At 61.5% G+C, this 56,483-nt stretch carries 56 protein-coding genes, 1 tRNA gene and 1 pseudogene (2 of these 58 cut by a window edge); 34 read left to right on the top strand and 24 right to left on the bottom strand.

The window, feature by feature from the left end; genetic code table 11:
• On the top strand, positions 1-220 hold the final stretch of the coding sequence (locus BLV41_RS16220; RefSeq protein WP_074712491.1) for an HAD family hydrolase. It extends 626 nt beyond the left edge of the window; 220 of the gene's 846 nt are visible here — the last part of the coding sequence; its start codon lies off the left edge, out of view; the stop codon is at positions 218-220.
• Positions 221-319: 99 nt separating this feature from the next.
• Here the strand turns inward: BLV41_RS16220 and BLV41_RS16225 are convergent, their stop codons facing one another.
• Entirely contained in the window at positions 320-514 is a 195-nt protein-coding gene (locus tag BLV41_RS16225; RefSeq protein WP_044579739.1) for a DUF1059 domain-containing protein, read from the bottom strand.
• A 198-nt stretch (positions 515-712) separates the two neighbouring features.
• Positions 713-1,201 carry an inorganic diphosphatase gene (locus tag BLV41_RS16230; protein WP_044579741.1) on the bottom strand — a complete coding sequence of 163 codons (489 nt, stop codon included), beginning with the start codon at positions 1,199-1,201 and terminating at the stop codon, positions 713-715.
• Positions 1,202-1,385: 184 nt separating this feature from the next.
• Here BLV41_RS16230 and BLV41_RS16235 point away from each other — a divergent pair, with 184 nt between their 5' ends.
• On the top strand, positions 1,386-2,822 hold the full coding sequence (locus BLV41_RS16235) for a D-alanyl-D-alanine carboxypeptidase/D-alanyl-D-alanine-endopeptidase (RefSeq protein WP_074712492.1): 1,437 nt from the start codon (positions 1,386-1,388) through the stop codon (positions 2,820-2,822).
• Positions 2,823-2,846: 24 nt separating this feature from the next.
• Here BLV41_RS16235 and BLV41_RS16240 read toward each other — a convergent pair whose 3' ends face one another.
• The 8 genes from BLV41_RS16240 to BLV41_RS16275 form a co-directional block, all read right to left on the bottom strand.
• Positions 2,847-4,349, bottom strand: a complete 1,503-nt coding sequence (locus BLV41_RS16240) for a CotH kinase family protein (protein WP_074712493.1) — start codon at positions 4,347-4,349, stop codon at positions 2,847-2,849.
• A gap of 57 nt (positions 4,350-4,406) precedes the next feature.
• Positions 4,407-6,020 carry a carbohydrate-binding domain-containing protein gene (locus BLV41_RS16245; protein ID WP_074712494.1) on the bottom strand — a complete coding sequence of 538 codons (1,614 nt, stop codon included), beginning with the start codon at positions 6,018-6,020 and terminating at the stop codon, positions 4,407-4,409.
• A gap of 10 nt (positions 6,021-6,030) precedes the next feature.
• Positions 6,031-6,816, bottom strand: coding sequence for a polyphosphate polymerase domain-containing protein (locus tag BLV41_RS16250; protein WP_244516943.1), 786 nt, complete (start codon positions 6,814-6,816; stop codon positions 6,031-6,033).
• Positions 6,813-7,448, bottom strand: coding sequence for a DUF4956 domain-containing protein (locus tag BLV41_RS16255; protein WP_074712495.1), 636 nt, complete (start codon positions 7,446-7,448; stop codon positions 6,813-6,815). The genes BLV41_RS16250 and BLV41_RS16255 overlap by 4 nt, the downstream gene beginning before the upstream one ends.
• Positions 7,449-7,486: 38 nt before the next feature.
• Positions 7,487-8,596: a bifunctional glycosyltransferase family 2/GtrA family protein gene (locus BLV41_RS16260; protein WP_074712496.1), complete on the bottom strand. Its 1,110-nt coding sequence runs from the start codon at positions 8,594-8,596 to the stop codon at positions 7,487-7,489.
• A gap of 6 nt (positions 8,597-8,602) precedes the next feature.
• The gene (locus BLV41_RS16265) at positions 8,603-9,619 is read right to left on the bottom strand and encodes a phosphodiester glycosidase family protein (RefSeq protein ID WP_074712497.1); all 1,017 of its coding nucleotides are present in this window, start codon (positions 9,617-9,619) and stop codon (positions 8,603-8,605) included.
• Positions 9,620-9,696: 77 nt separating this feature from the next.
• A complete protein-coding gene (locus tag BLV41_RS16270) occupies positions 9,697-11,202 on the bottom strand; it encodes a sensor histidine kinase (RefSeq protein WP_244516944.1) in 1,506 nt (501 codons plus the stop codon).
• Positions 11,202-11,945: a response regulator transcription factor gene (locus tag BLV41_RS16275; protein ID WP_074713390.1), complete on the bottom strand. Its 744-nt coding sequence runs from the start codon at positions 11,943-11,945 to the stop codon at positions 11,202-11,204. Before BLV41_RS16275 ends, BLV41_RS16270 begins: the two co-directional genes overlap by 1 nt.
• A gap of 173 nt (positions 11,946-12,118) precedes the next feature.
• On the opposite strand from BLV41_RS16275, the gene BLV41_RS16280 reads away from it, so the two are divergent.
• From BLV41_RS16280 to panC, 13 genes are all read left to right on the top strand, one after another.
• Positions 12,119-13,267 (top strand): zinc-dependent metalloprotease, encoded by a 1,149-nt coding sequence (locus tag BLV41_RS16280; RefSeq protein ID WP_139244349.1) that lies wholly within the window; start codon positions 12,119-12,121, stop codon positions 13,265-13,267.
• Positions 13,268-13,345: 78 nt separating this feature from the next.
• On the top strand, positions 13,346-14,401 hold the full coding sequence (gene tilS, locus BLV41_RS16285; protein ID WP_083360984.1) for a tRNA lysidine(34) synthetase TilS: 1,056 nt from the start codon (positions 13,346-13,348) through the stop codon (positions 14,399-14,401).
• A 53-nt stretch (positions 14,402-14,454) separates the two neighbouring features.
• Positions 14,455-15,006: a hypoxanthine phosphoribosyltransferase gene (hpt, locus tag BLV41_RS16290; RefSeq protein WP_044579762.1), complete on the top strand. Its 552-nt coding sequence runs from the start codon at positions 14,455-14,457 to the stop codon at positions 15,004-15,006.
• 266 nt (positions 15,007-15,272) lie between these two features.
• Positions 15,273-17,279, top strand: coding sequence for an ATP-dependent zinc metalloprotease FtsH (gene ftsH / locus BLV41_RS16295; protein ID WP_083360836.1), 2,007 nt, complete (start codon positions 15,273-15,275; stop codon positions 17,277-17,279).
• Positions 17,280-17,356: 77 nt separating this feature from the next.
• Complete coding sequence (gene folE / locus BLV41_RS16300) at positions 17,357-17,938, top strand: GTP cyclohydrolase I FolE (protein WP_239437600.1); 582 nt, start codon at positions 17,357-17,359, stop codon at positions 17,936-17,938.
• A gap of 11 nt (positions 17,939-17,949) precedes the next feature.
• Entirely contained in the window at positions 17,950-18,909 is a 960-nt protein-coding gene (gene folP / locus BLV41_RS16305; protein ID WP_044579768.1) for a dihydropteroate synthase, read from the top strand.
• Positions 18,906-19,316, top strand: coding sequence for a dihydroneopterin aldolase (folB, locus tag BLV41_RS16310; protein ID WP_244516945.1), 411 nt, complete (start codon positions 18,906-18,908; stop codon positions 19,314-19,316). The genes folP and folB overlap by 4 nt, the downstream gene beginning before the upstream one ends.
• Positions 19,313-19,852, top strand: coding sequence for a 2-amino-4-hydroxy-6-hydroxymethyldihydropteridine diphosphokinase (gene folK, locus BLV41_RS16315; RefSeq protein WP_074712502.1), 540 nt, complete (start codon positions 19,313-19,315; stop codon positions 19,850-19,852). Before folB ends, folK begins: the two co-directional genes overlap by 4 nt.
• A 130-nt stretch (positions 19,853-19,982) precedes the next feature.
• Positions 19,983-20,498 (top strand): DUF3180 domain-containing protein, encoded by a 516-nt coding sequence (locus tag BLV41_RS16320; protein ID WP_244516946.1) that lies wholly within the window; start codon positions 19,983-19,985, stop codon positions 20,496-20,498.
• Positions 20,491-21,012, top strand: coding sequence for a PH domain-containing protein (locus BLV41_RS16325; RefSeq protein WP_244516947.1), 522 nt, complete (start codon positions 20,491-20,493; stop codon positions 21,010-21,012). Before BLV41_RS16320 ends, BLV41_RS16325 begins: the two co-directional genes overlap by 8 nt.
• Positions 21,009-22,535, top strand: a complete 1,527-nt coding sequence (locus tag BLV41_RS16330; RefSeq protein ID WP_074712508.1) for a PH domain-containing protein — start codon at positions 21,009-21,011, stop codon at positions 22,533-22,535. The genes BLV41_RS16325 and BLV41_RS16330 overlap by 4 nt, the downstream gene beginning before the upstream one ends.
• Positions 22,525-23,451: a Rossmann-like and DUF2520 domain-containing protein gene (locus tag BLV41_RS16335; protein ID WP_239437168.1), complete on the top strand. Its 927-nt coding sequence runs from the start codon at positions 22,525-22,527 to the stop codon at positions 23,449-23,451. Before BLV41_RS16330 ends, BLV41_RS16335 begins: the two co-directional genes overlap by 11 nt.
• Before the next feature lie 85 nt (positions 23,452-23,536).
• Positions 23,537-24,451 carry a pantoate--beta-alanine ligase gene (gene panC, locus BLV41_RS16340; protein WP_074713392.1) on the top strand — a complete coding sequence of 305 codons (915 nt, stop codon included), beginning with the start codon at positions 23,537-23,539 and terminating at the stop codon, positions 24,449-24,451.
• Positions 24,452-24,547: 96 nt separating this feature from the next.
• Here panC and BLV41_RS16345 read toward each other — a convergent pair whose 3' ends face one another.
• Genes BLV41_RS16345 through uriH form a run of 3 tightly spaced genes read right to left on the bottom strand, consistent with a single transcriptional unit; the run spans position 24,548 to position 27,848 of the window.
• The gene (locus BLV41_RS16345) at positions 24,548-25,477 is read right to left on the bottom strand and encodes a ribokinase (protein ID WP_074712510.1); all 930 of its coding nucleotides are present in this window, start codon (positions 25,475-25,477) and stop codon (positions 24,548-24,550) included.
• Complete coding sequence (gene uriT / locus BLV41_RS16350; RefSeq protein ID WP_074712512.1) at positions 25,474-26,892, bottom strand: uridine transporter UriT; 1,419 nt, start codon at positions 26,890-26,892, stop codon at positions 25,474-25,476. The genes BLV41_RS16345 and uriT overlap by 4 nt, the downstream gene beginning before the upstream one ends.
• A complete protein-coding gene (uriH, locus tag BLV41_RS16355) occupies positions 26,889-27,848 on the bottom strand; it encodes a uridine-preferring nucleoside hydrolase UriH (protein ID WP_074713393.1) in 960 nt (319 codons plus the stop codon). Before uriH ends, uriT begins: the two co-directional genes overlap by 4 nt.
• A gap of 286 nt (positions 27,849-28,134) precedes the next feature.
• Between uriH and BLV41_RS16360 the strand changes: the two genes are divergently transcribed.
• The 10 genes from BLV41_RS16360 to dhaM all read left to right on the top strand — a co-directional run bounded on the left by BLV41_RS16360 (position 28,135) and on the right by dhaM (position 38,475).
• A complete protein-coding gene (locus tag BLV41_RS16360; protein WP_074712514.1) occupies positions 28,135-29,121 on the top strand; it encodes a LacI family DNA-binding transcriptional regulator in 987 nt (328 codons plus the stop codon).
• A gap of 134 nt (positions 29,122-29,255) precedes the next feature.
• Positions 29,256-30,704, top strand: coding sequence for a lysine--tRNA ligase (gene lysS, locus BLV41_RS16365; protein ID WP_074712516.1), 1,449 nt, complete (start codon positions 29,256-29,258; stop codon positions 30,702-30,704).
• Between the two features lie 13 nt (positions 30,705-30,717).
• A complete protein-coding gene (locus tag BLV41_RS22145; protein WP_170835489.1) occupies positions 30,718-30,870 on the top strand; it encodes a hypothetical protein in 153 nt (50 codons plus the stop codon).
• Positions 30,871-30,966: 96 nt separating this feature from the next.
• Complete coding sequence (locus BLV41_RS16370; RefSeq protein WP_044579789.1) at positions 30,967-31,305, top strand: histone-like nucleoid-structuring protein Lsr2; 339 nt, start codon at positions 30,967-30,969, stop codon at positions 31,303-31,305.
• Positions 31,306-31,476: 171 nt separating this feature from the next.
• Positions 31,477-33,966, top strand: a complete 2,490-nt coding sequence (locus tag BLV41_RS16375) for an ATP-dependent Clp protease ATP-binding subunit (RefSeq protein ID WP_074712518.1) — start codon at positions 31,477-31,479, stop codon at positions 33,964-33,966.
• Positions 33,967-34,321: 355 nt separating this feature from the next.
• Positions 34,322-35,290: a hypothetical protein gene (locus BLV41_RS16380; protein ID WP_139244351.1), complete on the top strand. Its 969-nt coding sequence runs from the start codon at positions 34,322-34,324 to the stop codon at positions 35,288-35,290.
• Between the two features lie 203 nt (positions 35,291-35,493).
• The gene (locus BLV41_RS16385; protein WP_244516948.1) at positions 35,494-36,015 is read left to right on the top strand and encodes an amino-acid N-acetyltransferase; all 522 of its coding nucleotides are present in this window, start codon (positions 35,494-35,496) and stop codon (positions 36,013-36,015) included.
• A gap of 115 nt (positions 36,016-36,130) precedes the next feature.
• Positions 36,131-37,132 carry a dihydroxyacetone kinase subunit DhaK gene (gene dhaK, locus BLV41_RS16390; RefSeq protein ID WP_074712521.1) on the top strand — a complete coding sequence of 334 codons (1,002 nt, stop codon included), beginning with the start codon at positions 36,131-36,133 and terminating at the stop codon, positions 37,130-37,132.
• Positions 37,133-37,780 (top strand): dihydroxyacetone kinase subunit DhaL, encoded by a 648-nt coding sequence (gene dhaL, locus BLV41_RS16395; protein WP_074712523.1) that lies wholly within the window; start codon positions 37,133-37,135, stop codon positions 37,778-37,780.
• Complete coding sequence (gene dhaM / locus BLV41_RS16400) at positions 37,777-38,475, top strand: dihydroxyacetone kinase phosphoryl donor subunit DhaM (protein ID WP_074712524.1); 699 nt, start codon at positions 37,777-37,779, stop codon at positions 38,473-38,475. The genes dhaL and dhaM overlap by 4 nt, the downstream gene beginning before the upstream one ends.
• A 119-nt stretch (positions 38,476-38,594) precedes the next feature.
• On the opposite strand, the gene BLV41_RS16405 is transcribed toward dhaM, so the two are convergent.
• A complete protein-coding gene (locus tag BLV41_RS16405; protein ID WP_074712525.1) occupies positions 38,595-39,503 on the bottom strand; it encodes an HhH-GPD family protein in 909 nt (302 codons plus the stop codon).
• A 165-nt stretch (positions 39,504-39,668) separates the two neighbouring features.
• Between BLV41_RS16405 and BLV41_RS16410 the strand changes: the two genes are divergently transcribed.
• Positions 39,669-40,367, top strand: a complete 699-nt coding sequence (locus tag BLV41_RS16410) for a hypothetical protein (protein WP_139244353.1) — start codon at positions 39,669-39,671, stop codon at positions 40,365-40,367.
• A gap of 5 nt (positions 40,368-40,372) precedes the next feature.
• Here BLV41_RS16410 and disA read toward each other — a convergent pair whose 3' ends face one another.
• The 6 genes and pseudogenes from disA to BLV41_RS16440 all read right to left on the bottom strand — a co-directional run bounded on the left by disA (position 40,373) and on the right by BLV41_RS16440 (position 46,832).
• Positions 40,373-41,443: a DNA integrity scanning diadenylate cyclase DisA gene (gene disA, locus BLV41_RS16415; protein WP_074712528.1), complete on the bottom strand. Its 1,071-nt coding sequence runs from the start codon at positions 41,441-41,443 to the stop codon at positions 40,373-40,375.
• 145 nt (positions 41,444-41,588) lie between these two features.
• A complete protein-coding gene (gene radA, locus BLV41_RS16420) occupies positions 41,589-42,998 on the bottom strand; it encodes a DNA repair protein RadA (RefSeq protein WP_074712529.1) in 1,410 nt (469 codons plus the stop codon).
• Positions 42,999-43,057: 59 nt separating this feature from the next.
• A complete protein-coding gene (locus BLV41_RS16425; protein ID WP_244516949.1) occupies positions 43,058-43,348 on the bottom strand; it encodes a VOC family protein in 291 nt (96 codons plus the stop codon).
• 125 nt (positions 43,349-43,473) lie between these two features.
• Positions 43,474-44,607, bottom strand: coding sequence for an FUSC family protein (locus BLV41_RS16430; protein ID WP_044579811.1), 1,134 nt, complete (start codon positions 44,605-44,607; stop codon positions 43,474-43,476).
• A 97-nt stretch (positions 44,608-44,704) separates the two neighbouring features.
• A complete protein-coding gene (locus BLV41_RS16435; RefSeq protein ID WP_083360840.1) occupies positions 44,705-45,175 on the bottom strand; it encodes a MarR family winged helix-turn-helix transcriptional regulator in 471 nt (156 codons plus the stop codon).
• A 2-nt stretch (positions 45,176-45,177) separates the two neighbouring features.
• Positions 45,178-46,832 (bottom strand): annotated as a pseudogene (locus BLV41_RS16440) (MDR family MFS transporter).
• A gap of 348 nt (positions 46,833-47,180) precedes the next feature.
• Between BLV41_RS16440 and pstS the strand changes: the two are divergent.
• From pstS to pstB, 4 genes are read left to right on the top strand one after another with little or no spacing between them, the layout of a single operon-like run.
• Positions 47,181-48,302: a phosphate ABC transporter substrate-binding protein PstS gene (gene pstS, locus BLV41_RS16445; RefSeq protein WP_074712531.1), complete on the top strand. Its 1,122-nt coding sequence runs from the start codon at positions 47,181-47,183 to the stop codon at positions 48,300-48,302.
• A gap of 35 nt (positions 48,303-48,337) precedes the next feature.
• Complete coding sequence (gene pstC / locus BLV41_RS16450; protein WP_074712532.1) at positions 48,338-49,285, top strand: phosphate ABC transporter permease subunit PstC; 948 nt, start codon at positions 48,338-48,340, stop codon at positions 49,283-49,285.
• An 11-nt stretch (positions 49,286-49,296) separates the two neighbouring features.
• A complete protein-coding gene (pstA, locus tag BLV41_RS16455) occupies positions 49,297-50,391 on the top strand; it encodes a phosphate ABC transporter permease PstA (RefSeq protein WP_244516950.1) in 1,095 nt (364 codons plus the stop codon).
• 26 nt (positions 50,392-50,417) lie between these two features.
• The gene (gene pstB / locus BLV41_RS16460; protein WP_044579821.1) at positions 50,418-51,197 is read left to right on the top strand and encodes a phosphate ABC transporter ATP-binding protein PstB; all 780 of its coding nucleotides are present in this window, start codon (positions 50,418-50,420) and stop codon (positions 51,195-51,197) included.
• Between the two features lie 95 nt (positions 51,198-51,292).
• Here pstB and BLV41_RS16465 read toward each other — a convergent pair whose 3' ends face one another.
• The 3 genes from BLV41_RS16465 to BLV41_RS16475 all read right to left on the bottom strand — a co-directional run bounded on the left by BLV41_RS16465 (position 51,293) and on the right by BLV41_RS16475 (position 53,766).
• Positions 51,293-52,303, bottom strand: coding sequence for an inorganic phosphate transporter (locus BLV41_RS16465; protein ID WP_139244355.1), 1,011 nt, complete (start codon positions 52,301-52,303; stop codon positions 51,293-51,295).
• Between the two features lie 3 nt (positions 52,304-52,306).
• Entirely contained in the window at positions 52,307-52,870 is a 564-nt protein-coding gene (locus BLV41_RS16470; RefSeq protein WP_244516951.1) for a DUF47 domain-containing protein, read from the bottom strand.
• 248 nt (positions 52,871-53,118) lie between these two features.
• Positions 53,119-53,766, bottom strand: coding sequence for a hypothetical protein (locus tag BLV41_RS16475; RefSeq protein ID WP_074712537.1), 648 nt, complete (start codon positions 53,764-53,766; stop codon positions 53,119-53,121).
• A 161-nt stretch (positions 53,767-53,927) separates the two neighbouring features.
• On the opposite strand from BLV41_RS16475, the gene BLV41_RS16480 reads away from it, so the two are divergent.
• The 4 genes from BLV41_RS16480 (at position 53,928) to BLV41_RS16495 (ending at position 56,173) form a co-directional block, all read left to right on the top strand.
• Positions 53,928-54,000, top strand: a tRNA-Lys gene (locus BLV41_RS16480).
• Positions 54,001-54,141: 141 nt separating this feature from the next.
• Positions 54,142-54,975 (top strand): hydroxymethylpyrimidine/phosphomethylpyrimidine kinase, encoded by an 834-nt coding sequence (locus BLV41_RS16485; protein WP_074712539.1) that lies wholly within the window; start codon positions 54,142-54,144, stop codon positions 54,973-54,975.
• A gap of 100 nt (positions 54,976-55,075) precedes the next feature.
• Positions 55,076-55,411 carry a GNAT family N-acetyltransferase gene (locus BLV41_RS16490; protein ID WP_044579935.1) on the top strand — a complete coding sequence of 112 codons (336 nt, stop codon included), beginning with the start codon at positions 55,076-55,078 and terminating at the stop codon, positions 55,409-55,411.
• Positions 55,412-56,173, top strand: a complete 762-nt coding sequence (locus tag BLV41_RS16495) for an SDR family NAD(P)-dependent oxidoreductase (RefSeq protein ID WP_074712541.1) — start codon at positions 55,412-55,414, stop codon at positions 56,171-56,173.
• Between the two features lie 33 nt (positions 56,174-56,206).
• On the opposite strand, the gene BLV41_RS16500 is transcribed toward BLV41_RS16495, so the two are convergent.
• Positions 56,207-56,483, bottom strand: partial view of an MFS transporter gene (locus tag BLV41_RS16500; RefSeq protein WP_074712543.1) — the final stretch only. Its footprint extends 1,328 nt past the window's final position; only the last 277 of its 1,605 coding nucleotides appear in the window; the start codon falls outside the window, past its right edge — the gene reads right to left on this strand; it ends in the stop codon at positions 56,207-56,209.

The raw sequence follows: 56,483 nt of genomic DNA on the forward strand, positions 1-56,483 counted from the left end.
AAAGGCGTCCGCACTTGAGGTTCTGCGCGCATCCCTTGAGGTGAACAGCGCTCTGACGGTGGCCGTCGGGGATGGCTCCAATGACATTGAGATGCTCCGCTGGGCCGGCCGCGGCGTAGCCATGGGACAGGCCGAGGCCGAGGTCAAGGAAGCCGCCAATGAGGTGACAGCCTCCGTGTACGACGACGGAGCTGTAGCCATCCTGCGCAGCTTGGTTTGAGCCACGGACTTCTGGTCCACATCGCAGAAATGGCGACTTTCAAAGTCTGAAAGTCGCCACAGGTGCCATTTCGATGACCAGATGAACTATGGGCTGGCTTCACGCCATCGCGGCGTCCACCGGGGTCATGTCTTTTTCGATCGCGGCCCGCAACTCGGGTCCGTCAACGTGGCCGTGAGCGTTGACATCGTGCCAAACGGCTAGGGCCATCACTTCCTCGGGTGACCCTGCAATAGTCACCTGACAATTGGCCTCACTGGGAGTCTTGCGGCAGTCGACCATTACTCTGTTCATAATTCGCCTCCTTTCCACGTACTCCCACCCATTTTCTACCTGCTGGTGGGCAAAGACAAGGAGAAAGGGCCTGGCCACACCTACCCGGACATTGTGAAGCTGGACGCAAAAACGGCGCTCCCAAGAAGGGAGCGCCGTTTTTGAGCCGGGCCCCAAGTCAAGGCGCGCCGGCGGCCTGGATTGGGGAGGAGCTGGGGACTAGTGCTCGGTTGCTTCGAAGCGCTTGATCGAGGCTTCGAGCTCGGCTTCGGCAGCGGCGCGGTCGGCCCAGCCCTCAGCCTTGACCCACTTGCCGGGCTCCAGGTCCTTGTAACGGGTGAAGAAGTGCTCGATTTCCTTGACAAGGAATTCGTCAACGTCGGAGAGTTCCTGGATGTGGTCGAAGCGCTTGTCGTCGACAACACACAGAACCTTGGCGTCGCCGCCGCCGTCGTCGGTCATGTTGAATACGGCGATGGGGCGGGCATCGACAACTACGCCGGGGTGCAAGTCAAAGTCCTGCAGCATGACGAGGGCGTCCAGGGGATCGCCGTCTTCGCCGAGGGTGTTGTCGAAGAAGCCGTAGTGGGTGGGGTACTGCATGGAGGTGAACAGCACGCGGTCCAGGCGGACACGGCCGGTCTCGTGGTCAACTTCGTACTTGACGCGTGATCCGCGCGGGATCTCAATCGTGACGTCGTGCTTCATGGTTATGCTCCTCATGAGGTGGTGCGCACGGCCAGACACGGCCTTGCACAGGAATTCCGTCTAGTATGAGGATATAGGCGCTTTCGTTGCGCTAAAAACCCGCCTGGAATTTCCGGGCGCACTTTTGCCCTTTTCCCGCACCGATTGGCGAGCCGGGACCATTCACGAAGGAATCACCTGCTCTATGGGACGCACGTCAAAAGTTGTGACGAGCGGATTGCTCATTTGTTCTTTGGCTGCCGTGAGCGTTCCGGCCGGGATGCAGCTGGTTCCCGCGTTCCTCCCGCAGGACCCTGCTGCCGTGGCTGTTTTGCCTGCCGCCCAGGAAATGCCAACGACTCTGGGCGAGATATCCGGGGTTGCGCCGTTGCTTTCCACCGCGCCCCTGCCCAATGCGGCGACCCTTGCCACGGACCTCAAGAAGGCTTTGACGTACGACGCCGAAGGTACTTTTGGCATGTATGTGGCCGACGCCGTGACCGGCCAGGAGCTGTTCTCTCAGGCTGGTGAGACTGCCAAGACTCCCGCATCCAACCTGAAATTGCTCGCGGCCGGTGCCGTATTGCGAACCCTGGGACCCGATGCCCGCTTCAGCACCGATGTTGTCTCCGGCGCCACGGCTCATGAGATTGTGCTGCGGGCCGGCGGCGACGCCATGTTGGCCTCCGGTGAGAGCGAGCCCGGTTCGGTCATGGGACATGCCGGCCTGGCCACCTTGGCACAGCAGAGCGCCGCGGCGCTCGCTGCAGCTGGCGTCACAGGCCCGGTAACCCTCACGATCGATGACACCCTGTTCACGGGAGCCGCACTGAATCCCAAGTGGACCGACGGTGATGTTGACGCCGGTGAAATCGCGCCAATCTTCCCCATGGCCATGTATGCCGGACGTGTTGCCCCGGAAGTGTTGACGGGAGCCCGCCCACAGGATTCTTCTGTTGCCGTGGCCGAAGCATTCGCCAATGCGCTGGAGGTGGCGGGAGTGGCCACGACGGGAGCCATTACCCGTGGAAGCTCGCCGGCGGCAGATGCTGACACAACACCAGGGCAGGCCAAGCCCGGCTCCGTACTGGCATCGATAAGTTCGGCCACTGTGGCCGAACAGGCGCAGTACATGCTGGCCGAGTCGGATAACTATGTAGCCGAAGTCTTAGGGCGGATGGCGGCCCTGAAATTGGGCCTGCCCGCCAGCAACGACGGCGCCGTGGCGGCTGTGCGCCAAGTGGTGACCGAGCTGGGTTTGCCCATGGACGACGTCGTAACCACCGACATCTGCGGCCTGGCAACGGGCAACCTGATCAGCCCCCGGAAGTTCGTCAAGCTCCTGAGCCTCATGCTGGCCGACCCGGCCGCGGACATCGGCCAGGCACTGCCCGGACTGCCGATCGCCGGGCTGACCGGGTCTTTGGACAACCGCTTTGTCAGTTCAACCCAGATCGACGGCGCCGGCGTTGTCCGCGCCAAGACCGGCTCCCTGAATCTGGTCACCTCACTCTCGGGCTACGTCATCAATAGTGAGGGCCGGCTCCTGGTCTTTTCCATTCTTGGCAACGGCCTGACCGACGGCGCCGCGGCCGCACGTCCTGTGGTGGATGCGGCCGCGGCGGTACTGGCCCGCAGCTAGTTCAACCGTCTTGGCCGGCCTGTCTTAGTTGGCGAGTGCCTTCTCCAGTGCCTCGCCGCGTTGGGTGAGGAAAGTGCCTAGAGTTTTTGATTTCTCCGCAATCTCCTCCTTGGTCAAATCGTCGCTTGCAGGAATCGACTCGGTGATGGAGGCTAGGAGCGATTGCGCCGTCCCCTCGGCAAACACCTGGGTGTAAAGCTCTTGGTAAGCGGAGTCGTAGAGCAACTTGAAAGTATCCGAAGCAAGGAAACGGGTCTTGAGGGAGTTGCCGCCCAGTCCACCGCCCTTGCCGCCCATTCCGCCGCCACCCATGGACAAGGATTCGTCCGGGCTGGCTGTGGCATTGCCGCTCAGGGCCAAGTTCAGATCCCACGAGATGACCGAGATCTTCTTAGTGCTCAGATCGTAGCTGAGGTAGTAATTCTGGCCCGGGCCGGCCATGTCATCGGAGTTGGCCAACAGGTTCTGCGTAGCCACGTACTTGGCAAAAGAATCCACATCAACCCAGTTGGCCAGTTCGGCGTCGAAGGTGGCGTCATCTGCCCCATCAAGCCATTTAAGGAAAGCCACGATCGGGGTGGCGTCCTGGGTGTCAGTTTTGTTGAGCTGCTTGAACTGGTCCTCGTATACCGAGAGATCGTCACCTTGGTAGCTGAAGCTTGAATCGGCGTCGGCCTTGAAGACCACGCTATTGCCGTCATCGATGCTCTCGCCGTAGGCCTCATCGGGGTTCTCCAGCAGTAGGCGGGTCTGCGTCGCCGAGCCGTTGACCGAGTATGTTGTGTAGGCGTAGCGCTGGGTGGACTGGCCCGTGGCTGCTGTAACCGACAAGGCCAGTGCCTCATTGATGACGGGAGTGCCTGGCCGGAGGGCCAACTGGGTCAGACCCTCGTATTCAGTGCCGTCAACGTACTTGTCGAAACGTATGAGCAGTGGCAGTGAGGCCGGATCGTCGGCAGAGATGTTGGAGGAATCGCCCATCCCCCCGGGGGCGCCACCGACTCCTCCCTTTGCCATATCGGTGGGCATATCGGTGGGCATGGTGCCGCCAGCACCTTCCGGCGGAGTCCCACCGCGACCGCCCATGCCGCCAGCCATATCTGTTGGAAGATCGGTGGGCATGGTGCCGTCAGCTGCCCCGCCCTGGCCCATTCCGCCCCCGCCGGACTGCGCGCCACCAAGGCTCCGCAGGGTGGAGTTGCCCTTGAGCCGGACGCCGACGTTTTTGATCAGTGTTCCATCGATCGTGATGTCGGCACTGATCCAGGCCTTGTCTGAGTCGGTTTCGTAAGCCGCGATCATGGTGTCGTAGTCGTCCTCGTCCCAGACGATGCTGACATTGTGGGCGGCGTTGGCGTCGAACAACTCCACTGCCCCCTCGATCGACGTTCCGGCCTTGCCCGTGACGGCCGCCGTGCTCGAGGTGGAGACGGAACATCCGGACAAGGCCAACGCCAAGACGGCTGCCGTTGCGGAGACGGCCTTTGCTTTTTTACGAATTTTTCTGAGAAACGAGTTCCTGGCCATGATGGAGTCCTTGCAGTGGGGAGGGGGCAGTGGGAGGGAACGCGATGGTGGTGCGGCTTAGCGCATGCCGGGGCCACCGCTGGTGGTGTATTCGCCGGCCGTCGCCGTGGTGACTTCCGTGGCGCCGGTGGCGGAACCCGTGGCGAGTCCGGCTTCAACGTCTGCCGTGCCGCCGGTGAAGACCGTGTATTGCTCCCCGGCCTTGATGTCAGCGCTTGAGAAGACGATTGACGATGTTTGCTTTGCGGTCACAAACGTTGCCACTACGGCACCTGTTGAGTCGGTGATCTGAACTGCTGTTCCGGCGGCGACGGGGGAGTCAAAGCTGATCTGAAGGCCGGACTGGGTTGATGTTTCACTGGGGGTGACAACCATTCCTGCGCTGCCTGCAGCGGCGATGGTGCCGCCCGAGACAGTCAGATCGCCGTTGACGTCCAGGGCGCCATTGCCGTCAGAGGAGGGCCCGTTGACAACTACGGTTCCGCCGCTGATCGAGGCATTGCCGTTGGAGTCCAGGCCGTCCCCTTCTGCGTTGACGGTTACCGTGCCACCTGAGATATCCAGGGAGAAATCGCCCACGGTGTCCATGCCACCGCCACCCATGCCGCCTTGCGGGGCGCCTTCGCCGGCGCCTTGTGCGTCACCGGCGGCTGCATCTGAAGTTGTGGACCCGCCGGCGGCGTTGAGGCCGTCGTCGTTGGAGGTGATGTTGACGGTGCCGCCCGAGATGGCAATGTGTGCGGCCTCGAGGCCTTCTTCGGATTTTGAAACTGTGGCCGCGCCGTCGCTGATGGTCAGTGTGGTGGCGGCCTTGATACCGTCATCGCCGGCTGCCACATTCAGCGTTCCACCAGCCACCAGGAGCCAGCCGCGGTCGGTTTCGGTGTCGTTGGTGGACTTGACGCCGTCTCCTCCTGCCGTGACCGAATAGCTGCCGTCGAGCAGCACTGTGTAGTCCTTGCCCTTAATGCCGTCGTCGGTTGCCTTGACGGTGACATTGCCTGCGGCCAGCACCAGCCCGTCCTTGGTGGAAATGCCATCTTGGTAATTGCCGTTGACGCCCAGGGTGCCTGTTCCGGCAATGGTGAGATCTGCCAAGGAGTAGATGGCCGCGTTGGCGGCATCGGTTCCCGTATCAGCGTAGGAGGCAGCATCGCTGAGGGTATTGGTGGTGCCGTCATCAAGGAAGAGCAGAACCTCATTGGCGCTTTGAATATCAACCGCCGAGCCGCTGGAACTGGTCACTGTGGCATTGTCCAAAATTATGCGCACCACATCTTCTTCTCCCGCCGCGACCACCAGCTCGCCGTCGCCCAGCGTTCCGGAGACCCGGTACGTTCCGCCCGCGGTGATGGTTACCGTGTTGCCATCAACGGAAACTGCATCGGCGTTGGTGCCCGAGGCTGCGCTGGAACCATCTGCCAGGGACACCGTGGTTTCCTTGGCCGCATCCCACGAAAGATCGTCAGCATCGAAGTGGGTTGACTCGGCGATGCTGCCGGCCAACTCGGCCGTCGTTCCGCTGGTGACCACGCTGGTAGCTGAGGACGTGGCAGCGGAGGTGGTCTCCGACGTCGAACTTGAGGACTGTGCCGAACAGCCAGCCAAGGCCAAGGCAAGGGCGAGTGCGGCTACGGAGGTGGCGCGTTGTGCTCGGGAGAAGAATTTCATGGTGTGTTCCTTAGTGGCTGGGGAGTTGCGGCATGTTGTGCAGCACTGTGTGGTGCCAGCGGTTGGCTGGCAGGTGGGGCATGAGGGTGGCCATGCCGGTGGCGAACTTCGAGATCCGGGAGGGGCGGATGCCGTTCCGCCACAGGTGCTTGTCGAGTTGTCCGGGGGCGGAACCGGATTTTGTTTCCACCACGACTTGGTCCCTCATGACGAGCGGACACTGTCCGGGCAGTGACCAGGCAACGTTGAGATCGATCGTGGCCCGGCTGTTGGAGGCTGGGAGGTAAAGGGTGATTCGCCCGTAGACGGTTTCCAAAACGGGGGCAAGATTGACCGGCGGCGTCCGCCCGGTGCCCGTCAGCGTTTCGGCGATATACGCCGCACCCTCAACTGTGATTCGGGAGCGGTCGGCAAGGTTGTAGGGGATGCGTTCCTTGACGGTGGCACTGCGTGAGCCCTCGGTTTTGACCTCCAAGAAGCTCACACCGCTATTGAGATAGCTGCGGGTGCGGATCTTGTAGCGCCGGCGCCGGCCATAGGCGGCCAAATGGTAGCTATCCAGGGCGGGCGTATCGAAGTACACGGAATCGTAGGGGAAGATCTGCAAACCGTTGGTGTCCAGGACCTGCATGTCCGCGTCGAAACTGTTGAAAATCTGAGTGAATTTATCGACCGGAACCAGATATTTCCGGTCGATCCGGGTCTGCAGGGCCGCAGTCGTGTTGAGGTCCTCCAGAGTGATGGTGGGCAGTGCGTCCAGCCGGGGACTCAGGGACGTTTGGTAGCCCAGGCTCACGAGGCACCAACCTGGTCAAAGCCGTGGCCGGCCCGAGCTGGCAGCTGTTCCTGGAGCGGGCCGCGTGATGCCGTTTCCTGCTTGGGGTAGACGCCAATCTCGAAGCGAACGTCTACATGGGTCTTGTCGTTGACCAGGTCAAGGCACTGGACAATCACGGTGTGGACGGTTCCGCCGAGGACCTCTTCAAGCCGTGCATTCAGAGCCGAGGGATCGGCGATGGCCTGATCCAAAATGACGCTTTGTTGACGGTAGGACGGCAAGACGCGGGGGCTGTCGCCGATGAACATGACCACCAGAATCAGGGCCATGAGGGAGAGTGAAAGCCACAGTGGTTCAACGCCCAACCCGGCAATCAGGCCAAGGGCCAGTGCCGAGAAGTAGTACGCCACCTCATGCTGGGAGAGTTCGGTTGAGCGCAGGCGGATGATGGAGAGAACTCCAAAGAGTCCCAGGCCAAGTCCGACGCCGGCTGCCGAGCTTGAGAGTGCCGTGGCCACTGCCAGGACGCCAACGTTGATGCCGAGGTAGGAAACCACCAGGTCGCGCCGCCGGTGCCGGCGAAGATACATGCCAAAGGTCATCACCATAATTGCCACGAGATCGGCGGCCACGAATATCCAAGCGTTCATAATTGTCTCCACATTCAAGGTTCAGAGGGGTTCTATAACTAGATTTCCGCGTGAAGCTGTGCTGAATCTGTGCTGGCAGGCAGCTGGGCTTGTGAATACATCGATGGCGCCGAATTCTTTTCTGCAGCCGTGGTCCGATCGCGGAAAAGGAACCGTTTTTGCACGGCGAAACTAAGCAGAAACAGGATTGTCTCGGTCAGAATTTTGGCCGGAAACGCAGGCAGGCCGGCTTCTGTGAAACTGATCAAGAGGCCGTAGTTGGCAGCCAGCAGGAGCGCCACGAGAGCAAAGTAGCGCCCGGCCGTCCGTGTGAGCGGGACAGAACGTCCTTCGGGAAAAACAAGGTGCCGGTTGACAGCGAAATTAGCGCCGGAACTTATGATTCTGGCGCCCAGGACGGACAACCACAGGGACCCTGTGACGGCCATGAGAATCAGGAAAGCCACGGTATCGATTAAAAAACCCATGAAGGATGACATGGAGAATTTCACGAGAGGTGCGTAGATCCTCAGGGAATCGCGCAGGGGGCGGAAATGGGACGACTCGTTCTCGGCAATATAGATTGTGGCGATGCTGACGCTTTCCAAGGTGTAACCCTGTGAGCGGGCCTCCAGCAACACATTGAGCTCATATTCGTAGCGGTTTCCACGCACCGACAGCAGCCAGGGCAGCAAGTGTGCGGGGTAGCCGCGGAGGCCCGTTTGGGTGTCTCGCAGCCAGGTTCCGGTGGCCAGTGCAAAGAAGAACCGGGTGGCGCTATTGCCAAAGCTGCTGCGCAGCGGAACTTGGCCGCTGAAGTGGCGTTCGCCGAGAACAATCGCATTGTTGGGCGCAACCGCGCCGGCCACACTGAGGATGTCTGCGACACAATGCTGTCCATCGCTGTCGGCACACACCACATCGTGACCGGGGAAGTTGGCGGCGATATAGCTGAAGCCGGTTTTGAGCGCCTGCCCCTTGCCATGATTGTTGGGGTAGCCAATGACCCTGGCCCCAAGGAATTTCACCTGTTCATAAATAGCTTCAAAGCGTGGGCCGCTACCGTCGTTGACAACAACTATGGTTGCCCCGGTTCCGGAAGCGTTCAGTTCCCGGATCAGTTCTGGGAGTTTTGCATCGGGTTCAAAGGACGGGATCAAAATAATCATCGCGGCCTACCTCGCCAAGTAGAGGATGTCGGAGGTGCCGCGTTCCTGGTTCTTGCCCAGCGGGTTGTTCACCAGTGCGCCGTTGAAGTACATGGTTGAGGAACCGCCGCCGTCGATGTTGTACGCGCTGGTGGCACCCAGATCCAGCATGATCTGAGCCAAGTCCGGGATCGTGACTCCCGCGCTGTACCCCGTGGAGCGGCCATCCACCACCACGAGCACCAGCTGATTGGTGCCGAGGACACCAATGGCTGTTCGGGGCTGAAGCCCCTGAATGGAGTGATTGCCAAAATTGGTGTCGACTTCGATGCTGTCTATGCCGTCCTTGACGGCGCCGTTCTCAATGAGTGATGGGCCGAAGGAGAGAGTGTTCCACACACCGTTGGCCACGAGGGTTGCGGCATCGGTGGCCGTCTCGTCATACACCTCCACAGTTCCATCACGGTAGAAGGCGAGGCCCTCCCTGGCGCCGGCGTCGCGGTAGGCAACACCGTTGCGAATCACGATTCCGGTGTCGCGGAAGCCATAGTAATCACCGTTTATGGCAAAGATGGCGTCCTTGTCCTGGGCAATTGCGGAGGTGTTTTCGGTGATGTTCTCCCCGAAGCTGTTTTGCGCGAACGCCGACTTCAACGCGGTCGCGTCGCGCAGATCAATCTTCGCTGTGAAGTAGTTCAGCGTCTCGTCGCCGCTTCCGGCGGTCACCTGCTCAATGGCCAGCGTGACGTCCTGCGAGGTGAAGCCTTTCTCGCTTACGACGCCGGAGGCATCGGAGCCGCTGGTTTCAGCGGCGCTCGCCGTGCTGGTGGATTGGGACGCGGCAGCACTGGCCTCGTAGGCATCGACGTCGCTGATTTCAACGTGTTCTACGACGAACCGGTCCAAGGCCCAGGCCGTGGCGCCACCGGCGGAGAGGAGGAGGCCGAGCGCCCCGCCGAGGACAACGCGCCGGGTGGGCGTCTTCTTGGTGGCGGCGCCTGCGGTCGGTGAATCGTGGTCAGTGGGAGGGGAAGAAGTGTTCATACTTCTTTTTTACGCAGGCACCCTGTGCCGTTTGCGTCCCCTACCTTGTGCTGAAGCTGTGAGCCTAAACCGGATTGTTACCGGCTTGGAAGCTGCAGCGTGAAGCACGTCCGGCCGGGGATGCTGGTCACGGTGATGGTGCCTTGATTTGCTTGGGCCAGGGCGTCAACAATGGCTAGGCCAAGCCCCGAGCTGTTGCTTCCCCGGCTACTGGCCCGGGAGGCATCTGCCCGGCTGAAGCGCGTGAAGATGTGATCAAGGAACTCTTGGGGGATGCCTTCCCCGTTGTCCTCAATGGACAGTGTGGCCAGCCCCTTTGCAGTTTCCAGGCTCACCCGAATGTGGGTGCCTGCTTTCGTGTGCTTGGCGGCATTTGAGAGCAGGTTGATGATGATTTGCCGCAGTTCCGACTCAACGGCAAAGACCAAGACGGGTTCCTCCGGGAGCGCCAGCGCCCAAGAGTGATCCTGGGCGGCAACTTTGCTGTCCTGGGTTGTCTCCATCAGTAGGTCCGTGAGGTCAACCGTTTCCGGCTCTCCCCGCTGGCCCTCATCGAGTCGGGCAAGGAGCAGCAGATCCTCCACGAGTGCGGACATGCGCCGGGATTCACTGTCGACCCGGTGCAGGGCTGCGGATCCGGACGGGGTCAGCTTCTCACTTAACAGCACAAGCTCCGTGTAGCCGCGGATGGATGTCAGCGGGGTGCGAAGTTCATGGCTGGCATCGGCCACGAACTGGCGGACCTTGACTTCGCTGGCATGGCGGGCCGCAAAGGAGCGGGTGAGGTGGTCCAGCATGTTGTTGAAGGCCACTCCCACATCCCCAATTTCGGTGCCTGGGGCGGCAGCCATGGGCGGGATGCGCACATTGATGGCGGCTTCGCCCGAGTCCAAAGGCAAAGAGGCAACCGTCGTTGCTACCGCCGAAAGCTCATCCAAGGGGCGCAGGGAGCGCCTAACAATGAGGGTGCCTACGAGTCCAATCAACGCCAGACCAGCCACTGACACGACCACGGTTGTCCACGCGAGTGAATTCAGCGTTGAGTCCCGCTCAGCGGTCGGGAATCCCACCACGAGTTTGCCATCCGTAGGAATGTACGTTGTTGAGGCGGCGAGCCGGTACTTGCCGGTGGACAGGGTCAATTCCGTGGCCGCTCCGGTGGGTGCCAAATGTTGAATCTGTTCCAGATCCGCGGTGGTCAATGCCACGGCAGAACCGTCCGCCTGAACAACAGAAGAATCGATGACGGTGCCCGGGGTCCCCTGCGCGAAGACCGCTCTCAGCGTGCCCGGGCGCTGTCCACGGGTGTCCAAGGGATTGGGCGCCCCGGTGGGAAGCGGATTTCCGCTGCTGGGCTCCGTGGGGGATCCCTGCGGCCCGCCCTTGGGCCCGGCGGAGCGTGCAGCGGATTCGTGCAGGCTGCTGTCGATTTGTGCCGTGAGGTAGTTGTTCATGGCCAGATGGCTCACGATTCCAATCGTGGCACAGATGGCGGCAAGCAACGCCAGGACGGCAACGATCAACTTGGTGCGCAACCTGTGCGTTCGCTGGTTTCGCGCCCCGGCGCTCGCGGAAATAGCCACTATTTAGCCGGCTTGAGTACGTAGCCAACGCCACGCACGGTGTGAATCATAGGGGCGCGTCCGGCATCGATCTTCTTGCGCAGATAAGAAATGTAAAGCTCCACAATGTTGGCCTGGCCACCAAAATCGTAGTGCCACACCTGATCCAAGATTTGGGGCTTGCTGACCACCCGTCGTGCGTTTTCCATAAGGTAGCGCAACAGTTCCCACTGGGTGGCGGTCAGGTCAATGTCTTCGCCGCCGCGGGTGACCTCACGGGTGTCGAAGTTCAGCACCAAATCGCCCACCACAATCTCGGCGTTGTCGGAGGAAGCAATGCCGGAGCGCTGCACCAGGCGGTGCAGGCGCAGCATGACTTCCTCCATGCTGAACGGTTTGGTGACGTAGTCATCACCACCGGCCGCCAGCCCCGCAATGCGGTCGTGGACGCCGTCGCGCGCTGTCAGGAAAAGTGCCGGGATGTCCGTGGCGAACTCACGGATCTTTCCCAGTGCCTCGATGCCATCCATGCCGGGCATCATGACATCAAGAACCAGCACGTCGGGGCGGAAGGTGCGGGCCGTGCGGAGGGCCTCGGCGCCGTCGCCCGCAGTGGCAACTTCCCAACCGGCCATGCGCAGGCCCATGCTGATCAGTTCCGTCAGGCTCGCTTCATCGTCAACTACCAGGGCGCGGATGGGGCTGCCATCCGGGTGGGACAGCGGCGGCAGGTCGGTGAATGAGATTCGCGGGGTCTGCGTCATGAACATGTGTCTTTCGTGAAGGCTGGCCCTGGCGCGGCCCGCATCTGGTGGTTCCAACAGTAATGGCTTTATTTCAAGTGTGACCGGCGTTTCTAGGGCAGATCTAGTCCCATCCTGTGCCGGAGCTGTGAACTCGCGGCAAGCGCCCAGACATCTATGGTCTGATGGTATTTATGACTCCGCAGAGCAAAACTACTTCCGCGCCGCTGCCCAGCATGATCAATTGGGACCTTGCCGCCAAGACAGCCGCGAACTTAACACCCGCCGGTCCTGCGCTGAAGGGTGCGGAGATTGCCGCGGCCGTGGACAACCTCAGGCTCATGGCGGAGACGTCCGTTCCTCACGTTCATGAAATCAGCCGGCTCGAGGCAGCCAAGGATCTACGCGATTCCGAAGTGCTGGTCGTGGACAGGGCCTCCTGGGCCAAGGCCAACACCCAAAGCTTCGCCGTCATGATGGACCCGGTATTGCGGGCGATTGCGGCCAAACAGGCCAATACCACCCAGAGCGGAGCGTCCAACAGCAACGCGCTCAGCGCCACAGTCACGGGCGCCCAGCTAGGTGGCGTATTGGCTTTCATGTCCAGCAAGGTTTTGGGCCAGTACGATCCCTTTGCCGCCCTGGCGCCGTCGAGTTCGGCTGCGCAGCAGGCTTCCGGCGGTCGCTTGCTACTGGTGGCGCCCAACATCATCACGGTGGAGCGTGAACTCAAGGTTGACCCGGCCGATTTCCGGCTCTGGGTGTGCCTGCACGAACAGACCCACCGCGTGCAATTTGCTGCCGCGCCGTGGCTGCGCCACCACATGCTCAGCGAGATTGAGAAGCTCGGTGAACTCCTGGTGGGTGACTCGGAAAAATTTGGCGAACGGCTTCTGGCGTCAGCAAAGTCCTTGGGCGCCAAGAAGGGCACATCAGGCAGTGATGTACAGGATCCCAGTCGCGGCGGGGTCTTGGACCTCCTGCAAAATCCCGAGCAGAAAGCTGCGCTGTCCCATCTGACGGCCGTCATGAGCCTGCTTGAAGGCCACGCCAACGTCGTCATGGACGGGGTGGATCAGCGGATCGTGCCCACCGTTCGCACCATCCGCCAGCGTTTCAACGGCAGGGGCAAGGACCGCGGCGTGATTGAAAAGTTCATCCGCAACCTCATCGGTTTGGACGCGAAAATGCGCCAGTACAGCGACGGCGCAAAATTTGTGCGTGACGTTGTTGCCGTGTCCGGCATGGACGGCTTCAACAATGTCTGGACGCAGGCAGAAAATCTGCCCACGGAACCGGAAATTCACAACGCCCGGCTTTGGATTGAACGGATGGGCCTCTAGTTGGAATCCACGTTCACACCTCCGGAACACCGCCGTGCCCGCGGCCGCCTGGACCCCACCGTTGGCAAGGCGAGAGCCATGGTGGGCGAGCTTCTCGGCCTGAAAACCACCGGCAAGAACCGCCCCGTTGAGAACCCTCCGCTGATCCTGGTTGGGTGCAGCGGCGGCCCTGACTCGCTGGCGCTGGCAGCTGTCTGCGCCTTCTTCGCCACCCGCGGCGAAGTTCGTGTGGGTGCCGTGGTGGTTGACCACCAGATGCAGGATGGAAGCGCCGACATAGCCCAGGCAACCGCGGCCCAGTTGCGGGGGCTCGGTCTTGACCCGGTTCTGGTGCGCACCGTTGATCTGCAGCACGACGGCGTTGGTCCGGAAGCGGCGGCCCGCGCCGCCCGCTTTGGCGCACTTGAGGAGGCGGCGCTGGAATCCGGGGCCAAATATGTCCTCCTGGGACACACCCTGGATGACCAGGCCGAGTCCGTGCTTTTGGGCTTGGCCCGCGGTTCGGGCACCCGTTCACTGGCCGGAATGCGTGAACGTCGTGGAATGTATCTGCGCCCCTTCCTTGCCCTGCGCCGCCATGAGACATTGGCCATATGTGACGCACTCGCCTTGGCCCCTTGGCATGATCCAGCGAACCAGGACCCGGCCTATCTGCGGGTCCGGGTCAGGAACAACGTCATCCCCTATCTGGGTTCCGAACTGGGCCCCGGGATCGCCGAATCCTTGGCAAGGTCAGCGAATATTCTGGGGCATGATGCAGATTATTTGGACGAGTTGGCGGATGCCGAGTACCTCAAGCTGGCTGTCCGCACCCCGGCGTCGGAGGGTGGAAATGACGCGGGAAATGGCGAAATAACTGGCGGCACGCAGGAAATTGCCCTGTCCGAAGACGGCCTCAGGGGACTGGCTCCGGCCTTGCGGATGAGAGTGTTGGCGCTGGCCGTCGTCGAACTTGGGGGAGTGCAACCAAGCCTGGAACGGTTGGGTTCTGCCGAAAAGCTGCTCGAGCGCAAGGGCTCCGCAGGACCGGTGCAACTGGCCGGAAAAGTCAGTGCCTGGCGAATCTCACGAAACCAGGCTGTTCCCCACGAGGGCCCCGGCTATGGGAAGCTAGTTCTTAGACGCAGCAGGTAAGCGCCCATTTGTACTAAAACCAGTACCAAAACCTTCACAATCAGGAGTCATTGGTGGATTCACAAGACGTCCAAGCCGATCTTAAGCACGTTCTTTATACCAAGGAACAAATCCAAACCCGCGTCGCCGAACTGGCCGCACAGATTGATGCTGACTACCAGGACCGCGATGTCCTCCTGGTCGGTGTCCTCAAGGGTGCTGTCATGGTCATGGCCGACCTGTCCCGGGCGCTGCACAGCCACGTCACCATGGACTGGATGGCAGTTTCCTCCTACGGCTCCGGCACACAGTCCTCGGGCGTTGTTCGGATCCTCAAGGACCTGGAAACGGACCTCATGGGCAAGCACGTGCTCATCGTCGAGGACATCATCGATTCCGGCCTGACCCTGTCATGGTTGCGCGCCAACCTGATGTCGCGTGGCCCGGCCTCGGTTGAGATCTGCACCCTGCTGCGCAAGCCTGACGCCGCCAAGGTCGAGATCGACGTCAAGTACGTGGGCTACGAGATCCCCAACGAATTCGTTGTTGGTTACGGCCTGGACTTCGCTGAGAAGTACCGCAACCTGGACTTCATCGGCACCCTGGCGCCGCACATTTACGAGTAGGCCTCGTTTGTAACGCCCGTTTCCCCGGTTTACTTCGGGGAGGCGGGCGTTTTTGCGTTTCAGGCACCCTCGCATGCCACGCGGTGTCACTTTTGGGTGAAAATTAGACCAAAGAGGTAAAAACGTTATGCCCTCAGGGAACTATTGGGCATTGCCATACGTGTAAAAAGGCGAACGGTGTAAAGCTATTACATGGGAACGTGTCGCCGCGTCCGCTACAGGTATGAATTGGTTGAGCAGGAGGGACGAGGCCTAGCCTCGAACACATGAAAGTCAAGAAACTCTTCAAAGGTCCGTTTGTCTGGATCGTTGTGGTGGTTGTGCTCATTGGAGCCGGCCTGTTCACATTGACCGGCACCGGGACCAGCCGCATTGGCACCTCCGAGGCACTGGACCTGCTCAAGAGCGACAAAGTTGCCTCAGCGAAGGTCTTTGGCTCCGAGGGCCGGGTGGATTTGATCCTCAAGGATGACTACACAACTGCCGAGGGTCGCAAGGCCGGCAAGAACGTGCAGTTCTACTACGGTGGCTACCGCGCAACAACCATGGTTGATGCCATTGACGACGCCAACCTGGAAAAATTCGATGACCAGCCGGCATCCAATAACTTCTGGTCCAGCATGCTCTCGCTGCTGATCCCGTTCGTCCTTATTGGCCTGATCTTCTGGTTCCTGTTCTCCCGCATGCAAGGTGGCGGCTCCAAGGTCATGCAATTTGGCAAGTCCAAGGCCAAGCTGCTCACCAAGGACCACCCGCAGGTCACGTTCAGCGACGTGGCAGGTGCCGATGAGGCTGTGGAAGAACTCCACGAAATCAAGGACTTCCTGCAGAACCCCGCCAAGTTCACCGCCGTTGGCGCCAAGATCCCCAAGGGCGTGCTGCTGTATGGCCCTCCCGGAACGGGTAAGACCCTGTTGGCCCGCGCCGTCGCCGGTGAAGCTGGCGTACCGTTCTACTCCATCTCCGGTTCTGACTTCGTTGAAATGTTTGTGGGTGTGGGTGCTTCGCGTGTCCGCGACCTCTTCGAACAGGCCAAGGCGAATTCCCCGGCCATCATCTTTGTTGACGAGATCGACGCCGTTGGCCGCCACCGCGGTGCCGGCATTGGCGGCGGTAACGATGAACGTGAGCAGACCCTCAACCAGCTGCTCGTGGAAATGGATGGCTTCGACGTCAAGACCAACGTCATCTTGATTGCCGCAACCAACCGTCCCGACGTCCTGGACCCCGCCCTGCTGCGCCCGGGCCGCTTTGACCGCCAGATCCCTGTTGAAGCACCCGACCGTTTGGGCCGCGAACAGATCCTGAGGGTTCACTCCAAGGGCAAGCCCATGGCTCCCGGCGTGGATCTGAACGCCGTTGCCAAGAAGACCCCCGGTTACACGGGTGCCGATCTGGCCAACGTCCTGAACGAGGCGGCCTTGCTGACCGCCCGCTCCAACGCCCAGCTCATCGATGACCGAGCCCTGGACGAGTCCATTGACCGCGTTATGGCCGGACCGCAGAAGCGCACCCGCGTCATGAAGGAAATGGAACGCAAGATCACCGCGTACCACGAGGGTGGTCACGCCTTGGTGGCCGCAGCCATGCACAACACGGCCCCGGTTACGAAGATCACCATCCTGCCTCGCGGCCGTGCACTGGGCTACACCATGGTGGTTCCTGAGGATGACAAGTACTCGATCACCCGCAATGAGCTGCTGGACCAGATGGCTTACGCGATGGGTGGCCGCGTAGCCGAGGAAATCGTGTTCCACGATCCCTCAACCGGTGCCTCGAATGACATTGAAAAGGCAACGGCTACGGCCCGCGCCATGGTCACCCAGTACGGTATGAGCGAGCGGATCGGTGCCGTGAAGTTGGGTGCCGCCGCGGGCGAGCCGTTCGTTGGTGGCGGCGGAGGTCACGAACGTGACTACTCGGAATCTGTTGCCGGGATTGTGGATTCGGAAGTCCGCAAGCTGATCGACCAGGCCCACGATGACGCTTACGAGGCCCTGATCGCCAACCGCGACATCCTTGACCGGCTCGCCCTGGAACTGTTGGAGCGCGAAACCCTGAACCAAGCCGAAATCGCAACGATCTTCACGGATCTTCGCAAGCCGGCCGAGCGCAAGGTCTGGCTCTCCAAGGACACCCGCCCCGTCTCGGATCTGCCCCCTGTCATCACCGACAAGGAACGGCGTGAGGCCGCGGCCGCCATCGAATCTGCAGCGGCGCCAGCACTGGACTTGACGAAGGATGACGCGCCGGAACTGCCCGGCCAACCGTAATCGAAGATAGGATCACATCCGTGACTTATTACGACGACGAACACGACCCCACGCAGGGCGGTGCCTCAGGCGCCGCCCTGCCGGGTGACGAATTCCAGGTTGACCTGCCGCGCATTGAGGCGGCCGTCCGGGAAATCCTGCTGGCCATCGGCGAAGACCCTGAGCGCAGCGGACTCCTTGAGACCCCCAAACGTGTTGCCAAGGCCTATGGCGAAGTTTTTGCCGGCCTGCACCAGGATCCGGCCGAGGTCCTGGGGGTAACCTTTGACATTGCGCACGAGGAGATGGTCCTCGTCAAGGACATTCCCTTCTACTCAACGTGCGAACACCACCTGGTCCCGTTCCATGGCAGCGCACACGTGGGCTACATCCCGGCGTTGGATGGGCGCGTTACCGGCCTGAGCAAGCTCGCACGCCTGGTTGATATTTACGCCAAGCGCCCGCAGGTCCAGGAACGGCTCACCACCCAGATCGCAGATGCCTTGATTGAGCATCTGAAACCTCGCGGCGCCATAGTTGTCGTTGAGTGTGAACACATGTGCATGTCCATGCGTGGCGTGCGTAAACCAGGGGCCAAGACAGTCACCAGTGCTGTTCGTGGTCTGCTTCATGAGCCCGCAACCCGGGCCGAAGCCATGAGCCTGATTCTCGGAAGGTAACTTTACAAACCATGGATTCTCTCGCAGCCGCCCCCGGTACGGGCCCGGCCACCTCACCCTTGCCCGTCCTACGGGCACGGCGCGCGGTGGCAACGTTTGCCGCCCTGCCGAAGGACCGCACGGTGGTCATGGGTATCTTGAACTGCACCCCGGACTCCTTCAGCGACGGTGGCGAGTACAACTCCACCGAAACTGCCATTGCGCATGGTTTGCGCATGTTTTATGGCGGTGCGGACATCATCGATGTGGGCGGGGAATCAACCCGCCCGGGCGCAGTGGATGTTGACGAGCTCGAGGAGCAGCGCCGAATCCTGCCGGTTATCTCCACCTTGGCCAAGGCCGGCGCCTTGATCAGTGTTGACACGCGCCACGCGTCCACGGCCGCCCTGGCACTGGATGCCGGTGCGGGGCTGATCAATGACGTCTCCGGAGCGCACGTTCACGATGACATGATTGCCCTTATTGCAGAGCGTGGAGTCCCATACGTTTTGATGCACAGCCGCGGCAACTCCCGGGCCATGGATTCCTTGACCCAGTACACCGACGTTGTGGAGGACGTGGTGCGTGAACTGGGTGAAATTCGCGCCAAGTTCTATGCTGCGGGTGTCAAGGAGGAAAACCTGATCCTTGATCCAGGAATTGGTTTCTCCAAGACCGCGGAACAAAACTGGGAATTGTTGGCCAACCTTCAGCAAGTGGCCGAGATGGGCAACAAGATTCTGGTGGGCACCTCCCGCAAGCGTTTCCTTGGCTCGTTGCTGACCAGTGCCGGCAAGGCCGCCGCACCCAAGGAACGCGATGACGCCACCTCGGCAACCACCGCCATCTCCGCGGCCCAGGGTGTGTGGGGCGTTCGCGTGCACGACGTCGGAGCGAGCCTTGACGCTGCAAAGGTCGCCGCCAAGCTGGTGGCTGGCAAGCGCGCCCGCGACGCCCGGCTGCTGGCTGCCACGCAGGTTGGTGGCGAGTGACGCCTCCGGCCACAACTGCGGTGGCACACAGCGATTTGATCAAGCTCTCCAGCGTGACGGCCATCGGCTACCACGGTGTTTTTGAGCATGAGAAGCGCGACGGCCAGCCGTTCATCACCGACGCAGTCCTGCACATGGATGTCTCGGCTGCGGCGCAAACGGATGACCTGAGCAAAACGGCCGACTATGGAGCCGTTGCGGAGACCATTGTTGCCCTGGTGACCGGGGAGGCTTTCGATTTGATTGAAACTCTCAGCGTTCGCATGGCTGAGAAGATCTTGGCCGACTTCCCAGTGGTCAATGCCGTGGAGATCACCGTACACAAGCCGAAAGCCCCCATCCAGGTGCCCTTCGGCGATGTCAGCATCACGGTATTCCGCTCACGCACCGGAACAGAGCTGGCATGAGCACCGTCCGGCCGCTGACCAAGGCCATTTTGGCCTTGGGCAGCAACCTTGGCGAACGAAAGGGCACGCTGCAAAGTGCCGTGGCCGATCTTGTGGACCGGCCCGAGGTGCGGCTGCTCAACGTCTCGCCAGTGGTCACGACCAAGGCTGTGGGCGGGCCCGTTGGCCAGCCCGACTTCCTGAACATGGTTATTGCCGTGGACACGAGCCTGACTCCGGAAGAACTTCTGGCGCACTGCCAGGCCGTGGAGCTGGCCCATCACCGGACTCGGGAAGTGCGCTGGGGTGCCCGCACACTGGACGTTGACATCATCATCTACGGTGAAGTTCTCAGCGATGATCCGGTCCTGACGCTGCCGCACCCGCGTGCCGCCGGACGGGCCTTTGTTCTCTACCCGTGGTCGCTCATGGACCCGAATGCCACCTTGGCCGGGGTGCCCGTAGCGGAATTGGCGGCCGTTGCCCCGGATATGGCAGGTATTGCCCATGCCCAGGACGGCCTGCTGGCTCAGGACTCACCAAGCACAGCCCAATAACGGCATCGCCGCGTAGCAGTACGGCCCAATGGCTGGCAGCTACAAGATCAAAGGGCCGCAAAGAAGTCCAAAGCGGCAAAAAACCAGTACGGTTAAATGTGTAGTTCCAACGCGAATCGATGAGGCAATCATGAGAAGCACAATGCGGACCATCAGGCCCACATGGCTGCTGGCCGTGGCCATTTCTGCGGCAGTCATTGGCTGGGTTGTCACCGAGCTGACCTCCCGGGCCAGCTTGGCCCTACCGGTCTTGCCGTTGAGCTCTCTGGTGACCATGGGCTTGATCGCCGTGGTGTGCCTGATTCTAGGCTTGAAGGTCCGCCGCTGGCGTGACGGCAACCGTGACAGGGTCCTGGACCCGCTGCTGGCCGCACGCACACTCGTGCTTGCCCAGGCCTGCGCCTACGCGGGAGCCATGCTGTTCGGCTGGCACGCCGGCATCCTCCTGGACCAGCTGCCCACCATTGCCTTGCGGGCGGACCTCGGTGTCATTTGGCAGATCGTGGCGCTGCTGTCAGGCGGGGTTGTCATGGTGGCCGTGGGAATCGCCGTCGAACGTTTCTGCAAGCTGCCGCCGGAAGACAGCGAGCCAACCCCCAAACCACGGCCCAAACGCGAAAGCCATGGGGAGGAAGAATTTGCCTAAGCAACACATCAGTGCGATCGACCCCGCCGACGTCACCTTTCTGGGCGTTTCCGGGAGACTCATCACGGCGCGGTTCATCTCCGGCGGCATCGGCGCCTTGATCTTACTGGCCATCACCACCCTTCCCCTTGTCCTGAAGCTGACAGGGGTCTGGAGTGGCTACCCCACATGGCTCGCATGGGCGGCCCCGGCCGTAGTGATCCTTGTTGCGGTGTGGGAAATGATCCTTATTCCACGGCAAGTGCGCGCCATTGGCTATGCCGAACGCAATGAGGACCTGCTGATCCGCGGCGGCATCATGTTCCACCGGGTCATGGTTGTCCCGTATGGACGCATGCAGTATGTGGATGTCACGATGGGACCGCTGGAACGCATGCTCGGGCTGAGCACAATCCACCTGCACACGGCCTCGCCCGGAACCAACGCCGTGATCAACGGCCTGCCCGCGGCGGAGGCGGCGCGACTGCGTGAACAGCTCTCGGCCCGTGGTGAGGCGAAATTGGCCGGCTTGTGAGCGAGAATCTTCTTGACGGTGAGCAACCCTTCACCACCGACGATGCACAATCATGGCACCGGGTACACCCCGTTTCGCCGCTGGTCCGGGGCTGGGTTGCGGTTGTTGCGGTCATTTTCATTTTTGGACGAAACTCCCTGGAGTCCGTTTTTACAAAGGGCTGGGACGGCGGGGATTCGCTTACCGGTGGCACACCTGCGCTGTTCATCGCCGCCATAGTGGGAGGCGCGATCGTCATTTTTGGTGCGGCCTTCTTCCTATCGTGGCGTTTCACGCGCTACCAGGTCACAGATGAGCATGTGCACATCAACTCCGGGGTGGTGTTCCGCCAGCAGCGGCGCGCACGGATCGATAGGGTGCAGGCCATCGATGTTGTGCAGCCGCTTGTGGCGCGCGCCTTTGGGCTGGCCGAGCTGAAGTTTGAGGTGGCCGACGGCGGGAAGTCGGCCATGAAGCTTTCCTTCCTCAAACTTGCCGAGGCCAAGCGGCTCCGGGCGGCCATTCTTGCCCGAGCCGCCGGTGTGGCGCTCGATCCGGAAGCGCCGGGGCAAGTGCAGGAGGCCCCCGAGACGCTCGTGCTGGCATTGAAGCCGGGCCGGATCATTGGCGCGGCCCTCTTCGGCAGCACAACTATTGTGGCGGTGTGCGTCATCGTGGCGGCCGTCGTGGCCGTTGCCTGGAGCGGGGAACCCGGTATTTTGGTTGGTGCGGTGCCCCTGTTCATCGGTATTGGTGCCGCGTATTGGAAGAACATCACGGGCGAGTTCAATTTCCGGGTGGCTCTTTCGCCCGACGGCGTGCGCCTGCACTACGGCCTCTTGGAGACTCGTTCGCAAACGATTCCGCCAGGCCGCGTTCAGGCCGTTGGCATCACCCAAGGACCCCTCTGGCGGCTTTTCGGTTGGTACCGGGTGCATGTGAACGTGGCGGGCTACGGCACAGACCCTTCTGACCATGGCTCCAGGACGGTACTGCTGCCGGTGGGGACCCTGGATGAAGTCATGGCCGTGCTGGGTCTGATCTTTCCGGATCCGGGCGTGGACAGCCCCTTCGAGGTGTTTGGTGCCGGTCTGCGTGGCCCCGGGGATGCCAACGGTTTCGTCCACTCGCCACGCTCCGCCCGCTGGATCGATCCGCTGTCCTGGCGACGCAACGCCTTCCGGGCCACCGAGACCGCCTTGCTCTGCCGACGCGGCGTGATCTTCCGCAGCCTGCAGGTGGTGCCGCATGAACGGACCCAATCGCTGGGGCTGCGCCAGGGCCCGCTGATGGCCGCCCTTGGACTGGTGGACTTTGAGCTGCATTCAACGGCGGGGCCCATCCGCCCTTTGGTGCACCACATGTCCCTGGCCAACGGGCTGCAACTTTTTGACGAGCAGGCCGCCCGTGCAGCCACGGCCCGGCGCATCCACCGGAACGAAAAGTGGCTCGCAACTCCGATGGTCGAGGCTGTCGATCCTGTTGCGGCACCTGAGGACACAGAACAACACTTGCGCACCGAGGAGCATGAACGTGGCTATTAAGCCTGGCCGTCTAGGTATTGGAATCATTGGGGCAGGCAAGGTTGGCGCCGTTTTAGGTGCTGCCCTGCGCGGTGCCGGGCACGCCGTCGTCGGGGTTTCAGCGGTTTCGGAAGCCTCCAAGGAGCGCGCCGAGATGCTTCTTCCGGGCGTCCCGGTGCTGGAGGTTGCGCAGATTGTTGAGCGGGCGGAGCTTGTCCTGCTCGCCGTTCCGGACGATGTCCTTCCCGAACTTGTGGCTGGTCTTGGAGCCATGGGGGCGTGGCAGGTGGGCCAGTTGGTGGCACACACCTCGGGGCGTTTCGGTGTGGGCGTCCTGGCCTCCGTGAAGGCGGCCGGTGGCATCCCGCTGGCTTTGCACCCGGCCATGACGTTCACCGGGATGAGCCTGGATTTGGCCCGGCTCACCGACTGCAATTTTGGTATCACGGCCGATCCCGCCATGCTCCCCATCGCTCAAGCCTTGGTGGTTGAAATGGGTGCGGAACCGGTGGTCATCGCCGAGGCAGACCGTGTTCTTTACCACGCGGCGCTGGCCCATTCGGCAAATCACATGGTCACGCTGGTGGCCCAGGCGGCACAGATTCTGGGCGACATTGGCGTTGAATCGCCGAGCCAGCTGCTTGGCCCGCTGCTGCGTGCCTCACTGGAAAATGCGCTGGCATCCGGTGAATCCGCGCTGACCGGCCCGGTTGCGCGCGGCGACATTGGCACCGTGGCCGCCCACTCGGCGGCCTTGCGCGAGCACGCCCTGGATACCGGATCCGGGGATGTCCTTGAGGCTTATCTGGCCATGGCAGGTGCAACCGCAGCAAGGGCCGCCCGGCGCAGGCTGCTCTCCGCGGAGGCGTATCTTGGAGTGCAGGCCGCGTTGACTGCGGACGACGCCGGACCCGCCACCGGGTCCCCGGCCGCTTAAGATATTAACTGGCCAAGTGACGGCCTGCCGGCTGTATCGCGGGCTTTCACTGTGTGATTTGTATGGATTGAAGAGAGTGAAGAGCATGAGCATTGCCTTGGTGACCACGATTGCCGAGCTGCGGGCGCGCACCAGCGAAAAGCTGCGCGAGGTGGAGGCTTCGGGCGGGTCAAAGTCACTGGGGCTGGTGCCCACCATGGGTGCGCTGCACCACGGGCATGCCACTTTGGCCCGCCGGGCTGTGGCGGAAAACTCCGTTGTGGTGGCTTCAGTGTTTGTGAACCCGTTGCAGTTTGGTGATGCCCAGGACCTGGCCCGCTACCCGCGCACCACGGACGCCGATCTGGCGCTGCTGGATGAAGCCGGTGTTGACTTCATGTTTGCGCCCTCCGTGGAGGAGATGTACCCCGACGGCGAACCGTCGATCCGTGTTACGGCCGGAACGATGGGCGAGATCCATGAGGGTGCCTCGCGCCCCGGGCACTTCGACGGCGCCTTGACAGTGGTGTCCAAGCTGCTTCATGTGGCTTTGCCCAACGAAGGATTGGCCGCACCTGGTGGCCGTCCGGCGTATCGCGCATACTTTGGCCAGAAGGACGCCCAGCAGCTGACCCTTGTCCGCCGTATGGTCGCGGACCTGAACTTCCCGGTTGAGATCGTGCCGGTTTCGATTGTTCGTGATCCGGACGGCCTGGCAACCTCCAGCCGAAACCGATTCCTCTCTGAGCAGGAACGTACCGCCGCCCTGGTGCTCTCACGCGCACTGGGGCTGCTGGCGAGCCGTGCACAGGCCCACGAGCCGCTGGACATCGCCTCGGCGGAAGCGTTGGTGCGCAGCGCCCCCGGTGTGGAGCTGGATTACCTGGAAGTTGTTGACCCGCAGACATTGGCTCCGCGAGCCGAGAACTGCCAAGACACTCCTTTCACAGGCGAGGCCATCGCGCTCATTGCCGCCAAGGTGGGCTCGGTCCGCCTCATCGACAACATGCGGCTGGGCTAGCGGGTCTCGTTCCACAAAAAAGCCGCCGCTCCTGACATCCGCCGCCGGTAGATCGGCGGCGGATGTCAGGAGCAGCGGCATTTTTCATGCCCCGTGCTAGATCTTGGCCGCTACTTCCGCGGCCGTGGGGTACGCGGTTTGCGTGCCCTTCCTCGTCGCGGCCAGGGCAGCCGCAACTGAGGCATAACGGGCTGCCGCCACGAGGGAGTCGCCGGCTGCGAGGCGTGCGGCAACCCCTCCGGTGAAAGCGTCGCCGGCCCCTGTGGTGTCCACGGCGTCCACAACTGTGGGTGCAATGCGAACCACCGGCTCGGCCGTGTTGGTGGAATCCAGCACCACCGATCCGTCCGCGCCCAGCGTTAGCAAAACTTTCTGCAGTCCGCGCCCGGCAAACGCGCCGACGGCGTCAAGCCACGCATCCAGGGGAGCGTCCGCAGATGGCATCGCGAAGCCGCCAAGGAACTCGGAGGCCTCGTGCGCGTTGACGAGGAGAACGTCCGTCAGGTGCGCCAAGGCGTCGGCGACCGGAGCGTACGGCGAAAGATTCAGCAGAACGGTTGCCCCGGCGTCGTGCCCGGCCTGGGCGGCGGCCTGCACGGTCTCCAGCGAGACCTCAAGGCACAAGCACACCACGCCCGCGCCGTCGAACACGGCCGGGGCCATGTCAGCAGGCGTCAGGGTCGCGTTGGCGCCGGCCGAGATAATGATGCTGTTTTCGCCCCGGGCGTCCACGGAGATCACGGCAACACCGGTGGATTCCAAAACGCGCCGAACATGGCTCACGTCCACGCCCGCACCGGCCGTTGAGGCCACGAGCATGTCGCCATTTGCGTCCTGTCCCACGGCACCAATCAGCGTCACGTTCCCACCCAACTTGGCGGCCGAGACGGCCTGGTTGGCGCTCTTGCCGCCAGGGTTCACGGCGAAGCCGTTGCCGTGCAGCGTTTCGCCGGGGGAGGGGAGTCGCTCGGTGTAAATCGTGAGGTCGGCATTCAGGGAGCCGGCAACAACAATGCGGGCGCTCATGAAGCAACCTCGGCAGCAACAGGCTTAGGTACAAGCAACGAGGCGGCAAAGGCTGCTGCTGTGATGATCATGGCAACCACCACCACCGTCACATAGGAACCCTGTCCACCCAGGGGCGCGGTGGCCACGAGGATGGCCGGAAGCACCAGGAAGCTGAGCCCGGCGCCCAGGTTGAAGGCTCCCGCGTTCATGCCAGGCAGGAATCCGGGATTTCCTTCGGGGGAGAGCACCACGCCAAGACCGTTGAGCATGATGTTCACGGTACCGGCGTACATGATGCCCAGCAAGACCGTTCCGGTGATCATCATGGGCAGGCTGTGCAGGCCCAGGAAAGCGATGATGGCCAGGGCCGCAACGCTTCCCAACAGGCCGATGCGGAGCATCTTCGTGTAGCCAATTACGGGGGCGAGGCGTCCGGTGATGGGTCCAAAGATCCAGCCAAGGAGGGCATACGGGGTGAGGATCAGCAGGCTCATCTGCGTGGCACCGATGTTGAAACCGGGGTCGACCGCTTGAACATAGGCGGGCACAATGCCGTTGATGACGGCGAAGATGCCCGTCATGGTCAGCATGGTGGTTAGCAGCGGAGCCCAGGTGGAGCGGCGTCGAAGGTGAACAATTTCCACCATGGGCTGGTCGGTGACCTTTTCCACCTTCCAGAAGGCCATGAAGGAGACAATGGAAACCAAAGCCAGGGCCAGCGCCGCCACGAGCGGGACGGTGGTGATGCCGCCAACCAACTTGGTGGCCTCGTTCAGGGCGGTAAGCAGTGCACCCACGGCTATGACGATGAACAGGACGCCAAGCCAGTCCATGCGGGTTCCGGCGCCGGGCTTGCTTTCCCCGGCAAGAATGAACAGCAACACAACCGCTACAGCCGCGATGGCCACCATGAGCCAGAAGATGCTGCGGAAACCAAAGTGTTCGGCAAAGTAGCCGCCAACGAAGGAGTCAATGCCTGCGATCCCACCGTTGACAGCGGTGACCAGGCCCATGAGTGCGCCGTACTTCTTGGGATCCTTCACGGCGGAATGGAGCATGATCAGGCAGAGCGGAACCGTGGGTCCGCTGACGCCCTGGATGATGCGGCCAACAAAGAGCCACGTGATGTCTGGTGCCATGGCGGAAATGATGGAGCCAACACCCATCATGACCATCATGCCGATGAGAACCTTCTTGCGCCCGATGATGTCACTCAGGCGGGGCAGGAACAAGGAAAAGACGGCGGCCGCCGTGAAGAACCAGGTTTGGGACAGGCCAATCGAGGCCTGGCTGGCGTTGAGTTCCTCGCCCATGGTGACCAGGGCGGGGCTGAGCATTGAGGCGTTGAGCTGGAAGGCCACGCAGGCCGTTAGCAATGCCACCATGAGGGCTGTGACGTTGCCGGACTTCTTCAGGGTTGGCGACAAGCTCATGCGTCAACCTCGCCAATACGCACAAGTGAATCCGTGACCATGTCCCAGAACTTCTTGTGGTCCAGTGTCACGGCTACGGAGGTCTTGCAGTCTGCGGGAGCCGGGGCGCGGAAATCCGCCACGGTCATGCCCAGGGTCAGCGTGCCGGTGAGTTCAATGTCAACGGGCACTTTCACCGTGGTCATGACAGTGGGGTCGATGACGTAGGCCACGGCGCACGGGTCATGAACGGGTGGGAAGTCAAAGCCCTGCGCATCCTTGTACGTCTTGGCGAAGAAGTCCATGAGCTCCATGACGAACTTGGCCGGCTTGGTGCCTACGGCGTCGATCGCGGCAACTACCTCATCGGTGGCCAGCGCCTGGTGTGTCAGGTCGAGGCCAACCATGACAACGTCCCAGCCAGCGTTGAACACAATGTGCGCAGCTTCGGGATCGATCTTGATGTTGAACTCGGCTACGGGGCTCCAGTTGCCCACGTGGTAGCCGCCGCCCATGAGGACAACTTCCTTCACGCGCTCCACGATCCGAGGTTCCTTGCGGGCGGCCATGGCGATGTTGGTCAATCCGGCCGTGGGTACCAAGGTGATGGTGCCGGGTTCGTGGGACATAACAAGCTCAATGATGAGGTCGACGGCGTGGCGCGGGTCAAGTTCGATCGTGGACTCGGGCTGTTCCGGGCCGTCCATGCCGCTTTCCCCGTGGATATCCGGTGCTGTTTCAATGTTGCGGACCAGGGGCCGGTCGCAGCCGGCGGCGAAGGGAACGCCGGTGATGCCAGCGATGGTGCCAACGCTCAAGGCATTGCGGGTTACTTTTTCCAGGGTCTGGTTTCCCACCACTGTGGTCACTGCCAGCAGCTCAATGTTGGGGTTTCCGTGAGCCAGCAGCATTGCTACGGCATCGTCGTGGCCGGGGTCGCAGTCAAGAATGATCTTGCGAGGCTCTGTGGCTGACAGGCTCGGGGCCGTTGCGGCGTTATTGGAAGATGCTTCCGTGTTCACTTAATTTCTCCACGTCGTTGGGGTGGTCCCGGATAACCGGGGGTGGTGCGATGGAATTAGTCTGACACCTGGCCACGCCAGCGTCAAGCGCTTAACGTGATTCGCGTCAAGCGCTTGACCCGCTGTCTTTCCAGCAAACACTCAGGCACGGCTATACGATCTATTCATGCGTCCCCCAGCAAGCCACTCATCGCCCAACAGCGCGCCGCGCAATTCACCAACTCAACGAGTCACCGCCTCCATGGTGGCAGCAAGTGCCGGCGTTTCCGCAGCCACGGTGTCACTCGTAACCAGTGGCAAGACGGCGGGGCGGGTCTCGGCGGAGAATATTGCCCGCGTGGAGTCCGCCATCAATGAGCTGGGCTACGTTGTTGACGGGCTGGGCAGCTCCCTGGCCAAGGGGCGCAGCGACATTGTGATCCTGGTGGCCCCGGACGTTTCCAACCCCTTCTACGCCAAGGTCATTGCCGGAGTCAGGGAGTCCATCGGCAAGGACTTCCAGCTGTTGCTTTCGGTCACCGATGCCGGGCAGACCCCCGCGCCCAGCGATGTGCGACGCTTGCTGGCCCTGCGCCCGGCGGGACTGTTGGTCGACGCGCCCAGCTCAGCGTTCCTCGATGAGCTTCGCGTGCCCGATCCCATGGTGCTGCTCGACGCCGCCGGCGTTGCCAGCGACGCTCCCTCGGTGAACTTCGACGTAGCCCAGGGAGCCCGGCTGTTGGCGGAGCACCTGGCCGCACTGGGGCACCGGAAGGTGGCGTACCTGGACAGCTCAACCGGAACCACAACCTTCCAAGTTCGCCGTGAAGCCTTTGCTGCTGCCGCGGCCGGTCTGGGTCTGGAAGTGGTGGCCACAACGTCCTCAACAATCGACGTCGGCACGTCGGCGCGGGCTTTCACGCAGGCCTGGGCAGGGTGGTCCCGGAAAGGAACCACCGCCGTCGTCTGTGCCACAGATACCCACGCCTACGGTGTTCTCCAAGAAGCGCGCGTTGCGGGGATCGCAGTTCCCCAGGCGCTCGCCGTCACGGGGTTCGATGATTTGCCATATTCGGAATCCTCCAACCCTTCGCTGACCTCGGTCCACCTGCCGGCCTTTGAAATGGGCAGGCTTGCCGGAAAGCACCTGCTGGCGCTCATCTCCGGTGATGAAATTGAACGCCCAGACCTGAGCCTGGAGGCAACTCTTGTGGTGCGCGGCTCCACAGCAGTCCCCGCAGGCCTGTGACATTCATCGGTTCGGGGTGCAATCAGCGCCTTTAATGCCGGCACGGAGGGTTCACCCAGATTCACCATCTAAACTGGTATCTCGTGAGCGCAGAAAATACTTTGACCCCTGAACCCAGTGATGTCTCCGAGCAGATGCTTGTTCGTTTGGACAAGCGTGCCAAGCTGCTTGAGCGGGGCGAGCAGGCCTACCCGGTAGGGGTGGGTCGTACCCACACGGTTGAGGAAATTCGGGCCAAGTACCCGGATCTCGAAGCAGACACCGCCACAGGTGAAATTGTTGGCGTGAGCGGCCGCGTTGTCTATGTGCGCAACAAGGGCAAACTGTGCTTCGCCACCATGCAGTCCGGAGAAGGCACCCGCCTCCAGGTCATGCTGTCCCTGGCCAACGTTGGTGAAGACGCCCTCGCTGACTGGAAGTCCCTCGTTGACCTCGGAGACCACGTGTTCTTCAAGGGCGAGGTCATCAGCTCCCGGACCGGCGAACTCTCCATCATGGCCAGCGAGTGGTCCATGGCGTCCAAGGCACTGCGTCCGCTGCCAGTGCTGCACGCCGAACTCTCCGAAGAGATGCGCGTCCGCCAGCGCTACGTTGACTTGATTGTCCGTGACGATGCACGCCGTCAGGTGCGTGCCCGCTCCGCCGTCGTCAAGGCAATCCGTGACACCCTCCACGGCGAGGACTACATCGAGCTCGAAACACCCATCCTGCAGCTGGTCCACGGTGGCGCCTCGGCCCGCCCGTTCCGGACCCACCTAAACGCCTTCGATCAGCCCATGACCCTGCGCATCGCTATTGAGCTCTATCTTAAGCGTGCGGTAGTTGGCGGCATGGACAAGGTCTTTGAAGTTGGACGCATTTTCCGCAATGAAGGCGTTGACTCCACGCACAGCCCCGAATTCACCATGCTCGAAGCATATGAGGCATATGGTGACCAATTCACCATGGCTAAAACAATGCAGCGTATTATTCTTGCCGCCGCAGATTCCCTGGGCTCCCGTGTCATTGAAAGCGAACGCGGCCCCATCAACCTCGACGGTGAATGGCCTTGGCTGCCGGTTTACGAAGGTCTTTCCAATGGCGTAGGCCGCGAGATTACTCCGGAAACAACTGCCGAGGAACTTCGCGCAATTGCCGCAGAGCGCGATATCAAGATTGATCAGGCGTGGGATGCGGAGAAGCTAGTCACCGAACTGTTTGGTGAAATAGTTGAACCTACACTTATTCAGCCGACTTTTGTTTGCGATTACCCGCCGTCGGCCCAGCCACTGGCGCGTCCGCACCGGGATAAGCCTAATCTGATTGAAGCCTGGGACCTTATTATTGATGGTCGCGAAACCGGTACCGCATTCTCCGAACTCATTGATCCCGTTATCCAGCGTGAACGCCTCACCCGGCAGTCCCTTGCAGCCGCGGCCGGCGATCCTGAGGCCATGGCGCTCGATGAAGACTTCCTGCGTGCCCTGGAATACGGCGCACCGCCCATGGGCGGTTTGGGATTGGGTGTGGACCGCCTGGTCATGCTCTTCACAGGCGTTGGCATCCGTGAAGCAATTCTCTTCCCTTTGATGAAACCAGAGTAGGAGCAGCACGGTTATGGAATATGTAGCAGTTATCCTGCCTTCATTGGGCGTAGGTGCGCTTTTCTACTTTGCAATGAAGGCTATATTCAATGCAGATCGTCACGAACGTGACGCTTTGGCTCAAGCCGAACGTGATGCGGATTCGAAGACCGATCGTGAAGCCTAAAGAATAATTCCGGTATTGGGCTTTGACGTGAATGAATTTTCCGCCCATAATTTGTGATGAAGTATTCATCAATACTATGTGAGGCGATTAATCACCATGGCACAGAAAATTCATGTCACACTCGTGGATGATATCGATCAGAGCCCGGCCGAGGAGAATATCACCTTCGGCTTGGACGGGATCAATTACGAGATTGACCTCTCTGCAGAAAATGCGCAGTCATTGCGCGATGCGTTGAGCAAGTACATCTCCTCCGGACGCCGTGTAGGGGGCCGCGCCGTTCGCGGACGCGGACCGGCAGCAGCCGCTGCAACAAAGGGTGGTGGCGATGTCGCCCAGATCCGCTCATGGGCCCGCGAGAATGGCTACGACGTTCACGAACGCGGCCGCATTCAAGCTGAAATTCGCGACGCTTACTACGCCGCACAGGGCTAAAACCCAGTTGCAGCGACGGCGGGACCTCCACTTAAGGAGGTTCCGCCGTCGTTCTTTAATCGCTAAATCGCGCGCCGGGGTGGTATTGCTATTTCCCCTGTGGCGAACACGCCCCCATTGTGGCCGGGTACTGCGTAGCATCAAAGTACGCAGTAAAAGGAGTGTGGCGAAATGTTTGAGCGATTTACTGATCGAGCCCGACGTGTTGTTGTGCTGGCCCAAGAAGAGGCCCGCATGCTCAACCACAATTACATTGGCACTGAGCACATTCTGCTCGGCCTCATCCACGAGGGTGAAGGTGTTGCCGCCAAGGCCCTGGAGTCCTTGAACATTTCCCTCGACGGTGTCCGGGAACAGGTCCAGGAAATTATTGGACAGGGACAGCAGGCCCCCAGCGGTCACATCCCGTTCACCCCGCGCGCCAAGAAGGTTCTTGAACTTTCACTGCGTGAGGCCCTGCAACTGGGCCACAACTACATCGGCACGGAGCACATCCTGCTCGGGCTGATCCGTGAAGGTGAAGGCGTTGCCGCGCAGGTGCTGGTGAAGCTTGGTGCTGATCTGGGCCGTGTGCGCCAGCAGGTCATCCAGCTGCTCTCCGGCTACCAGGGCAAGGAACCTGTCGCCAGCGGCAGCCAGCAGCCCGAAGGCCAGCCTGCAGGCTCCGTGGTCCTGGACCAGTTTGGCCGCAACCTGACCCAGGCTGCGCGCGAAAACAAGCTTGACCCTGTCATTGGGCGCGAGCACGAGATGGAACGCGTCATGCAGATCCTCTCCCGCCGCACCAAGAACAACCCTGTGCTGATCGGTGAGCCGGGTGTGGGTAAGACCGCCGTTGTTGAAGGTTTGGCTCAGGCCATTGTGCGCGGGGACGTGCCGGAAACCATCAAGGACAAGCAGCTCTACACCCTTGACTTGGGCTCCCTCGTGGCTGGTTCGCGCTACCGCGGTGACTTCGAGGAACGCCTCAAGAAGGTGCTCAAGGAAATCCGCACCCGCGGAGACATCATCTTGTTCATCGACGAGATTCACACGCTCGTTGGTGCCGGTGCCGCCGAAGGTGCCATCGACGCGGCCTCCATCCTCAAGCCCATGCTGGCTCGCGGTGAGCTGCAGACCATCGGCGCCACCACGCTGGATGAGTACCGCAAGCACATTGAGAAGGACGCCGCCCTTGAGCGCCGCTTCCAGCCCATCCAGGTGCCCGAGCCCACAGTTCCGTTGACCATTGAGATTCTCAAGGGCCTGCGTGACCGCTACGAAGCACACCACCGAGTGTCCATCACCGACGGTGCGCTGACGGCTGCTGCAACACTGGCTGACCGGTACATCTCGGATCGCTTCCTGCCGGATAAGGCCATTGACCTGATCGATGAGGCTGGTGCACGTCTGCGCATCCGCCGCATGACAGCTCCGCCGGAGCTCAAGGCCATGGACGGTGAAATTGCTGCTGTAAAGAAGCGCAAGGAAGACGCCATTGACGCCCAGGACTTTGAAGGCGCCGCCTCGCTGCGCGATGACGAGCAGAAGCTCATCAACGCCCGCGCAGAGAAGGAACGCCTGTGGAAGTCCGGAGGCCTGGATGAGATTTCTGAGGTTGATGAGGAACTCATCGCCGAGGTGCTTGCCAACTCCACCGGCATCCCGGTCTTCAAGCTGACCGAGGCCGAGTCCACGCGTCTGCTGAAGATGGAAGAAGAAATTCACAAGCGTGTTGTTGGTCAGAATGAGGCCATCAAGTCCATCTCGCAAGCCATTCGCCGTACGCGGTCGGGTCTGAAAGACCCCAAGCGTCCCGGTGGCTCGTTCATCTTTGCCGGCCCCACGGGTGTTGGTAAGACTGAGCTGGCCAAGGCACTGGCCGAGTTCCTCTTCGGAGACGAAGACGCACTCATCACGCTGGATATGTCCGAGTACTCCGAAAAGCACACGGTTTCCCGTTTGTTTGGTGCGCCTCCCGGATACGTCGGCTACGAAGAGGGTGGCCAGCTGACCGAGAAGGTCCGCCGTCGTCCGTTCTCCGTGGTTCTCTTCGACGAAGTTGAGAAGGCGCACGCCGACCTCTTCAACTCACTCCTGCAGATCCTTGAAGATGGACGTCTGACCGACAGCCAGGGCCGTGTGGTGGACTTCAAGAACACCATCATCATCATGACCACGAACCTGGGTACCCGCGACATCTCCAAGTCCATCGCCACTGGTTTCCAGTCCGGATCGGATACGCAGACCGGCTACAACCGTATGCGTGCCCGGGTCAGCGAAGAGCTCAAGCAGCACTTCCGCCCCGAGTTCCTGAACCGTGTAGATGACGTTGTGGTGTTCCCGCAGCTCACACAGGACGAGATCATCGAGATCGTTGACCTGATGATTGCTCGTTTGGAGGGCCGTTTGGCTGACAAGGGTATGGGCATCGAGCTCACACCCGCAGCCAAGGTTCTGCTCGCCACCAAGGGTTACGACCCCGCGATGGGTGCCCGGCCGTTGCGCCGCACCATCCAGCGCGAGATCGAGGACCACCTCTCCGAGAAGATCCTGTTCGGCGAGCTCAAGGACGGCGACATTGTCACCGTTGGTGTTGAGGGCGAGGGCGACGACGCCAAGTTCACTTTTGTGGGCACGGCCAAGCCGCACATCCCCGAGGCAATCGCGGCTTCTGCCTAAGGTTGATCGGCAGTAACAAGCAAAGCGGCATCCTCCCCGAGTGGGAGGGTGCCGCTTTTGCTTTGCCTCCCATGCCCAGCGACGGGTCCGGATCGGCATGGCGTGCGCCGAAAACGGGGCCAAGCCATCCGGCACCTCCTAGCCCGATCTCATATCCGCCGAAAACGGGGCCAGGCCGCGAAGACGGCGTATCTTGTGGGGCGGTTCGCGAGTTGACCCCGTTCTCGGCGAAATGGAGCAGTTCCTGAAATATTTCTTGTCCGTTTGAGCGGTAAAACGCCCGCGTTATCCACAGAATTGCCCGGTTCTTCAGGATGCTCTTGCAGCTGCTCGTGCTGTTGAACAGACTCGAAGTATGGAACGACTTCATTTGGCACGACGGTTGGAGCAGGCATGGCCGGACAAGGCGCTCCTTGCCACGTCGGCGGTGCTCGCTGAATCGGGCTTTGGCGAAAGAGCATTGGCAGAGGCGTTGAAAAGCGGGCTGGTATGCCGATTGCGCCGAGGTGTCTACGTCCAGGCAGCACAGTGGCGCTTCCTCAAACCCTGGGAACAAGACAAGTTCCGGCTCCACGCACACTTGTTGACCGTGCGCGGCGATCCCGTCTACTCGTATTTCAGCGCGGCACGCCTGCATGGGTTGTACGTCTGGAATTGCGGTGCAGGGGTCCATGTGACCGGGAAGTCCGCGGTTTCGGGAACGAGCAATGCCAAGGATGTGGTGGCGCATCACGAACCGCTGGCTGAATCGGAGTCTGAGCCGTTGACTCTGCGAGATGGGAACCGCGTGTTGGTGACATCTCTCGAACGGACGGTAGTGGACTGTGCCCGGGTCGGTGCCTTCTCCCAAGCAGTGATAATTGGTGACCACGCTGTGCACAATGGCGCTCGCTTGGAGGTAATGTGGGCCGCTATCGAGGCCATGCCCGGCCGCAGAGGGGTGCGTAAGGCCCGGAGAGTACTGCGTGCAATCGATGGTAGATCGGAATCTCCAGGTGAAAGCCGGACGAGGCTGATCATCGCTGAAATGCCCATTGAGCAGCCAGAACTTCAGAAAGAACTTTTTGCGGGCGATCGGATCTACCGCCCTGATTTTGTGTGGGAAAAACAGAAACTGATTGTCGAGTTTGACGGTGACATTAAGTATTTTGCTTACGGACGCACTGCTGACGTCATCTTGGATGAGCGGAAACGCGAAAAACGACTCACGGAGCTTGGGTGGAGGTTTGTCCGACTCGAATGGAAGGATCTGGCCAATCCGGTCGACGTGAAACGACGCATCATGGCCTGCTACGCGGCACCGTTCTGGAGCGACGCGGCCTAAACACGCAACTTTTCTCGCCGAAAACGGGGCCCACCTGCGAGAACGGTGTAAGTTCTGGGGCGTTTGGCGAGTTCACCCCGTTCCCGGCGAAATGGAAGCGAAATGGCAGGGGCAAAATAGCACAGAAAGCGGAACAGCGGCGGGAGACGGCCATTCTGGCAGCCACGTTCACCAGCGGCAGTCAAGAGTCATAGACTAAAACGGTGACTGCTGATACAACCGCTCCCGTAATTGTCCTCCGTCCCGCCCGGACCTCTGATGTCCACGCAATCAAGGATCTGGTTGCGCCGCTGGCGGAGAAGCGAATCCTGATCTCGAAGGAATCGGTGACGTATTACGAGGCGATCCAAGAGTTTCTCATCGCCGAAGTGGACGGCGAGGTAGTGGGTTGTGGGGCGTTGCACGTCATGTGGGAGGATCTTGCAGAAATCCGGACCCTGGCAACCGCAGATGCTTGGCAGGGCAAGGGGGTTGGTCGCGTCATCGTGGAAAAGCTGTTGGAGAATGCCCGGGTACTAGGGGTCAGCAGGGTGTTCTGCCTAACCTTCGAGGTGGATTTCTTTGTTCGCAACAACTTCACCGTCATGGCAGATCAAAGCGCCGTGGACCCGGCAGTTTACTCCGAACTATTACGTTCGGCCGATGAAGGCATCGCCGAGTTCCTCGACCTGGCCCGGGTTAAACCAAACACGCTAGGCAACACGCGCATGATCCGCCAACTCTGAGCTCCTGAAACCTGATCGTCTCTACCAACGAGCAACGCTGCCGGGTATGGTTCAGGTGAGGCCGGACCCATACCCGGCTTGCTACTTACGGTTGTGCAAATCGGAGGTTTACGGCATGAAAAAGCTCATAAATGATCCCAGAACAGTTGTCGATGAAGCGGTGGAAGGGTTTGGCCAGGCGCACGCGGAACACGTAAAAGTTCATCCGGATCCGCTCTTCATCACGCGCAAAGATGCGCCGCGAGAAGGCAAAGTTGGCCTGATTTCCGGCGGTGGCAGCGGTCACGAACCATTGCATGCCGGATATGTTGGCTACGGAATGCTGGATGCTGCCGTCCCCGGTGCCATGTTCACATCCCCCACCCCCGATGCGATCATTCCCGCCACAATCGCGGCAAACGCGGGCGCCGGCGTGGTCCACATTGTGAAGAATTACACGGGCGACGTCCTGAACTTTGAAACCGCTGCTGAAATGGCCCAGGCCGAAGGCGTGGAGGTTCGGACCGTCCTGGTGAACGACGACGTCGCCGTGGAAGACTCGCTGTACACGGCCGGACGCCGAGGGGTTGCCGGAACCGTCTTGGTGGAAAAGATCGCAGGCGCAGCCGCCGAACGCGGAGACAATCTCGACGCCGTTGCTGCGATTGGCCAGCGAGTCAACGACAACGTACGCAGCATGGGCGTAGCCCTGTCAGCTTGCACGGTTCCCCACGCCGGAGTGCCTAGTTTTGAGCTTGCCGACGATGAGATCGAGATTGGGATCGGCATCCACGGCGAACCCGGCCGTCACAAGATCCCCATGGAAAGCGCCGACGGCATCACTGAACGGCTGCTTGAGCCGATCCTTGCAGACCTCAAACCCGTTGCAGGGGACAAGGTGCTCCTGTTCGTGAACGGCATGGGTGGGACCCCGGCCAGTGAGCTGTACATTGTTTACCGCCACGCGGCCAAGTTGCTTGCTGCCGCCGGAATAGCGGTTGAGCGAACACTTGTGGGCAACTACATCACGGCGCTTGAAATGCAGGGTTGCTCCATTTCGGTGCTTCGCCTGGACGATGAAATGACCGAGCTGTGGGACGCTCCCGTGAACACGCCGGCACTGCGATGGGGGATGTAAATGGGAAACCCAACACTTGATGTCACCTGGGCAGTCGAGTGGCTGCGCAAGAGCGCGGCCGTGGTGGCTGAGAACCGGATGGCCCTGATCGAGCTGGACCGAGTCATTGGCGACGGCGACCACGGCGAGAACCTGGACCGCGGCTTCACAGCCATCCTCGAAAAGCTCGACGCCGAACCGCCCGCCACCCCGGGCGCCGCCTTCAAACTGGCCGCCATGGCACTTATGTCCAAGGTGGGCGGGGCTGCCGGACCCCTATATGGCACAGCGTTCCTGCGCGCCGCAACTACGCTTGGGGACGCGTCTGAACTTGATGCGCCCGCGCTTGCCGCTGCGTTGGGTGCTGCCAGGGACGGTGTGGTGGCCCGTGGCAAGGCAGAAGTAGGGGAGAAGACCATGATTGATGCCTGGACTCCAGCCGTTGACGCTGCTGCCGCAGCCGCCGCCTCGGGAATGGGCCCCGCCGAGTTGCTGGACGCCGCAGCCACGGCCGCCGAAGCCGGTGCGGTCTCCACAGATCCCCTCATTGCCAGGAAGGGCCGCGCAAGCTATTTGGGTGAGCGCGCCATCGGTCACCGGGACCCGGGTGCTGCCTCTTCAGCGCTCATCCTCCGCGCGGCAGCCCAGGCCGCGGGGGTGAACGCATGAGCGTCGGACTTGTGATCGTCTCGCACAGCGCCCAGCTCGCCGCGGGCGTTGTTGAGTTGGCCGCCCAGATGGCCCCCAACGTTGTCCTGATTCCCGCCGGTGGCATGGACGACGGCGGGATCGGGACTTCGCTGGAAAAGGTCATGAACGCGCTCGGGCTGGCAGATACCGGAGACGGTGCCGTGGTGCTGACGGATCTTGGCTCGGCTGTCATGACCACCGACTCGGCACTTGAATTCATGGGCAACCCCGAGACCATCCGGCTTGCTGACGCACCCTTGGTGGAGGGCGCCGTGGCGGCGGCCGTTGCTGCCCAGTCCGGCTCATCGCTTGAGGTGGTCTGCAAGGCCGCAGAGACGGCACTGCAGACCGCGGCAGCTGTCCCAGCAGCGACTGCCGGGTCCACCGGCGTCGAGCCTGTGCGCGGCGGTGACGGGGAAACCATGACGGCAGTGCTCACCCTGATCAACCCCATGGGTCTGCACGCCAGGCCCGCCGCGGTTCTCGCGGGGGAATTGGGTGCCTTGGATGTGGACATTGAGATCAACGGGGTGGACGCGCAATCGGTCATGCTGCTGATGACCCTTGGCGCGGGGCAGGGCACTGAATTGAATGTGAGCGCAACGGGACCCGACGCCAAACGCGCCCTCGATTTGGTGCGCAGCGAAGTAGCGGCGGGCTTCGGCGAACTCTGACGCCTCAAGTATCGGCGGCGGACGATTCCCTCGCGGCAGTAAGATTTCCTCGGTCGCTGGGCGACCTCAGAAATCCATCCCCGCTCCGGGAACCGTCCGCCGCCTTCCTGCCTGCTCGGTCACCCCGGCAGCTGGTAGCCGGCCTCGGACAGCTGGGCCAGGCCGTCGGTCACCAACCCGGCAAGGGCACGTTCAAGTTGGGGTGCGTGGGTATTTAGTGCGTGCAGTTTGCCCAGTTCGGCGGCCACCTCGATGTGCTGCGCGGCGGCTGCCTGATCCCACATCAGATCGGCGTGGATGGGAGTGCCAGCAGCGCGCAGCACTGCCATCACGGCGCCGCGAACCTGCCGGTCGGTGCCAGCCCATGGCTGACCCTTGGGAATGTAGGTGGGTTCGGGCTGGCCGGCCGCGATCCACGCGCACTTGTCAAGGACGGGGCAGTCACCGCATTTGGGGCTTCGGGCCGTGCAGATAAGCGCCCCCAACTCCATGACCGACGCATTCCAGAGGACCGATTCCTGCGTGTTCTCGGGGAGCAGATCGGCGGCCAGCGACATCTCCGCGGCCGTGAGGGCAGGTGCTGGCAAGGCCTGGCCGATCACCAGACGGGCATGGACGCGACGGATATTGGTGTCCACCACGGTTGTCCGGCGGCCAAAGGCAAACGCGGCTACCGCAGCCGCCGTGTAACTGCCCACGCCTGGAAGCGTCAACAAGGCCTCGTAAGTGTCAGGTACGGCGCCGCCATGTTCTGCAACGATCTGCCCGGCTGCCGCGTGCAGGCGCAATGCGCGGCGCGGGTAGCCAAGCTTTCCCCAAGCACGGAGCACATCCGCAGGCGGGGCTGCGGCAAAATCGGCGGGGGTTGGCCAACGCTCCAGCCATTCCTCCCAGATGGGGCGCACCCGCACCACAGGAGTTTGCTGCAGCATGATCTCGCTGACCAGAATTCCCCAGGGTGAACAGTCGCCACGCCACGGCAGATCCCTTGCTTCGCGCTGGAACCATTCCTGGATTTCCGTGTACACCCATTCTCCTTAGTGCTTAGTGGCCAATGTCCGGCCACGACCGGAAGGGCAGTTCAACTCTAGGCCACGCACCCGGGCCGCACTGAAAGGGGTGTGTGCAGCCTTTCATTTTGTGCGGCGGCGTGGTTGTCTTTGCGCAGCTCCGCCCTTGGATACTCTTGGGAGGTGGGAACTACAGGAAAATCCGGTCAGGGCAAGGCCCCAGTGCCTAAGCCTGCCCGGACAACTCCCCAAACTTCCCGGCCGACCACAAAATCAGCTACTCCCCGCATTTCCGCCAAGGTATTGCGCCGCCGCAGGCTTGCAGCCGCAGTTTTGGCGTTGTTGGTCATCGGCGGGCTCGTGGCTGGCGGCATCTACCTTGTGGGCCTGTTGGGCGGAGATGCCAAGAATGACGCCGGAACCTCCCCGGGTGCCAGCAGCAGCCCCGCGGCAGCCAAGGAGGCAGCGAAACCCGGCACCGCGCCGTCGGCCGTGTGCGATGAGGCCGGCATCAAGGTAGTGGCGGCCGTGGACAAAACCTCCTACGGGCCCGAGGAACAGCCCGTGTTGACCTTGCGCGTGACGAATTCGGGGAAGGCGCCGTGCGATATCAACGTTGGCACCAGCCAGATGGAATATCAGATCACCAGCGGTGACGACATCATCTACAACTCCAAGAATTGCCAGCTGGAACCCACCGACCTGGTCAAGAACCTGGCCCCCGGCGCCTCGGAAACGGCCAATATGGTGTGGAAGGTCAAGCGCAATGCCCCCGATTGCGCAGCCGTGGTGAGCTCTCCGGGACGTGGCGGTGCAACGTATTCGCTCGTGGCGATACTGGGCAAATGGTCCAGCGAAAAGGTCACCTTCACGCTGCAGTAAGCGGCTTAGAGGAACCGGTCCAAAAGGCTGGCCTCGGCAATGCGCGAGAGTCCTTCGCGGACGTTGCGCGCACGCAGCTCGCCAATGCCGTCAACCACCATGAGCTCATCGATCGTGGCAGCCATGAGGTTCTGCAACCCACCAAAGTGGTCAACAAGCCGCCCCGCCACGGCTCCGGGGATGGCCTTCAGGCCGGAAACCAGACGGTAACCGCGCGGCTGAATGATGTTGTCGAGGGTGTCGTTGCCGCTGCCCAGGCCAACCACACTGGCAATCAGGCTTAGATCAATCAGGTCCGCCTGGTCGATCTCCTGCAGGGCGGTGACGGCCGCATCCACGTCAGTGGTTTCCGGATCCGTGTAATCGCGGATCACGGTGTCTGCGCCGGAACCGCGCGTGGTGGAGAGCTCTTCGAGCTGCAGCGAGAGTAGCCGGCCATCAACGCCGAGTTCCAAAACGTACTGGGCGATTTCCTCGGAAATACGGCGCACCATCTCATGGCGCTGCAAGGTGACGGCCACATCGCGCACCGTGACCATGGCCTCGATTTCAAGTGCCGAGAGCGAGCTGGTCACTTGATCGAGGCGGGCGCGGTAGCGTTCCAACGTGGCCAGGGCCTGGTTGGCCCGGGCCAAAACCTTCTCGGAACCTTCCAAGACGTAACGCAACCCATCAACGTACAGGGCAATGATCTGCATGGATTGGCTGACCGAAACCACGGGTACGCCGGTCTGGATGGCAACACGTTCTGCGGTGCGGTGGCGGGTGCCGGATTCTTGGGTTTCGATGCTGGGGTCCGGTACCAATTGGACGGCGGCGCGCAGGATCTTCGTGACGTCTTTGTCGCACACGATTGCGCCGTCCATCTTGGCCAGTTCGCGCAAGCGGGTTGGTGCAAAGTTGATGCCGATCTCAAAGCCGCCCGAGCAGAGACTTTCGATTTGTTTGTCGTAGCCAAGGACAATTAGCGCACCGGTGCGCCCTCGAAGGATTCGTTCCAGCCCGTCGCGCAGCGGCGTTCCCGGCGCGACACGGGCAAGAGTGGCTTTGAGGGCCTCTTCGGGGCTGCGAAGCATGGGCAGTTCCTTCTTTTCAAGCGCGGGAATCCGCGCAAGTCACAATGCCCATGATAGTGGGAACTTCGCACTGATACCGGCCTGAAAGGCCATGGAACAGGGGGATCTTGATCGATCTGTGTCCTTTTGGACAGGCCACCACCTGCTAGAGGCGCGGCTCCGGGGAGCCGTGAAGGATTAGCTCGGTGGCTTCAGCAATGTGCTCGATCTGTTTGACCGTGAAATTCGGCGGAATTTCCCCGGGCCCGTTTGGGCTTCGCGGCACCAGGGCATGGGTGAACCCCAAGCGGCTGGCCTCATGAATTCGCTGGTTGATGCCCGGCACGGGACGGACCTCCCCGGCAAGACCAACCTCGCCAAAGGCAACCATCTTGGCATGCACAACCTTGTTGGTTTTGGCAGAAACAATAGACAAGGCCACGGCCAGATCCATGGCCGGTTCGCTCAGCCGGGCGCCGCCAACAGTTGCCACATAGCTGTCATCGGCATCCAGGCGCAGCCCGGCCCTCTGCTGCAGGACTGCCAGCAGCATGCCAATTCGGGTGGAATCCAAGCCGCTGACCGTGCGCCGTGGCGATGAGCCCATGGCCGGCGTCAGCAGGGCCTGAACCTCGGCCAGCAGTGGACGGCGCCCCTCCATGGTTACCGTAATGCAGGTTCCGGATACGGGTTGGGAGGTGCGGGAGGTAAACAGGCCACTGGGGTCGGCAAGTCCCTCAATGCCGTCGTCGGTCAGGTCAAAGCAGCCCACCTCGTCGGTTTGCCCGTACCTGTTCTTAACTGCGCGCAGGAGGCGCAGGCGGGAGTGCCGTTCGCCGTCGAACTGGCAGACAACATCCACCAGATGTTCCAGCAGGCGCGGCCCGGCAATTGAGCCGTCCTTGGTCACATGCCCCACCAGCAGGGTCGTCATGTTCAGGCGTTTGGCGGCGGCGATGAGCGAGGCCGCAACCTCGCGCACCTGCGACACTCCGCCGGCAGCGCCGTCGACCATGGCACTGCTGAAGGTCTGTACCGAGTCCACGATCAACAGGGCCGGCTGCACGGCTTCGACCTGGCCAAGGGCCGTGCCAAGATCCGTTTCGGCCCCCAAGTACAGGGTGTCGGCGACGGCGCCAATCCGTTCAGCCCGCAATTTCACCTGGGCTGCGGATTCCTCACCCGTCAGGTACAGGACCTTCTGCGGCGCCTGGCCATGATCATTGCGGGCAAACTTTGCGGCAACGTCCAATAGCAGCGTAGATTTGCCGACGCCGGGTTCCCCCGCCAGCAGGATCACGGCGCCTGGGACCATGCCGCCGCCCAGAACACGGTCCAGTTCCGGCACGCCCGTGAGGTTGTGGGCGGCCTTCGAGGCGTCCACTTCGGAGATCAGCTGGGCAGGGCGAACCACGCTGGTGGCGGCCGTGGTTCGCACAACCACAGTGCCAATCTCCTCCAGAGTGCCCCACGCCTGGCATTCGCCGCAGCGCCCCACCCATTTGACGGCAGTCCAACCGCACTCGGTGCAGCGGAAGTTTTGCCCGGTGTTGGTCTTTGCGCTCTTTGTTGCCATGGCCCAAGCCTATCGCCGGGGTCTGACACTCCCATCACGGCCGGGCCCCGTCGCTTCTCTCAGCCCGGGGTCAGTACGCAGAATTCATTGCCTTCCGGGTCGGCGAGGGCCGTCCACGGCACCTCGCCCTGGCACACATCGGCAGGCGTCGCACCAAGATCCATCAGATGCGCCAGCAGCTCTGTGTGGTGGGCGGCCGAGGTGGTCGCGAGATCCAGGTGGGCGCGGTTGTTCACGGTCTCGGGGTCCGGGACGGAAACCAGGTCGATGCAAACCGACGTGGGGCCGGCCAGGTGAAACCCGGTGGTTCCAGGTTGGTGACTCCGGGGCCCTCGCTGGAGACGCCCCACCCAAGGGCGTCCGCCCAAAACTGGCCCAGCGCTGCGTCATTGCAGGCCTTGAAGTTCACTTGGACAAGTCGCAGTGTCATGCCGCCAGATCCTATACCTTGGCCAGGCTGGGTACCGCGCTGCAGCTAGAGCGTTGGCAGCAGCGCCCTGGCTTCGTCTGGATCCATATTGGCCGCTTCCAACAGATCCACCATGAGGGTTCGCAAGAGCAGGACCACCGTTTCGCCTTCCATGCGTGTGATCTCCAGGTCGCTGGGGTGGAGGCGGACAGCGATGTCGGCCAGGGAGTCGCGCGCGTGGCTCATGGCGGAGTGTGCCTTGGCCCCGGAGATGGCTGCGGCCAGCTCATCAACGGCCGACGCCGTTTGGCTCAACGCCTCAGCCAAATGCACCGTCCCCGTATCCGAGAGTGCCGCGTTGTTGATGACGCTGGCGAGCCTGCGGGCCAGAACCCTGCTGGAGCGCATGGCGTAGTCCACGCGAACCATGAGCCTTGCCATGCCCTCCACTTCCTGCAGATGTCGCCTGTACATGGGCGAGAGTCTGGCAATCTCCACAGATCCACGCAGGCCTTGGCGCATCTGGTCGATTCTCTGCTGCTGGCCGCGGGCACGCACCAATGCATGCCATGCGGTGGTGGAATCGTTGTAGGAGAGGGCCGAGGCGCAACCACGCAGCACAAGGGAGAGTTCGGACAGGACCTCCTTGAGGTCCTCCCTGGGTTCGCGGCGGGGGTCCCGGGGGATGAGGAACGTTGCGGCCAAGGCGAAACAACCACCTACGACGGCGTCAAGGCTGCGGGAGAATGGCCCTCCCTCCGGCATGGGCAGGAGCACCACCAGGAGAGACTGCAGCGCCAGCTGCGTAGTAAAGATCGCGCCACTGTCCAAGAACCGGGCCAACAAGATGGAGAGAAAGACCACTAGGGCGGCCTGCCAGATTCCGGAGCCGAGCCAATGGAGCAACATGTCGCCAACGGCAATGCCAATGGTGCAGCCAACACCTACTTCAAGGACACGGCGCAGGCGGGGGTCGCGGGAGAAACCCAATGCGACAATGGCACTCGTGGCGGCGAACAAGGGCCCCTTGTGGCCCAGCACCATCTCGGCGAAGTAATACGCACCTACCGCGCAAACTGCAATGAGAAGGGCGTGGAACACAGAGTTGGCGCTACGGCGCAGCCCCAAGCGGGCACGCCGCTTAAGGAACAAAAATGTGGCGGCGGCCCGGGCGGGCCCTGCCTGCACAGGCTCTGGCATGAAAACCAGTCTATGCGCGAAGAGCGGCTTCCCCGCACGTGCCAGGTGCAGGGAAGCCGCTCTGGGAAAAGCGCAAGGGGGTACTCGGCCTAGCTAATTAGTCGAGGTCCTCGTTCAAGCGGGCCAACAGATCCGCGAAGCGGCGAACCTCGGTGAGCTCCCACCGGGAGAGCCTGTCGAACAAATGCTGACGGGCACCTTCCTGTGTTGAGTTGTAGCGCTCGTGCGCCTCAGGAGTCAACGCCACAATCATGGCCCGGCCGTCAGTGGGGTCAACGGTCCGCGAAATCAGGCCGAGTTCCTCGAGTTGCTTCAGGAGGCGGCTGACCACGGCTTTGTCAGTGTCGAGCTGCTGCGCCAGCGTTATCTGCTGCATGGAACCGCAGCGTGAGAGCAGCATCATCGCCGAAAAGCCCATGGGCTTCAGGTCAGGATGGATGGTTGCTGCCCGGACTGCGATGCTTTTCCGGGCCCGGACGAGCATCGTTCCGATCTGCTGCTGGGCGTTTTTGATGGCCTCGGCCATGTCTGCCTCATCCATGGGACCCTGCGGGGGCAGGGGGGACATACTCACCTGCGCGCCGCAAGCTCGTCGGCGCCCGGGGTGATGGCCCCGGATGCTTCGCTGACGTCAAGGAGGATATGCTCGGCCTCTTCAAGCGGGGAACCGTCGCTGCTGGCTTCGGAATCGCTCTTTGCCCGCTGGTCACGGGTTTGATTGCTCAGTTCAAGATTCGGCAGGAAGATGACGGCCAGAATCGTCAGGATGCTCAGCGGTGCGGCGATGAAGAAGACGTGGGCCACGGCGTCGCCATAGGCTGACTCGATAATCACGCGAACGGACTCGGGCAGGGTGTGAATTGAAGGGATGTTGCCGCTGGCCAGGGCCCCGCCAATTTCCTTGCCTTTCTCACCAAGTGCGCCAAGTGCGGCCTGCATTTCGGCGGCCTTGCTGCCCATGAGATCAACAACTTTCGTCGCCATGATGGCGCCCAAAACCGAGACGCCGATAGTGCCGCCCAAGGAGCGGAAGAAGGCGATGCCCGAGCTGGCCACACCGATTTCGGCCGGGGTGACCGCGTTCTGAACAATCAGGACCAGGTTCTGCATGACCATACCCAGACCGGCGCCCAGGATAAACATGTACAGCGAAACCAGAACGAAGTTGGAATCGTAGTGAATGGTGCCCAAGAGGAACAGACCAACCAGCTGCAGAACGGAGCCGGTCACCATGATCGCCTTCCACTTGCCGTGCTTGGAAATGAGCGCACCGGCAACGGTGGAGACGATCAGCAGGCCGGCCATCATGGGGATGGTCATGAGGCCCGACTGGGTTGCGTTGGCTCCACGTGCCAGCTGCATGTACTGCGCCAGGAACACGGAAGTGCCGAACATTGAGACACCCACGGAAATGGAGGCAATCACGGACAGCGTGAACGTGGAGTTCTTGAACATGGTCAGCGGGATGATGGGCTCGGAAGCCTTGAATTCCACAACGATGAAGGAAACAAGGGCAACTACGGCGCCGCCCACCATCCACACCGAAGCCATGGAGGCCCAATCAAACTGGTGGCCAGCCAATGAAACCCAGATCAGCAACAGGGAGACGCCCGCCGAGAGCAGCACGATTCCTGCGTAATCGATGGTGACCTTGCGCTTGGCCTGCACAGGCAAGTGCAGGGTCTTCTGGATCAAGATGATGGCAACCACGGCGAACGGCAGGGCTACAAAGAAGTTCCAGCGCCAGTTGATGGCATCGGTGATGAAACCACCAACCAGCGGTCCGCCCACGGTGCCCACGGCCATGACGGCGCCGAAAAGACCCATGTATTTGCCGCGCTCGCGGGGGAGATGATGTCAGCCATGACAATCTGGCTCAGAGCGGTCAAGCCGCCGGCACCTAGACCCTGGAAGACACGCATCGTGATCAGCATTGTGGTGTCTTGCGAGAAGCCCGCAATGGCCGAGGCAATCACGAAGATCAGCAGGGAGAGCTGCAGCAGCACCTTGCGGTTTGAAAGGTCCGCAAGCTTGCCCCAGATGGGGGTGGAAATTGTGGTGGCCAGCAAGGTGGCGGTGACCACCCAGGTGTAGGCCGTCTGATCGCCGTGGAGGTCAGAGAGGATCACGGGAAGCGAAGTGGAAACCACCGTGCCTGCCAGGATCGAGACGAACATGCCCATCAGGAGGCCGGTGAGCGATTGCATCACCTGGCGGTGGGTCATGCCCGAATCGGACAGCGCGGGGGCTGCCTTCGGGGTGGTTGATTTCTGGGACAAAAGGACTCCAAGGACGTGGCTCAAGTTGGTTGATTATTGTCAACTATATTCAGTTAGTTGATCTAAGGCAACCAATTTATTGTGTGACGTACGTCAAATTGCGGCCGGAACCTGCCATGGTGGTGGCCAATGGTGCCCCAGAAGCGGTTGGAATGTGACTGGCGTCGCCCTTAATTTCAAAGAATCCCCGCAGCGTTAACCTTCTGTTCACCTAGTTCGGGGCGTTGCTTCACCTGTGCCTCCTACGCTCAAGGAGTAAGAAATCCTTAGACACCCATCGAAGAGGTAAATAGCGTGAAGGCACTTCACATTGGCCGCGTGGCAGCAGTTCTCACCGTCGGCGCGTTGGCACTGACAGCTTGTGGCACCGACAACGTAGTGTCCACCGGCAACGGCGGAACTTCGGCAGCAAGTAACGGCGCTGCCGTAACCGGCACCTTGACCGGCACCGGCGCCAGCTCAATCTCTGCAGCCATGGACGCCTGGAAGGCCGGATTCGAGTCCGCCAACTCCGGCGCCAAGATCCAGTACTCTCCGGAAGGCTCCGGAGCAGGCCGCAAGGCCCTCATTGCAGGTGCTGTTCAGTTCGCCGGCTCTGATGCGTTCCTCAAGGACGAAGAGCTGGTTTCGGCTCAGGAAAAGTGCGGCCCCGCGGGCGCCATCAACATCCCCTGGTACATCTCACCGATCGCTGTTGCGTTCAACGTTGAGGGAGTCAAGGACCTCAAGCTCGACGCCGACACCATCGCCAAGATCTTCCGCGGCGACATCAAGAACTGGAACGACGCAGCCATCAAGGCAGCCAACCCGGATGCAACCTTGCCGGATCTGGCCATCACGCCCGTTCACCGCTCGGACAACTCCGGCACCACTGAAAACTTCACAGACTACCTGGCTGCAGCAGCCTCAACCGTGTGGACCGACAAGAAGTCAGGCGACTGGCCCACCGCACTGCCCGGCGAGAACGCCAAGGGAACCTCCGGCGTCGTCAAGACCATCACCGAAACCCCCGGCGCCATCACTTACGCCGATGACTCAGCCATCACCGATGCACTGGGCAAGGTTGAGCTGAAGGTTGGCGATAGCTACGTCCCCGTTACGGCAGAAGCAGCAGCCAAGGCCGTCGACGCGGCAACCGTTGTCGAAGGGCGCGCCGCTAACGATCTCTCCTTGAAGCTGGATCGCAAGACCACCGTGGCTGGCGCCTACCCCGCCGTCTTGGTCTCGTACGGCGTCTTCTGCGCAAGCTACCCTGACGCAGCCACGGCAGATCTGGTCAAGGCATTCGGCACCTTCGTTCTGAGCGAAGACGGCCAGAAGCAGGCCGCGGATGCCGCCAAGAGCGCACCGCTGTCAACCGAATTGGCTGCCAAGGCCAAGACGGCGCTTGACTCCATCACGGTCGCTGCAAAGTAAGCGCCTCAAAGTAAGCGTCAGTAGAAAGTACTAGATTGTCCACCACAAAGCTCGTACCCAAAGCGGGAGCTGGGCAAGCCGCGTCAGGTCGCATCGGAGACAAAGTCTTCTCCGGTGCGGCCTTGACCGCCGGTGCGCTGATTGTTGCCGTGCTGTTTGCCGTGGCCCTGTTCCTGATTGTTCAGGCCCTGCCAACCTTTGGCGCGGCACCCGCCGACATCACCGGGGGTGAGGGGTTCTTCTCCTACATCTTCCCGATCGTCATTGGCACGCTCATTGCAGCCACCATCGCCTTGCTCATCGCCACGCCGATTGGTGTGGCCGTGGCCTTGTTCATCTCCCACTATGCCCCCCGCAGCCTTGCTCGCGGACTCGGCTATGTGGTGGACCTTCTGGCAGCCATTCCTTCAGTTGTCTACGGAGCCTGGGGCGCAAGCTTCCTGGCCTCGAACCTGAAGGTTTCCTACCAGTGGCTCGCCGACAACCTCGGCTGGATCCCCATCTTTGGTGGCCCCGCCTCCGGTACCGGCAAGACCATTCTGACGGCCGGCATTGTCCTGGCCGTCATGGTGCTGCCCATCATCGCCTCACTTACTCGTGAGATTTTCCTGCAGGCACCCATGCTGCACCAAGAAGCGGCGTTGGCGTTGGGAGCCACCCGGTGGGAAATGATCCGTATGGCTGTTCTGCCCTTTGCCCGCGGCGGCATCATCAGCGCCGTCATGTTGGGACTGGGCCGCGCACTCGGTGAGACCATGGCCGTGGCGCTTGTTCTCTCCTCTGGACCGTTGATCGCCTCCTTGATCCGTTCCGGCAACCAAACCATTGCCGCAGAAATTGCCCTTGACTTCCCCGAAGCCTTCGGCCTGCGCATGCACGAACTCATTGCCGCCGGCCTGGTGCTGTTCCTCATCACGCTTGCTGTCAACATGGTGGCCCGCTGGATCATCAACCGCCACAAAGAATTCTCGGGAGCCAACTAATGGCCACGCTCATGACTGAACGCAAGCGCTCCGCCCTGACCCGCGGCCGCCTCCCGCGCTACACCCCGTACGTGATCGCCGTTGCCGCCATTATTGTGGCCGCCGCTCTTATGTCGCTGATCGGCTTCAACGTCTTTGGCTGGGCCCTGCTCTCCGCAGTCTTGTTCGCCGTTGGAAACGTCACGGCAGCCGCCGTCGTCGAGGGCCGCCGCAAAGCAACTGACAAGCTGGCCACCTCGCTCGTGTACGGTGCCTTCCTCGTGGCGCTGCTCCCGCTGGTCTCCGTTATCTGGACGGTGCTGGTCAACGGTGTTCCCGGACTGATGGCCCCAGGCTTCCTGACCACCTCCATGAACGGTGTGACAGGCGCCGTGGACAACGCAGCCGTGAAGGATGGGACTCCCGTGGTTGGCGGCGTCTACCACGCACTGGTGGGCTCCGTGCTGATTACCCTGTGGGCAACCATCATCTCGGTTCCCGTGGGACTGCTGACCGCCATCTACCTGGTGGAATACAGCGCCGGAAACCGTTTCTCCAAGGTCATCACGTTCCTCGTGGATGTCATGACAGGCATTCCCTCCATTGTGGCCGGCCTCTTCGCAGCAGCCTTCTTCGCCATGATCCTGGGGCCAGGCACCAAAACGGGCTTTGTGGCCGCCGTGGCGCTGTCCGTACTCATGATCCCTGTGGTGGTTCGCTCCAGCGAGGAAATGCTAAAGATTGTGCCCAACGAACTGCGTGAGGCTGCATACGCCCTCGGTGTTCGCAAGTGGCGCACCATCGTCAAGGTGGTCATACCCACGGCTATCTCCGGTATTGCCTCCGGTGTCACCCTGGCCATTGCCCGTGTCATCGGGGAGACAGCCCCACTGCTGGTCACTGCCGGATTCGCAACCACTATCAACATGAATGTTTTTGCCGGGTGGATGTCTTCCCTGCCCACGTTCATCTACACCCAGATCATGACGCCCACGTCACCGTCCAACCCGGATCCTTCAACCCAGCGTGCCTGGGCTGCGGCGTTGCTCTTGATCATCCTCGTCATGCTTCTGAACCTCGGTGCCCGCCTGGTGGCCCGCATCTTCGCGCCGAAAACCGGCCGCTAAATTCTTGTGAAAAAGGAACTCTAGTTATGTCCAAACGTATCGATGTCAGTGACTTGAATGTTTACTACGGCGATTTCCTCGCCGTGGAAGACGTCAACATCAACCTTGACGCCAAGTCCGTAACGGCCTTTATCGGCCCGTCCGGCTGTGGCAAGTCCACCTTTCTGCGCACCCTGAACCGCATGCACGAGGTCATCCCCGGCGCCCGCGTCGAAGGAAAGGTCCTGCTCGACGGCGACAACCTCTATGCCGACGGCGTGGACCCCGTGACCGTGCGCAGCCAGATCGGCATGGTCTTCCAGCGTCCCAACCCGTTCCCCACCATGAGCATCCGCGACAACGTGCTGGCCGGTGTAAAGCTCAACAGCCGCCGGATGCCCAAGTCCGACGCCGATGCTTTGGTGGAGAAGTCGCTGCAGGGCGCCAACCTCTGGAACGAGGTCAAGGACCGCCTCGAGAAGCCCGGCTCCGGCCTCTCCGGCGGGCAGCAGCAGCGCCTGTGCATCGCTCGCGCCATTGCAGTCTCACCCGATGTGATCCTGATGGACGAGCCCTGCTCCGCCCTTGACCCCATCTCCACGCTGGCCATTGAGGACCTCATCAATGAGCTCAAGGACGAGTACACGGTAGTGATCGTTACGCACAACATGCAGCAGGCTGCGCGCGTCTCCGACAAGACCGCGTTCTTCAACATTGCCGGCACCGGCAAGCCCGGCAAGCTCATTGAGTTTGCCGACACCACCACCATCTTCAACAACCCCGCCGAAAAGTCCACCGAAGACTACGTCTCCGGTCGCTTCGGATAGCAGCCCCGCTCTTCCAGGAATGACCCCGATTCCGCTCTCTGACACCGATATCCCGGTATCCGAAAGCGAAATCGGGGTCATTTTTCGTGGAGGGCCTAGGTCAGCGGTGACAGGGCTAGAAAGAACACTGCGCCCAGCAGCACGCAGGCCAAGGGGGTAGCGAGCCAGGCGACTGCTATGCGGGCCAGGATCCGGCCATTGGTGGCTGTGAAGCGCTGGTTGGCCCCAGCCCCGACAATCGCCGCCGTGACGGTGTGTGTGGTGGACAGCGGCATGTGCAGCCCGATGGCGCCAACGAACAAAAGCCCGGCGGCCACAATTTGCGCCACAAAGCCGCGCATGGGATCCAGCCGGACCAGCCGGTGCCCCAGCGTATAAGAGATCCTCCAGCCGCCAAAGAGGGTTCCGACGGTGAGCATCCCCGCCGTGAAGATCGGCAACCACACCGGGATGCTGCCGGCCCCGCTGGCACCGGCCGCCACCAATGCCAACAAGACAACCGCCGTGGTGCGCTGACCGTCCTGCAAACCGTGCCCAAAGGCCACGGCGGCACCGGCCACCGCCTGCAGTTGCCGTGTGCGCCGATTGACCTGACTGGGTGCCGTGTATCGCGCCATCCAAGAGGTGGGGTAAACGGCCACGAATCCCAGCACAAACGCCACAAGGGGGGACACGAGCATCGGCAGCAGGACAAGCGTCAGGAGTGTCGTATTGATGCCATCCAGCGGCGGATGGCCAATGGCGGCCGATCCCATGGAAGCGCCCACCAGGGCGCTGATGAGGGCGTGCGTGGAGGACGAAGGGAAACCACGCCACCACAAGTAGATGCCCCACAGGCTGGCCGCGATGAGCCCGGCCAACAGCAACACCAGGCCGTTTCGCCCCGGAGGCATGGTGAAAAGCTTGTCCGCAAACGTCGCGGCCAACACCGCGCTGGCGAGTGCGCCAAGGCAGTTGAAAACTCCCGCCAGGATGATGGCGATTGAAGGGGTCAGGGCCCGGTTTCGAACCGAAAGTGCGACGGCGGTGGAGGCATCTCGGAAGCCGTTGAGGAAGGCGAAAATCGCCGCCGTGACGATCACGGCCATTAGAAGGGCGGTGACCAAGGCTTAAGATTCCTTGACGATGATGCTGCCAACATGTGTGGCTACGGCCCTCATTTGCCGGCTTGCAAAGACTAGTTGGTCCGCCAGTGCCCGGTACTTGACGAACGTTGTGGGGCTGTGGGCGTCAAGCAGTTCTGTCACTACCACCCTGTGGGTGTGGTCGGCCCGCTTGGCCAGCCGCAAGATCTCCAGCCAATAGTCTTCCAGGCTGTCCAAATCGTTGAGCGACTTCATGGCGGTGACTGTCAGTTCGGCCTGCCGGGAAAGAATTTCCAGCTGATCGCTGACCCGGGCGGGAATGCGGTCCAGGCTATACAACTCAATGGCTTCCCCTGCACCCGTGAGTATTTCGCTGGTCTCATTGAGCAGCTGGCCCAATGCATAGAGGTCTTCTCGGGGCAGGGGATTGATGAAACTGGTCCGCATTCCGGTTAAGAGTGTGGCGAAATCTGAGGATGAGGCGGCTTCGTGCTGGCGCAGGGATTCGGCGAGCGATGCAAAGTCACCGCGGGCGGCCCCGAGAAGCTCGGCCAAGGTCTGGGTCCCGGCGGTGACGTGTGTGGCCATGCTAGCCAGTGCCTGAAGTCCGGCAGTCTCCTGTGGGAAAAGTCGAAGCTTCATTCTGAGGCCTTAGTGTTAGCGGATCGGGTCGGCAAATCCGTTGTATTCAGGACATAAAAGTGGTGTCGAACCGGGAGCGCCTCTCGGCACTGGGCCGCTCAAAGCGGCTATAAAATGGAGCCCGGGGGTTCCACGGTTCGACACCGCTTTCAGTCTGATACGTCTTGGCCCGAGTGTCAACTGGGACCTGTGGATTAGTCCAGTTCGCCCTTGCGCCAAGACTTGGCTGCACCCTCGAGATCCTCGGCCGTTCGCACCAATTGATGGGCTTTGTTGGTCAACTTAGTGGAGTGCTCGGGGTGAGCAGCCTCACGCTCGGTGGCCAGCGTTGCCTGCCCCAGGGCAATCACTCGGCAGAACGCTGCCGAGCGTTCCAGCGCAACGTCAAAGTCGCCGTCGAACGCGCCGGACAGGATGGCGTTGGCCATGACCGTGATCTCCTCAGCGCCCGGGGGTTCGGCAACTCCGGCCACGGCATTGGCCACCTGGGCCTTCTGCTGTCCGGCACGGAAGAAGACGCTGATGCCTTCAGGATCCTGCAGTGTGGCGGCACGGAGGGCGTACAGGCGCCACAGGGCGCCAGGTAGCGATCGGGCAGGGCTGGCCGCCCACATCTCTGCGATCGCCTCGAGGCCTTGTTTATCCGCAAGCTTCACCAGCCGTTTGGTGACCTCCGGGTCTGTGCTGGCGCGGCCGCTGTGGACCAGTGCGTGAGCTGCGAGGTGGGCCGCCTCGGAAACGCGTGCCGGATCGGTGCCGCCTGCATACGGCTCAAAGTCGACGGGTGCAAACGGTACGGGCTTGTGCGGCCGGGGAACGTTGGTGGCTGCTCGATCATTCATGACATGACACTACCCCCGCCGCCCGGGTGTGGTCGAGGGAGGCGGGCGGTTGCTGTGCAAATCAACCATGCGATTGCATTCTGGTCCGTGGCGTGCGGTAGTCTGATACGCGTCAACTTTTGCAAAGATGGATTCATCTTCGTATCGGTTGTCGTTAGGTCGGGCCTTTAGCTCAGTTGGTAGAGCATCGGACTTTTAATCCGTGGGTCGCGGGTTCGAGCCCCGCAGGGCCCACCGACTTCTTGAAAATGCCGCCGTTGGCGCCGCATGTCACCGTGTAAACCGTGGCAAGAGGCGCCAACGGCGGCATTTTTGCGTTTGTCACCGGCCGCAATCCGGGCGGCCATCAACGGATCAAGATGGCAAGATGGTTCTATGACAATAATTGCCCCTGCACTTGCCCTGACCATCGCCGGATCTGAAGCGACAGGCGGTGCCGGCGCCCAAGCCGACTTGAAAACGTTCCAGGAATTGGGCGTCTTTGGCATTGTGAACCTCACCTGCATTGTTTCTTTTGACCCGAAGGACACCTGGAACCACCGCTTTGTGCCGGTTGACCAGCAGGTCATTGCAGACCAGTTGGAAGCGACGACGGCGGCTTATGGTTCCGCTTCCGGCGCACCGACCGTTCTTGAGACTGTGAAGATCGGCATGCTGGGCAGCCCGGCCACAATCACCACGGTGGAAACCGCCCTCAAGGCCGGTGGATTCAAGAATGTTGTGTTGGATCCCGTCCTGATCTGCAAGGGCCAGGAGCCTGGCCACGCACTGGATACGGATCAGGCGCTCAAGGCTCAGATCCTTCCGCTGGCCACGTTTGTTACCCCGAACCATTTCGAGGCCGAGTCCCTTTCGGGCCTGACCATCAACAATGTTGCCGACCTTAAGGCTGCTGCCCGCAAGATCCACGAAATCAGCGGGGCCGCAGTCCTGGCCAAGGGCGGCGTGCGTCTGGAAGGCTCGGAGGCCGTGGACGTGTTCTTTGACGGCGAAACGCTTGAAGTTCTCTCTGCTCCCAAGGTTGGCGAAGTCGCCGTGTCCGGTGCCGGCTGCTCCCTGGCCGCTGCCGTGACTGCAGAACTAGCCAAGGGCGCAACACCCCTCGAGGCAGCCCGCACGGCCAAGACCTTTGTGACCGAGGGGATCAAAAACAGGGTCACCTCCGGCGCTCCGTTCACAGCCTTGTGGCAGGGTGGCGCGCGCGCCTAACTGCTGACACGGCGGCGCGGGCACAGTGCCACCACCATGCACCTGGTTATGGGTGCGTGGCACTGTTGCCAGCGCCGCGCTGGTGTGCCAAGCTCGCTTTATGAGCGCCAACGAAGCCCAAGAGTCCGATCCCTTCGACGCCTCCGTCCGGATGACCCGTAACGATTCCCGGCATCGCTACGAGCTCTTTGAACATGAGGAACTGGCCGTGATCAGTACGTTCAAGGATCTCCCTGGCCACATTGATTTTGAGCACACCATTAGTCAGCCCGGTTTTGAAGGGCGCGGTCTGGCAAAAATTCTTGCCCGCTATGCCCTCGACGATGTTGTTGCCTCCGGCAAGCGTGTCATCCCGCACTGCCCATATATTTCGCGGTTCATTGCGAAGCACCCGGACCTTTACAACCAGTACACAGACTTCCCTGAGGGCCCCTAAATGGAACGTCCAACCGCATTGGTCACGGGAGCCACCTCCGGCATTGGCGCCGAGTTTGCGCAGCAGCTGGGACGCTCGCAACACGATCTCATCCTCGTTGCCCGGGATGTTGTGCGGTTGGAGGCAAAGGCCGTGAGACTACGGACCGAATACGGCGTTAATGTGGAGGTTCTGCCTGCAGACTTGGTGACGGACCATGGCGTCGCCTCCGTCTGCGCCCGGCTGGCAGACTCCGCAAAACCGGTCTCCATGCTGGTAAATAATGCAGGTTTTAGCTTGGTGAATGCTTTCGAGCGGAACACCATTGATGAAGAATCGGCGCACCTGCGCATTTTGGCCCAGACTCCCATGGAGCTAGCGCATGCAGTTCTTCCGGGAATGCTGGAACGCGGCACCGGAAGCATTATCAATGTGGCCAGTGTTTCGGCGTTCATTCCCCGCGGAACATACGGGGCTGCGAAGTCATGGCTGGTCAGCTTTAGCCGTTTTGCCAACCTTAGGTATGGGCCAAAGGGAGTGAGGGTAACGGCTGTATGTCCGGGATTCGTGCACACCGAGTTCCATGAACGCATGGGGGCCAATATGCGCGGAGTGCGCCCATGGATGTGGCTCGATGCCGGGCGGGTAGTACGTGTTGGCTTGGCCGCCAACATGGCAGGTAAAGCCGTGAGCATCCCCTCGCGCCGCTATGCCACGCTCATGGCGCTGAACCGGTTGTTGCCGGACCGGCTTGCGGCCGCGGCAGGTAACCGCGGCCGCTGAAATCTGCCATAAGCGAGGCAATGTTACCGTGGATCAGCCATCTGACTCGGGCCGACCAACAGTGACTGGAATGCCTGCACCGGGGGTAGCAGGCTCATAGGAATCGTCAAAGGGCATGTGGTCCATGTCCAGCAACGGGTTGTCATCCTGGGTAGCCACCAATTCCTGTGCCTCCTCGAGCGTTGCCACACTCGGCATGGACCCTGGCAGCGGTTTCTGTGCAGATTCCCGCAGGAAGTAGATGGCAACCGCGCCAATCGCGGAGGTCAACATCAGGTAATACGCGGGCATCATGTCGTTGCCGGTCATG

The organism is Arthrobacter alpinus (assembly GCF_900105965.1).
GTDB lineage: Bacteria > Actinomycetota > Actinomycetes > Actinomycetales > Micrococcaceae > Specibacter > Specibacter alpinus.

What these genes read in the sequence shown, in the direction of transcription:
- BLV41_RS16280 (WP_139244349.1), top strand. Translation starts at nt 12,119, where the DNA reads ATGACTCCGCAGAGCAAAACTACTTCCGCGCCGCTGCCCAGCATGATC.
- BLV41_RS16475 (WP_074712537.1), bottom strand. Translation starts at nt 53,766, where the DNA reads ATGAATGATCGAGCAGCCACCAACGTTCCCCGGCCGCACAAGCCCGTA.
- folK (WP_074712502.1), top strand. Translation starts at nt 19,313, where the DNA reads ATGAGCACCGTCCGGCCGCTGACCAAGGCCATTTTGGCCTTGGGCAGC.
- BLV41_RS16380 (WP_139244351.1), top strand. Translation starts at nt 34,322, where the DNA reads ATGGAACGACTTCATTTGGCACGACGGTTGGAGCAGGCATGGCCGGAC.
- dhaM (WP_074712524.1), top strand. Translation starts at nt 37,777, where the DNA reads ATGAGCGTCGGACTTGTGATCGTCTCGCACAGCGCCCAGCTCGCCGCG.
- BLV41_RS16240 (WP_074712493.1), bottom strand. Translation starts at nt 4,349, where the DNA reads ATGGCCAGGAACTCGTTTCTCAGAAAAATTCGTAAAAAAGCAAAGGCC.
- BLV41_RS16225 (WP_044579739.1), bottom strand. Translation starts at nt 514, where the DNA reads ATGAACAGAGTAATGGTCGACTGCCGCAAGACTCCCAGTGAGGCCAAT.
- disA (WP_074712528.1), bottom strand. Translation starts at nt 41,443, where the DNA reads ATGCTTCGCAGCCCCGAAGAGGCCCTCAAAGCCACTCTTGCCCGTGTC.
- BLV41_RS16345 (WP_074712510.1), bottom strand. Translation starts at nt 25,477, where the DNA reads ATGAGCGCCCGCATTGTTGTTGCCGGCTCCCTGAATGCCGACCTCACG.
- BLV41_RS16370 (WP_044579789.1), top strand. Translation starts at nt 30,967, where the DNA reads ATGGCACAGAAAATTCATGTCACACTCGTGGATGATATCGATCAGAGC.
- BLV41_RS16320 (WP_244516946.1), top strand. Translation starts at nt 19,983, where the DNA reads ATGAGAAGCACAATGCGGACCATCAGGCCCACATGGCTGCTGGCCGTG.
- ftsH (WP_083360836.1), top strand. Translation starts at nt 15,273, where the DNA reads ATGAAAGTCAAGAAACTCTTCAAAGGTCCGTTTGTCTGGATCGTTGTG.
- BLV41_RS16265 (WP_074712497.1), bottom strand. Translation starts at nt 9,619, where the DNA reads ATGAACACTTCTTCCCCTCCCACTGACCACGATTCACCGACCGCAGGC.
- dhaL (WP_074712523.1), top strand. Translation starts at nt 37,133, where the DNA reads ATGGGAAACCCAACACTTGATGTCACCTGGGCAGTCGAGTGGCTGCGC.
- BLV41_RS16230 (WP_044579741.1), bottom strand. Translation starts at nt 1,201, where the DNA reads ATGAAGCACGACGTCACGATTGAGATCCCGCGCGGATCACGCGTCAAG.
- lysS (WP_074712516.1), top strand. Translation starts at nt 29,256, where the DNA reads ATGCTTGTTCGTTTGGACAAGCGTGCCAAGCTGCTTGAGCGGGGCGAG.
- BLV41_RS16255 (WP_074712495.1), bottom strand. Translation starts at nt 7,448, where the DNA reads ATGAACGCTTGGATATTCGTGGCCGCCGATCTCGTGGCAATTATGGTG.
- BLV41_RS16235 (WP_074712492.1), top strand. Translation starts at nt 1,386, where the DNA reads ATGGGACGCACGTCAAAAGTTGTGACGAGCGGATTGCTCATTTGTTCT.
- BLV41_RS16485 (WP_074712539.1), top strand. Translation starts at nt 54,142, where the DNA reads ATGACAATAATTGCCCCTGCACTTGCCCTGACCATCGCCGGATCTGAA.
- pstB (WP_044579821.1), top strand. Translation starts at nt 50,418, where the DNA reads ATGTCCAAACGTATCGATGTCAGTGACTTGAATGTTTACTACGGCGAT.
- BLV41_RS16275 (WP_074713390.1), bottom strand. Translation starts at nt 11,945, where the DNA reads ATGACGCAGACCCCGCGAATCTCATTCACCGACCTGCCGCCGCTGTCC.
- BLV41_RS16430 (WP_044579811.1), bottom strand. Translation starts at nt 44,607, where the DNA reads ATGCCAGAGCCTGTGCAGGCAGGGCCCGCCCGGGCCGCCGCCACATTT.
- uriT (WP_074712512.1), bottom strand. Translation starts at nt 26,892, where the DNA reads ATGAGCTTGTCGCCAACCCTGAAGAAGTCCGGCAACGTCACAGCCCTC.
- BLV41_RS16245 (WP_074712494.1), bottom strand. Translation starts at nt 6,020, where the DNA reads ATGAAATTCTTCTCCCGAGCACAACGCGCCACCTCCGTAGCCGCACTC.
- BLV41_RS16470 (WP_244516951.1), bottom strand. Translation starts at nt 52,870, where the DNA reads ATGGCCACACACGTCACCGCCGGGACCCAGACCTTGGCCGAGCTTCTC.
- BLV41_RS16375 (WP_074712518.1), top strand. Translation starts at nt 31,477, where the DNA reads ATGTTTGAGCGATTTACTGATCGAGCCCGACGTGTTGTTGTGCTGGCC.
- panC (WP_074713392.1), top strand. Translation starts at nt 23,537, where the DNA reads ATGAGCATTGCCTTGGTGACCACGATTGCCGAGCTGCGGGCGCGCACC.
- BLV41_RS22145 (WP_170835489.1), top strand. Translation starts at nt 30,718, where the DNA reads ATGGAATATGTAGCAGTTATCCTGCCTTCATTGGGCGTAGGTGCGCTT.
- BLV41_RS16490 (WP_044579935.1), top strand. Translation starts at nt 55,076, where the DNA reads ATGAGCGCCAACGAAGCCCAAGAGTCCGATCCCTTCGACGCCTCCGTC.
- BLV41_RS16435 (WP_083360840.1), bottom strand. Translation starts at nt 45,175, where the DNA reads ATGTCCCCCCTGCCCCCGCAGGGTCCCATGGATGAGGCAGACATGGCC.
- folP (WP_044579768.1), top strand. Translation starts at nt 17,950, where the DNA reads ATGGATTCTCTCGCAGCCGCCCCCGGTACGGGCCCGGCCACCTCACCC.
- BLV41_RS16260 (WP_074712496.1), bottom strand. Translation starts at nt 8,596, where the DNA reads ATGATTATTTTGATCCCGTCCTTTGAACCCGATGCAAAACTCCCAGAA.
- pstA (WP_244516950.1), top strand. Translation starts at nt 49,297, where the DNA reads ATGACTGAACGCAAGCGCTCCGCCCTGACCCGCGGCCGCCTCCCGCGC.
- BLV41_RS16360 (WP_074712514.1), top strand. Translation starts at nt 28,135, where the DNA reads ATGGTGGCAGCAAGTGCCGGCGTTTCCGCAGCCACGGTGTCACTCGTA.
- BLV41_RS16495 (WP_074712541.1), top strand. Translation starts at nt 55,412, where the DNA reads ATGGAACGTCCAACCGCATTGGTCACGGGAGCCACCTCCGGCATTGGC.
- tilS (WP_083360984.1), top strand. Translation starts at nt 13,346, where the DNA reads ATGGTGGGCGAGCTTCTCGGCCTGAAAACCACCGGCAAGAACCGCCCC.
- dhaK (WP_074712521.1), top strand. Translation starts at nt 36,131, where the DNA reads ATGAAAAAGCTCATAAATGATCCCAGAACAGTTGTCGATGAAGCGGTG.
- radA (WP_074712529.1), bottom strand. Translation starts at nt 42,998, where the DNA reads ATGGCAACAAAGAGCGCAAAGACCAACACCGGGCAAAACTTCCGCTGC.